This window comes from Acinetobacter gyllenbergii CIP 110306 = MTCC 11365, from assembly GCF_000413855.1.
Lineage (GTDB): Bacteria > Pseudomonadota > Gammaproteobacteria > Pseudomonadales > Moraxellaceae > Acinetobacter > Acinetobacter gyllenbergii.
This window is the reverse complement of sequence record NZ_ATGG01000011.1, coordinates 346,028-386,906: the sequence shown is the minus strand read 5'-3', so window position 1 is coordinate 386,906 and position 40,879 is coordinate 346,028. Positions and strand designations below refer to the sequence as shown.

41 protein-coding genes, 1 tRNA gene and 1 pseudogene (1 of these 43 only partly in view) are annotated in these 40,879 nt (G+C 37.4%); 30 read left to right on the top strand and 13 right to left on the bottom strand.

All coding sequences use genetic code 11. The features are described from left to right. Nucleotides 1-156, top strand: a 156-nt coding sequence (locus F957_RS13075; protein ID WP_016660273.1) for a lysozyme, incomplete at its 5' end; no start/stop codon positions are given. Nucleotides 157-290: 134 nt separating this feature from the next. Here F957_RS13075 and F957_RS22075 read toward each other — a convergent pair. Next, a complete protein-coding gene (locus F957_RS22075) occupies nt 291-470 on the bottom strand; it encodes a hypothetical protein (RefSeq protein ID WP_016540023.1) in 180 nt (59 codons plus the stop codon). 167 nt (nt 471-637) lie between these two features. On the opposite strand from F957_RS22075, the gene F957_RS13085 reads away from it, so the two are divergent. The 3 genes from F957_RS13085 (at nt 638) to F957_RS13095 (ending at nt 1,451) form a co-directional block, all read left to right on the top strand. Further along, nucleotides 638-714, top strand: a tRNA-Met gene (locus F957_RS13085). Nucleotides 715-911: 197 nt separating this feature from the next. After that, a complete protein-coding gene (locus F957_RS13090; RefSeq protein ID WP_016540024.1) occupies nt 912-1,133 on the top strand; it encodes a hypothetical protein in 222 nt (73 codons plus the stop codon). A 108-nt stretch (nt 1,134-1,241) separates the two neighbouring features. Further along, on the top strand, nt 1,242-1,451 hold the full coding sequence (locus F957_RS13095) for a cold-shock protein (protein ID WP_004807805.1): 210 nt from the start codon (nt 1,242-1,244) through the stop codon (nt 1,449-1,451). A 92-nt stretch (nt 1,452-1,543) separates the two neighbouring features. Here F957_RS13095 and F957_RS13100 read toward each other — a convergent pair whose 3' ends face one another. Then, the gene (locus tag F957_RS13100; protein WP_016540025.1) at nt 1,544-2,473 is read right to left on the bottom strand and encodes an LpxL/LpxP family acyltransferase; all 930 of its coding nucleotides are present in this window, start codon (nt 2,471-2,473) and stop codon (nt 1,544-1,546) included. A gap of 334 nt (nt 2,474-2,807) precedes the next feature. Here F957_RS13100 and F957_RS13105 point away from each other — a divergent pair, with 334 nt between their 5' ends. Together F957_RS13105 and F957_RS13110 are read left to right on the top strand one after the other, a co-directional pair. Further along, entirely contained in the window at nt 2,808-3,296 is a 489-nt protein-coding gene (locus F957_RS13105) for a hypothetical protein (RefSeq protein ID WP_016660272.1), read from the top strand. 50 nt (nt 3,297-3,346) lie between these two features. Further along, a complete protein-coding gene (locus F957_RS13110; RefSeq protein WP_016660271.1) occupies nt 3,347-3,778 on the top strand; it encodes a hypothetical protein in 432 nt (143 codons plus the stop codon). 101 nt (nt 3,779-3,879) lie between these two features. On the opposite strand, the gene F957_RS13115 is transcribed toward F957_RS13110, so the two are convergent. The 7 genes and pseudogenes from F957_RS13115 to F957_RS13140 form a co-directional block, all read right to left on the bottom strand. Further along, nucleotides 3,880-4,362: a GNAT family N-acetyltransferase gene (locus F957_RS13115; protein WP_016540026.1), complete on the bottom strand. Its 483-nt coding sequence runs from the start codon at nt 4,360-4,362 to the stop codon at nt 3,880-3,882. A 110-nt stretch (nt 4,363-4,472) separates the two neighbouring features. Then, on the bottom strand, nt 4,473-5,126 hold the full coding sequence (locus F957_RS13120) for a glutathione S-transferase family protein (protein ID WP_016540027.1): 654 nt from the start codon (nt 5,124-5,126) through the stop codon (nt 4,473-4,475). Between the two features lie 519 nt (nt 5,127-5,645). Next, the gene (locus tag F957_RS13125) at nt 5,646-6,290 is read right to left on the bottom strand and encodes an SOS response-associated peptidase family protein (protein WP_016660270.1); all 645 of its coding nucleotides are present in this window, start codon (nt 6,288-6,290) and stop codon (nt 5,646-5,648) included. Nucleotides 6,291-6,581: 291 nt separating this feature from the next. Next, the gene (locus F957_RS13130) at nt 6,582-7,988 is read right to left on the bottom strand and encodes a molybdopterin-binding domain-containing protein (protein ID WP_016660269.1); all 1,407 of its coding nucleotides are present in this window, start codon (nt 7,986-7,988) and stop codon (nt 6,582-6,584) included. A 53-nt stretch (nt 7,989-8,041) separates the two neighbouring features. Then, nucleotides 8,042-9,103 (bottom strand): NucA/NucB deoxyribonuclease domain-containing protein, encoded by a 1,062-nt coding sequence (locus F957_RS13135; protein WP_016540029.1) that lies wholly within the window; start codon nt 9,101-9,103, stop codon nt 8,042-8,044. Between the two features lie 398 nt (nt 9,104-9,501). Beyond that, a pseudogene (locus F957_RS0120525) lies at nt 9,502-9,741 on the bottom strand (CPCC family cysteine-rich protein); the annotation flags it as partial. 63 nt (nt 9,742-9,804) lie between these two features. Beyond that, the gene (locus F957_RS13140) at nt 9,805-10,218 is read right to left on the bottom strand and encodes a hypothetical protein (RefSeq protein WP_016660268.1); all 414 of its coding nucleotides are present in this window, start codon (nt 10,216-10,218) and stop codon (nt 9,805-9,807) included. Between the two features lie 375 nt (nt 10,219-10,593). Here F957_RS13140 and F957_RS13145 point away from each other — a divergent pair, with 375 nt between their 5' ends. From F957_RS13145 to F957_RS13155, 3 genes are all read left to right on the top strand, one after another. Beyond that, the gene (locus F957_RS13145; RefSeq protein ID WP_016540032.1) at nt 10,594-11,412 is read left to right on the top strand and encodes a hypothetical protein; all 819 of its coding nucleotides are present in this window, start codon (nt 10,594-10,596) and stop codon (nt 11,410-11,412) included. Beyond that, nucleotides 11,409-11,906 carry a type II toxin-antitoxin system VapC family toxin gene (locus tag F957_RS13150; protein ID WP_016540033.1) on the top strand — a complete coding sequence of 166 codons (498 nt, stop codon included), beginning with the start codon at nt 11,409-11,411 and terminating at the stop codon, nt 11,904-11,906. Before F957_RS13145 ends, F957_RS13150 begins: the two co-directional genes overlap by 4 nt. A gap of 184 nt (nt 11,907-12,090) precedes the next feature. After that, nucleotides 12,091-13,614, top strand: coding sequence for a YecA family protein (locus tag F957_RS13155; protein WP_016540034.1), 1,524 nt, complete (start codon nt 12,091-12,093; stop codon nt 13,612-13,614). A gap of 21 nt (nt 13,615-13,635) precedes the next feature. Here F957_RS13155 and F957_RS13160 read toward each other — a convergent pair whose 3' ends face one another. Next, nucleotides 13,636-14,028: a hypothetical protein gene (locus tag F957_RS13160; protein WP_016540035.1), complete on the bottom strand. Its 393-nt coding sequence runs from the start codon at nt 14,026-14,028 to the stop codon at nt 13,636-13,638. Between the two features lie 162 nt (nt 14,029-14,190). Here F957_RS13160 and F957_RS13165 point away from each other — a divergent pair, with 162 nt between their 5' ends. The 3 genes from F957_RS13165 to F957_RS13175 all read left to right on the top strand — a co-directional run bounded on the left by F957_RS13165 (nt 14,191) and on the right by F957_RS13175 (nt 16,496). Continuing rightward, nucleotides 14,191-14,994: a BRO-N domain-containing protein gene (locus F957_RS13165; RefSeq protein WP_016540036.1), complete on the top strand. Its 804-nt coding sequence runs from the start codon at nt 14,191-14,193 to the stop codon at nt 14,992-14,994. A gap of 267 nt (nt 14,995-15,261) precedes the next feature. After that, nucleotides 15,262-15,852, top strand: a complete 591-nt coding sequence (locus tag F957_RS13170) for a uracil-DNA glycosylase family protein (protein ID WP_016540037.1) — start codon at nt 15,262-15,264, stop codon at nt 15,850-15,852. A 20-nt stretch (nt 15,853-15,872) separates the two neighbouring features. Then, the gene (locus F957_RS13175; protein WP_016540038.1) at nt 15,873-16,496 is read left to right on the top strand and encodes a class I SAM-dependent methyltransferase; all 624 of its coding nucleotides are present in this window, start codon (nt 15,873-15,875) and stop codon (nt 16,494-16,496) included. On the opposite strand, the gene F957_RS13180 is transcribed toward F957_RS13175, so the two are convergent. Then, nucleotides 16,493-16,981 (bottom strand): pyridoxamine 5'-phosphate oxidase family protein, encoded by a 489-nt coding sequence (locus F957_RS13180; protein ID WP_016540039.1) that lies wholly within the window; start codon nt 16,979-16,981, stop codon nt 16,493-16,495. The two genes, F957_RS13175 and F957_RS13180, sit on opposite strands and share 4 nt — an antisense overlap. Nucleotides 16,982-17,100: 119 nt before the next feature. Further along, nucleotides 17,101-18,609, bottom strand: coding sequence for a phospholipase D family protein (locus F957_RS13185; protein ID WP_016660267.1), 1,509 nt, complete (start codon nt 18,607-18,609; stop codon nt 17,101-17,103). Between the two features lie 296 nt (nt 18,610-18,905). Between F957_RS13185 and F957_RS13190 the strand changes: the two genes are divergently transcribed. The 13 genes from F957_RS13190 (at nt 18,906) to F957_RS13250 (ending at nt 33,542) form a co-directional block, all read left to right on the top strand. After that, entirely contained in the window at nt 18,906-19,181 is a 276-nt protein-coding gene (locus F957_RS13190; RefSeq protein WP_004653592.1) for a metal/formaldehyde-sensitive transcriptional repressor, read from the top strand. 20 nt (nt 19,182-19,201) lie between these two features. Then, entirely contained in the window at nt 19,202-20,311 is a 1,110-nt protein-coding gene (locus F957_RS13195) for an S-(hydroxymethyl)glutathione dehydrogenase/class III alcohol dehydrogenase (RefSeq protein ID WP_032860431.1), read from the top strand. A gap of 59 nt (nt 20,312-20,370) precedes the next feature. Beyond that, on the top strand, nt 20,371-20,727 hold the full coding sequence (locus tag F957_RS13200; protein WP_016540042.1) for a winged helix-turn-helix domain-containing protein: 357 nt from the start codon (nt 20,371-20,373) through the stop codon (nt 20,725-20,727). A 250-nt stretch (nt 20,728-20,977) separates the two neighbouring features. Then, nucleotides 20,978-22,801 (top strand): allophanate hydrolase, encoded by a 1,824-nt coding sequence (atzF, locus tag F957_RS13205; RefSeq protein ID WP_016540043.1) that lies wholly within the window; start codon nt 20,978-20,980, stop codon nt 22,799-22,801. A gap of 19 nt (nt 22,802-22,820) precedes the next feature. Further along, nucleotides 22,821-26,426 (top strand): urea carboxylase, encoded by a 3,606-nt coding sequence (gene uca / locus F957_RS13210; RefSeq protein ID WP_016660266.1) that lies wholly within the window; start codon nt 22,821-22,823, stop codon nt 26,424-26,426. Nucleotides 26,427-26,432: 6 nt separating this feature from the next. Next, nucleotides 26,433-27,137, top strand: coding sequence for a GntR family transcriptional regulator (locus F957_RS13215; protein ID WP_016540044.1), 705 nt, complete (start codon nt 26,433-26,435; stop codon nt 27,135-27,137). A gap of 273 nt (nt 27,138-27,410) precedes the next feature. Further along, nucleotides 27,411-27,680, top strand: coding sequence for a hypothetical protein (locus F957_RS13220; RefSeq protein WP_016660265.1), 270 nt, complete (start codon nt 27,411-27,413; stop codon nt 27,678-27,680). 255 nt (nt 27,681-27,935) lie between these two features. Next, nucleotides 27,936-28,322, top strand: coding sequence for a DUF7668 domain-containing protein (locus tag F957_RS13225; protein ID WP_016660264.1), 387 nt, complete (start codon nt 27,936-27,938; stop codon nt 28,320-28,322). A 261-nt stretch (nt 28,323-28,583) separates the two neighbouring features. Next, complete coding sequence (locus tag F957_RS13230; RefSeq protein WP_016660263.1) at nt 28,584-29,462, top strand: AraC family transcriptional regulator; 879 nt, start codon at nt 28,584-28,586, stop codon at nt 29,460-29,462. Nucleotides 29,463-29,466: 4 nt separating this feature from the next. Continuing rightward, nucleotides 29,467-30,480, top strand: a complete 1,014-nt coding sequence (locus F957_RS13235) for an NAD(P)H-quinone oxidoreductase (protein WP_016540048.1) — start codon at nt 29,467-29,469, stop codon at nt 30,478-30,480. Between the two features lie 100 nt (nt 30,481-30,580). Next, nucleotides 30,581-31,456, top strand: coding sequence for a glyoxalase III HchA (gene hchA / locus F957_RS13240; protein WP_016540049.1), 876 nt, complete (start codon nt 30,581-30,583; stop codon nt 31,454-31,456). 241 nt (nt 31,457-31,697) lie between these two features. Beyond that, on the top strand, nt 31,698-32,402 hold the full coding sequence (locus F957_RS13245; protein WP_016540050.1) for a winged helix-turn-helix domain-containing protein: 705 nt from the start codon (nt 31,698-31,700) through the stop codon (nt 32,400-32,402). 120 nt (nt 32,403-32,522) lie between these two features. Next, nucleotides 32,523-33,542 carry a 2-dehydropantoate 2-reductase gene (locus tag F957_RS13250; RefSeq protein WP_016540051.1) on the top strand — a complete coding sequence of 340 codons (1,020 nt, stop codon included), beginning with the start codon at nt 32,523-32,525 and terminating at the stop codon, nt 33,540-33,542. A 53-nt stretch (nt 33,543-33,595) separates the two neighbouring features. Here the strand turns inward: F957_RS13250 and F957_RS13255 are convergent, their stop codons facing one another. Further along, complete coding sequence (locus F957_RS13255) at nt 33,596-34,468, bottom strand: bile acid:sodium symporter family protein (protein WP_016540052.1); 873 nt, start codon at nt 34,466-34,468, stop codon at nt 33,596-33,598. 741 nt (nt 34,469-35,209) lie between these two features. On the opposite strand from F957_RS13255, the gene F957_RS13260 reads away from it, so the two are divergent. The 5 genes from F957_RS13260 to F957_RS13280 form a co-directional block, all read left to right on the top strand. Then, on the top strand, nt 35,210-36,271 hold the full coding sequence (locus F957_RS13260) for an HlyD family secretion protein (RefSeq protein WP_016660262.1): 1,062 nt from the start codon (nt 35,210-35,212) through the stop codon (nt 36,269-36,271). A gap of 25 nt (nt 36,272-36,296) precedes the next feature. Next, the gene (locus F957_RS13265) at nt 36,297-37,844 is read left to right on the top strand and encodes a DHA2 family efflux MFS transporter permease subunit (RefSeq protein ID WP_016540054.1); all 1,548 of its coding nucleotides are present in this window, start codon (nt 36,297-36,299) and stop codon (nt 37,842-37,844) included. Between the two features lie 155 nt (nt 37,845-37,999). Further along, complete coding sequence (locus F957_RS13270; RefSeq protein ID WP_016540055.1) at nt 38,000-38,821, top strand: hypothetical protein; 822 nt, start codon at nt 38,000-38,002, stop codon at nt 38,819-38,821. After that, the gene (locus F957_RS13275) at nt 38,818-40,404 is read left to right on the top strand and encodes a GH3 family acyl-acid amido synthetase (RefSeq protein ID WP_016540056.1); all 1,587 of its coding nucleotides are present in this window, start codon (nt 38,818-38,820) and stop codon (nt 40,402-40,404) included. The genes F957_RS13270 and F957_RS13275 overlap by 4 nt, the downstream gene beginning before the upstream one ends. Further along, nucleotides 40,401-40,879: the 5' end (the start) of a TolC family protein gene (locus F957_RS13280; protein WP_016540057.1), read on the top strand. 856 nt of this gene lie beyond the right edge of the window; the window shows 479 of its 1,335 coding nt (coding positions 1-479); its start codon is at nt 40,401-40,403; its stop codon lies beyond the right edge, outside the window. The genes F957_RS13275 and F957_RS13280 overlap by 4 nt, the downstream gene beginning before the upstream one ends.

Below are 40,879 nucleotides of genomic sequence, written 5' to 3'. Positions count from 1 at the left end.
GCATTTAAGGATTCAACTTTGTTGAAAAAATTAAATGCCGGTGATTTTATGGGTGCAGCAGATCAGTTTCCCCAATGGAATAAAGGTGGTGGTAAAGTTATGAAAGGCTTGGTACGCCGTCGTGCAGCTGAACGGGAGCTGTTCTTAAAAAAGTAATTCATCACTGCAGGCGCTCAGTGGTTTCATTGATTGTGAGCGCCAGTATTCTTTTTCTTTTACCAGATTGTTCAGCTCATACCATCAACAACAATATTCAAGTTGGGGTATGTGTGAAAGTCCTCTGATGAGGGCTATTTTTTACGATAAATAGCTTTGATACCATCAATAATATGTTCATATCGTAATAAAGTATATTGAGTATTAATTTCGAAGAATTCCCAAAACTCTGTAATTGGGTTGGAAAATTCTTGATGAGTAAAATTCTTTTGAAATTCATGTTGTTTTTTTATTATCTTTAGCCCCGTGAACATGTTGTACCCTTTATTTAATTAGAAACACATACTATCTTGCAACCAAGTAAAAGTATATTTTTATCAATAAATATAGATAAATAGAGTGTAAATTGAGCTTATATCACTATTAATCAATATTAAACTTGCTTAATTAGTTTAAAGAGCATATAAAGCTAACTCGTCGGTGCGGGATGGAGCAGTCTGGTAGCTCGTCGGGCTCATAACCCGAAGGTCGTTGGTTCAAATCCAGCTCCCGCTACCAACCGATTAATTTAATTTTGCTCTTTGATGTATTTAGAGTTGCTATTCTGGAAAGAATAAATAGCAACTAAAATTAGCTTATATAATCCTAAATAAAGCTATATATTATTAAATTCTAGAAATTCAGTTATTTTCACTTATCTGTCTAGCGTATAGTAAATAAAGTCTATCAATTGAGCTCTTGAGTAGAGTGATTTTGTGTTAAAAATTATTAATGAATGGCGTGTAGCCAAAGCCAGTAATGGTAATGAAATTTGTGTGCAAATTATCCCACTTAAACGTCAACAAAATACGTTGGAAGGATTTAAATGGGTTGAAGTTGGAAAAAAAGTGCTTTTAGATTCTGGTCTGGAAATTGACTTTAATTTAGATGGTAAAAGTTTCTATACTGGTGTTAATCAGCTGTATCGATTGACATAGAAAATTCACACAATTGTAGTATCTTTTTTATAAAGATCGATGGGATTAAGTCAAGATATAAGTATTGATTTGATTCAAAAATAAAACAAAGTTTAAAGGTTTAAAAATATGTCTGATAAAGCTACTGGTACTGTTAAGTGGTTTAACGAAACTAAAGGTTTTGGTTTCATTCAAGCTGATTCTGGCGAAGATTTATTTGCTCATTTCAGCGAAATTCAAAGCAATGGCTTCAAAGTTTTGAATGAAGGCCAACGTGTTTCTTATGTACCTGGTCAAGGTAAAAAAGGACCACAAGCAACTCTTATCACTGTTATCTAATTCATTTAGATCAGTGAAAAAGCCCACTTTATGTGGGCTTTTTATTCTCTTATAAAATCAATCGATTCTGCTTTTATAGCCATCTTAAAAAGCTAATAGAGACTTTTTTCACCATTAGGACGAGTTTTAAATCTACGATGAAACCACATGTATTGTGTGGGATGCATTTTTATCTGACTCTCAATCACCAAATTGACTCGTGTAGCATCTTCTACTTCATTCGCACTTGGAAAGTTTCCCAAAGCTGGTTCTAGTAAAACGTGGTATTGAGGGTTGCGGATGTCGCCATCACGATAAAAATATAAGGGAATTGCTGCTGCTTTGGTTATTTTGATTAACCGTCTATGCGCCGTTAATGTCGCTGCCTGCACACTAAAGAAAGGAGCCATTACTCCTTGCTTGAGTCCAAAGTCCTGGTCTGGGCTATACCAGATAGCATGCTCATGCTTTAGATTCGATATCAATCCTTTCATGTCATCTTTAGAAATCTGATTTTGATAAATTGTAGCTCTGCATCGACTAATCAGCATATCTAAGAGAGGATTATTTTGAGGACGATAGACAACATCTAGATCGAAAAAATATCCACATACAAAACCGCCGGCATCTAATAAAGTGGTATGCGTGCCTATGAGTAAAACACCTTTTCCTTTAGCATTCTTAAGATGCTCTAGCCCTTGGATATGCATCCGGTTTTTGAACCATCGGGGACTGTACCAGGCATTTAATGCTTCAAAAAGTCCTAACATCATATTCAAAAAGACTTGTTTCGCATCTGCTTGTATTTGCAGTTCACTTTTTTCGGGAAAGCACAGTTCTAGATTTCTAATGGTCGTTTTACGTCTAGATTTGAGAGTTTTCCAAGCTAGTTTGGAAAGCTTCTCTGCGAGCCGCCATTGAATGGCCCAAGGAAGAATTGCAAACAACATTAAAAGAATTATAGCTAACCAGATTCCCCAATATTTGGGTAATAAAAAAGACCAATGAAACTTTCCTGCCTTGAATTTCCGTTTAAACGACATAGCGGCTGTTTCTTAAGAAAAACTGATCAGCCTAACATAACTGAATTAGTTTTATTGATTTATTTAAATGTAGATATGGAGGTTAAATAAATTTTCCACTTAGAAGGGCTTGTTCGTCACTGTGCGGTAAAGCGAGAACTCTTCTTAGCAAAGTAATTTATAGCTACAGGTGTCCAATAATTTCCTTGATCTTAAGTATCTGTATCCTGGTTCTTTTATCAACAATGTCTAAGCAAACTTGGTAGCAAAATCACTATTAAATGTGTGATGTATATCACTCTTTTGTTTTTAAATGTAAGATGGTAGACTTTATTTTATTTTTAAAGCGTTGAAAATGATTAAGTTCATAAAAATTTCATTAATATTAGCCTTCTTAACAACTAATGCGCATGCAGCTATTACTTTAATAGGTACTGCTTCAGAGAGGGATAAAGACCTATTAGTCGGTGATCCAGTGTATATGCGGGATGGTGTAATAAACTTAACTTATTTTCTGAAGGTAAAGGATAATCAGTATGCGGAATTAAAAGATAGGACTGTAAATCAAAATGGAAAAGTCATTAAGGTAAATACCCTAAAGTTTAATGTTTTTCAAAAAGATATGATTGTGAATTGTAATTCAATGTCAGGTGTCTGGATATCTGATATATGGTGGAATAACAGCCAAATAGTATCTAAGAACGCTAGGAATGTTCTAGGACAACAGTTATTAGCACAAAAAGGCATTACAACACCTCTTATAACCTTAGAGCCTAATTCAGATGCTCAGCGAGCTGCTGCTTATCAATGTGATAATGCTATAAAACTAAAAAAGTATAACTAATTATTCTTATGGTAGAAAAACTTCTGGTAAAGACTAAGGTTTATTTTTAAATGAAACTGAAAACAGTACTTCTTATTTTTTGTTTAATTGGGTTTCTGTTGATTTTATCTGGTGTAGATACCAATATTTATGCCTATAATGTTAGCGTTTTATTTTTTTCAATAGGTACACTTTTAAGCATATATTTTTTAGCAAAAAAAGACTATCAGACTAGTTTTATTTGCCTAGTAACTTTTGGTCCAATCTTATGGATTTTAGTAGATGTTAAAAACACTGAAGCTGCTAAAATACATCGAGAAATTTTTACTATCTTATGGAAGAATGATTGTGAATATACAGGTGAAAATGTCCATATAGATGAGGAATCTGTAGCTTTGCTTTATAGATGTAAAAATGGAAAAGAAGTCTCAACTGACGAAATCAGAAAAATAATTATAGAAGGGAAGGTAGATAACATAATTGATAGTCAATATTTAGAATGATATTGTTTTTTGCGAATTTAGTATCGAATATAAAAAAAAAATATTCATGTCAGCATATATTTAAAGCCCTCTGTTGAGGGCTTTTTTTAATATTTTTTAGGCTAAATCTGAGTTGGTTTATACAATCTATATCTTATGAAATGTTCACCGCTTATCGTAATTTCTCCATCTAAATTGAACCCTAGTAGATATATACCTTTCAATTTTTTTCTTGAAGGAGGTAATAAAATAGTTATTGATTCAAAATTCATCTCAGTAAAAGCTATTTTGATAATTTCATCAAAAATTTGTTTACCAATTCCCCAGTATTGAGGGTGCAATACAAGAGCTAAGTCTGCATCACCATCTTCATATTGTAATCCACCCCAACCAGCAAATTTACCATCAACTAAAAATGCCCAAGGACCATAGCCATGCTTAGTCCATTGTTCTTCTTTTTCGTTGACCCAAGCAATACATTCTTGTTCATCAAAAATAGTGCCACTAGCTAGAGGCATTTGTTTGAGCACACGTTCATTTGTATTTAATTCGATAATATCTTGAATGCTAATGTTTTTTAAATGATCAAATTGGATGTTTAACATATCTTCCTAAAAATTTAAATTAGATTCTAATTAACTACCAAACTTATATGGCATTAATTATGAAAGAAATTTTTAATTCGACTATAGATGAATATAGGTGTGGAAGCCTCTCAAAAAGAGGCTTTTTCTTTTTTGACCAACACCCCATCTCGTTCAATTTTTTCTGCTGCTTTCCAACTTGGCAGTAAGCTCAAACGTTCAACATAGCTTTGAATGTGCGGGTAATTTTTACCTTGTTTCATTTGATGGATTAAGCTGTGAAGTCCAAATCCCATCATAAAATCTGCGCCAGTTAAACGATCGTCAACCAAAAATAATTTATCCTTCAGATAATTATTTAAAAAACCAAAGACTTTATCAAACTCAACTTGAGTATAGTTTTCTAGAAATACCAATTTTGTACCATGCTTAGTTTCTATTTCATTAAAAGTTTTTAATAAAAATGGCACCATTGCAGAGCTTTCAGCGAAGTGAATCCATTGAAGGTAATCTGCATAAATTGCGTTATTGATATCTGGTGCTAGATGTGGTGCAAGCCTTTGAATTAATAATTCTACTATAGCGCCTGATTCAGCGATGACTTTACCTTGCCATTCGATCACTGGAGATTTTCCTAAAGGATGGATGTTTTTTAATGACTCAGGAGCCAAGTGAGTAGTTAAATCACGGAAGTAGCGTTGTAACTGGTACGGTTGCTTGATTTCTTCAAGTAACCATAAAATACGGAAAGAACGTGATTGGTCTAAGTGATGTAAAGTAATCATGACGATTCCTGTTTTAAAAACTATATGGGTAATTTCCCCATGTTCCACAACTCAATATACACTTAAGTTTATAGCTGTTACTGATCAATTCACTCTACATTGCAAGATTGATTGAAAAGTATTCAAAAATTTACTTCCCCATCGTGCTGCAGAGTGTAAACAGTTCTAAAAAAGTAAGATTTTCAATGTAGGTGTAACTTACATCTAGTGCCATTTACCATGGGGCCGATAACAAGATCAACAAGAATATTCATGTTGAAATATATGTAAAAGCCTTTGATAGAGGCTTTATTATTGAATGTAATTAAGCCATTGAATAATGATTAAAAAATTTGATTTACTTAATAATTAAATTTCTATAGGTATGCTTGATCATGTTTAATTTTTTAAAATTTTAATATATATTGAACAATCACTTGAATTTGTAACATATTCAAGTTGTATTTTAGATTTGGCCTAAAATGTTTTTAAATTTTAAATTTTCAGTTGAAACAAAGAGAAGTCATAACTTGTCGCTGTTTATGATTCGTTTGGTCGGAAATTCTTCAATGCATTTTTAGGTGCTGCAGTGAATTCATCAACCGGCATTTCAATGAAAAAATCGGTTGCTTGTTCATGAGAACAATTCAACCAGTCATTTCTACGCTCTCTTGGAATGACAATGATTGATAGTTTTTCATCATCTGGAGCATGGAATTGGTTCATAAAAGGATGATCATCAGAATTCATCGTAAGCATAGACATTGATCTAATTTCTTCACCGTTTACGACAGCATATTCATAAATGCCAGCTACTGTGTATGGCATTTGGTCTTCTCGGTAGATTCCATACCAATGGGGTTCATTGTCTATATATTTGGGTTCAAAGATAGCTTCAACAGGGATAAGGCAAAACTGATTTTTCTTCCAGGCGTTCCTGAAACTTGGTTTGCTTGAAACAGTTTCAGTTCTTGCATTGTATGTGTTTTGGACTTTTTTTATATCCTCTACCCATGGAGCAACTAAACCAAATCTGGCCAATCGCCATTCAATTGTACCATTTTTTGAAAATAGGATAGGTCCTGCATAGTTGGTGTAGATATCAGCTTTGTATTCGAAAGTAGGCTCAAATAGATCTAATAAATGAACACGATCTTTTGAAATAGGCTCATAGTTTGCACACATAATTAGCTCCATTGTGAAGAGTACATACTTTTATAATGAATTTAATAAAGATTTTTTATCTTTTGATTTGTGTATATTAATTGCTTCTAGTTGTATTCGATCAATTTCCTAAATTATTTTAATATCATAATTTTTATAAATTTATTACTTAAATTAAAATGGGATTCAATACGTTTAAGATCAATGGGTCAGGTGATAAAAGAACAAAGGGCAGGAGCAAACAATAAAAAAACCATAACTTAATGGTTATGGTTTTTATGCATTTCATAGAGTTGATTTCTAAAATTATAGTTAATCAATCTTTATAAAATGGATCACTTCATTTGATTGAATCGGCTGCTCTGCAAAGGGGACGATCACAATACAATTTGCAGTAAGAAAAGGTTCGATCTGATATGCTTGCTGTTGTTCAATGATTTCTAATGAATATTGACCATCATCTTGCAACTGATATTTACCCCATAACAATTTTCTTTTATTTTGATCAGTTTCAATCTCTTGATTGACACGACCTTTAATAAATATTCTGTTTAGAAAATCGGGATCATGTTTATTTAAAACATACTTCACCATGATATGCATGAGTAAGGCAATATCTTGCATATCACCAGGTAAATTGATGATCGTCGTCTTATCCTCTGTGGTGATGACTTTTGAGCCTTTATGGTTTCCTCGATCATCGTACAGTTGAACCGTTTCACGTACAGGAGGTGTTCTAGGCATACTTCTAATGATGCCCATTTCATTCGCAGGGATAGAACGTGTTTGGAAATTTGAGGTCATACTGCTAGGATCAAAGGCAGTAAGTCCACCGATTGAAAATACTGAACCACCAATGTCCTTATGAGAACACAGAATCATCACATCAAAATTAGGCATATGATCTTCAAAAAATTGATTATAATCCTCCCAATTGGTTGTTAACCTATCATCTAAAGTTGGATCTTCGTTTTTCTTAAGGCTATTAAATGCTGAATCATAACGCTGTGGTTTAAGCAGTTTTATCTCGACGTGGTTATAGCCCCACGTTTTTAATAAGTCTTTAACATACAAGCTTTCTTCACAAAGTGTATGCTCATCGTCAAAATTATGCATGCTAACAACGAGAATTCGTGGATCTTTATAAATTGTTAGTTCTTTAATTCCAGCCCGTCTTAGAGCAATCAATTTTTCTGGTGAGAGCTTCTCATTTTTAGCTAAGATCAGATCACCTTGTTTAATGGTGCTTCCTTGCTGGATCACGCCTTGCATCGCAGATATTGGCGCTATAATTTTTTTATTATCGTAATCAGAAGTATCTAAACGCTCATCGTCTTCTGGAATAATAGCATCAATAGATTCAGGTAATTTTGTATATTGTGGAATTCTGAGTAGATTTTTACCGCCTAGATCCAGTTTATATGGATTCACTGATCGATAGAGTTGTCCTCCCCAGCAGTATAAGCTATTGATTAATACAGGGTGCTGTTTACTTGCAGTTTGAGTCGACTCAGAGTTAATGACCCAGCCTGCGTAGGCTGAAAGACAATTAGCTGGATAATCTTGTAAGGCATAAACATCACTTGCATTCACTTGATTAAGTGCTGCTTCTAAATCCACAATATGTTTTAATTCACCCTGAGGGAGCTGCATAAAAAGACGATAGTAGGTAGAAGTCAAATCATATGGAAGATCTTCTGGTACTGGAAGTTTGCGCATAAATATAAGTCCGAGAGGTAACTCTAATTTGAGCTACCTCTTTAAATTAATAGTTAATCAACATTTAGAAAAAATTCATCGCCATCAAGAACCCTTTCGGCATTAAAGAAAGTACCTAAACGACTACCAGCTCTACGATTGTCAGATGCATCAATCTTTTTAACAGAAGCATCAGTTCCACCTTGGTTTGTTGCTGCAAAAGGAAATTCATCACAATCACAATCAGTTGCTACTTCATCAGAATCACCCGTAAAGAAGCACTTTGAACCAACACTTGGACCATATTTAATTTTACACATTTTTACAGATTCAGCTCGGTTAGCTTTGCGCTGTGCAGCATCTCTCAAACGGGTTAATGGTCTTGCACTTGAACTTCTAAAAATAGAATTAGGTGAAGCTGCAATGAATTGACCTGGTTTACCTGCAAGAAATGCTTCTTTAATATGCTTTGCAGATTCATCCACGTCTGGATCAGTAAGCTTAATTGTTGTCATAACAGCAGGTGCGGTAGGGTATACACATCCTTTTGTATTTGCTTTAGCCTTTCCAATATCACAACGCACACTAGGATTATAAATACCTGGTTCAAAATTTGCAGCATTATCAAATGATTCGTTCGATTTTACGACTTGAAACCGAACACTTGGAGATAAAAATAATGGGTTTTGATCTGCTAAAGCTGAGTTAGATGGGGTAAATGTTGTGGTTGATTCAGCGGATAGGCCATTTACTAAATTAATTGGATTACCGTAAACGGTCTTTGCCGTACAGTCATAGCAATATAATTCTGGGCGTACCTTTAAAGAGTCACCAGGTTTACCAATGATTTGGGTTCGTAACTTGTACTTATAAGTCCAAGTTAATGCATTTTTTGGATTGTCAGAATAAACATAAGCAGTAATTTTAGCCGTTCCAACGTTTAATCCTTTTGCATCAGTTAAAGGAATTTCACCTTGGTCTGATATCAGACAATGTGACCCTCTATTTATATAGCTATCTAGATCCTTCCCAACTGTTTTACAAATTGGTGAAACATCTAAAGCACTAGCAGCGTAACTATCAGTTACTGTAAATACCGTGGCTAAAGCTATTATATATTTTGTTATATTTAACATGAAATTTCCAATATTTTAATAAAAAATAATTTCAAGATAAATGGTTTTAATTATCTTGAAATCGGGAACTATGATAAAGAAAAATTATGATTTGTAAAAATAAATTACTAAAATTAGTAACTTAAATTTATTGTTTGTTTTATTTTTAATCTAATTCTTATGTTTTTAATTAAAAAACTATATTATATATCATGTATTTATATGGGGTTTTATTGAGTATTTTTGAGTTAATTTAATCTGCACAATAGTTTGTTATTATTTTAAAAATCTTAATAAAACCACTCTAATCTAACTGTAGATAATAAATTTGTTTATTATTGAGATAGCAAAAACTGTCGGCTAAGAGGAATACAGTTAGGGACACAAGTGTCAATCCTAAATCTCTGATAAGAACTTTTTTAAATCTTCGGAATCTCTTCATCCCTCGGCTTTCTCACATCCTTAACAAATCGTTCCTCCATTGCCCCATACTTTTTAAAGTTTTCACGAGCTTGGTTTAGCGAAGGTGCGTTTGCACTACCACACCAATCAGGATTTTCTGTTTGCACAGGATTATCCTCCCATAAGCATACAGAGCAGATAACATAGTCGCCGTTAGATGGTTCATCTCTGGTTAAGTAGCCACAGCATAAACACGGGAGAGCATTCTATTTCTCCAACTTTCTGTATGCTTAAATGTTTATATGTGAGGATTTCAATAATTAATAATACTCAGCATAAAACCTTTTTTGAATATGCGAAGATATCTTTTCTAAGCCAGGCCAGTTAGGATGAATTTCTTTTTCTTGAATATCTTTATTAAAGACTTTATATAGTGGATATTCAGATTTAGAAATTAATAAAAAAGGTTTATCAAAACCTTCAAATTGATGAGCGGTAAGATCAATAACAAAATCTTCAGACTCAAGCCAAAAATGAAATTCCCCTTTTTTATTTGTTCCACGCATTAACTTAAAATCAAGGATATCCTCTTTTATCAATATTCTTAAAAGAATACTTGAAACTTCTTCACAATAGTTTTTTGGAAATGTTTGCCATGCGACAAGAGAAGGTAAATGGTCTTGAAAACATTCTAATGAAGAGCTAGTGATTTTATTAAGTGTTTTATAATCCATATAATTTTCAATCCTTTAAATAATTTATTATAAAGTTTAGGAATTGTGTTCCCATTGATCTTCTCAAGTAGCTAAGAAAATTTCAACATAATTCGAAGTAACTAATTTCTTAGATTTTTCAAATTATTTAAAATTTCTTATCACAACAAAAACAGCGTCTTATAAAGTACTGCAAACCACAAAGATTAAAAGAAGTTTTTAATTTAGTGTCATTTTTTGCTATTAGTTGACAAATTAGGAGAATAGTCCGAAATTTTGGTTGACAAATCATCGTATTAGTCCTAAAAGGTGAAAAGAACAAATATGATTATGCTTTATTTCATTTAAGCAAGGATTTGCTGGATAATATAAACAGGAAAACTGTGAAAACTCAAAATGTCTAAAGTGGAAAAGAAGGGTAGAAAATCTACTCAACAAAGCCTAGATCTATATGATCCATCAGTTCAGCAAGAACATGATGGCGATCTTGATTTTGTCTTGAAAATCCATGAAGGTCATTTACATGAATTAGAAATTTCTAGCGTAGCAAACTTACTTTCTGCGCTGGGGCAAATTGTTGGCGTTAAACAAGCAAGCTTCAAAACGATCAAAGAAGGTTCAACCACAATTGCAGTGACAGTTCCACAAGATTGTAAAGCATTAGCTATGTCTAACGTGTTGAAGGAAACGTCTGCAAAGCATAAGCAAGTCATTAGAATCCAAAAAGAATTAAGTAAATATGGCTTTCATGGAGCTGAAATTTCTTATGGTACTTATAAAGAAAATGAGGTTTATAAGCCTACAGAGATTCTATATACCGTACCAGAACCTGAATTTCAGGAAGAGTTTTCACAAGAGGAATCATTAGATGGGTGTTTAACTCGTCTGCAAAAAGGGAAGGACAAGTCTGATCACATTACGATTATTCTAAATAATGGTGATGAGGTCGCTGCCGAATGTTCTCATAAATTATTAAAAGAATTACATCCATACTTTGATATTGATAAATGCCTACGTTTTGAAGGCATTGCTACCTATTTATCCACATCTAATTCTTATCAACTAAAACTAAAAAAATACTCAATCACTAAATTTACTGTGATTGATGATGTTGGTATTGAAGAGTGGGTAGATAATTTTAGAGCACAAGGGGCATCGAATTGGTCGAAATTTGATGATCCTATTGCCGAGTGGCTGAAGGAGCGGCAGGATTGATTATCTTGGATACCAATGCATTAATTACTTTATTAACAGCAGACAAGGATTGTGCTGAATACTTAAATCTAGTTGCCTATATTAAGCAATGTGAGCGTTTAACATTGGCCTTGCCTATGCCAGCGATAGCTGAGTTTATTGCAGGTGATGGGAATGATGCACGTTCTTTGAGTCTACTAAAGCCAAATTCTAAGTTTAAAAATCTAGATTTTGATGCTAAAGCTGCGTTAGTAGCTGCAAAGATATATAAAGATTACAAAGCACTTCCACAGAATAAAAAAACTCAAGATCCTCGTCAGAAAGTTAAAGTTGATATTCAGATTCTTGGTATAGCGCTTTCTAACAATGCGAAAATGATAGTGACGGCGGATAAGGGAGTTAAAACTATTATTGATACACTAGGCTTATCAATTTCAGTTTTTGATTATGTAGATAATAATTATTTAGAGCAGATGAATATTGTAGACTTAACTACAAGTACACAATTACAGTGAAGAAATTTTTAATTTACTAATTTTTTTCTTGAAAATTTAGTCGGAATCAAGATTCCTAAAAAACTAAGAATCCCTAAACTAGCAGAAGAAAGCGCCTAAGATCGCTTTTCCTTTTTAAAAAAATATTGACCAATAAAAAGTAGTTTTATATATTTGTTTTAACTAAAATTATTGTAGACAAAAAATGCTTAAGCCTATTTATAAAAGTGACGGGGTTACTGACAGTGAAAGACAAATGTCTAAATTATTAAATGATACTTTTTTATCTTTATGGTCATATGTTGGACCATGTAATGATAGAAATTTATTAACTAAAAATGAAGGAGTTGAAATATGTGATGCTATCGTTGCTTTTGGAAATAAAATTATAATTTTTTCAGACAAAGATAATAAATTTAATGAAAATAAAGACGTAAATACATCATGGAAAAGATGGTATAAAGATTCTGTTAAAAAATCGATAAATCAATTGTATGGAGCAGAAAGCTGGATAAGAAACAATCCTCATAGAGTTTTTTTAGATAAAAAATGCCAAAATAAATTTCCATTTGATCTGAGCAACAAAAAATTAGAGATTCATTTAGTAGCCTTAACAAAAAATACATTAGAACCTGCAAAAAAATATTTTAGCCAGTTTGCTGATGGCAGCTCAGGAACATTTGTGCATATGTACGAATTGGAAGAAAAAGATGTTATGGAAAAGCCATTTACATTAAACGATTTTAATACTGAAAAAACATTTGTACACGTATTTGATGAATATTCCATAGATCTTGTTATCAAAAATACAGGAACTATTTCCGATTTCTTACATTATTTAACTTTTAAAGAAATTCTCATAAGAAAATATAATTTAAGTGGCTCAATGGGTGAGGAAAATTTTCTAGCATTTTATTTATCTCAGGAACCATCTTTGTTAGCACGAAATGAATTTAATTTCGATAAAATTAAGCAATATACACTATCAAATGAAAACGCTGTTTTTATAGGAGAAGATGAATGGGACACCTATCAAAATTCCTATAGTTGTAGACTTAGAAGAATATTAATTGAGAAAAGTAAATATTGGGAGGAGCTAACTACTAGATTCTCAGATGGAATAGTAACAGCTCAAGTTGGGGAAGGTGCAGAACTTGATTTAGCATCTCATGAAGTGGCAGTGAGAACGTTAGCATCTGAAAACATAAGTTTTAGAGCATTGCTGACTGACGCCTTCAAAGAAAAGTTTATAAATGTACCAACAAATAAACGAAGTGGTAGAATTATTGAGCCAATTCCATATAAGGATTTATTGTATGTTTTCTTATTATTGCCGAAAGATGAAAATGAAAGCGTTGAGGAATATGTAGTTAAAAGAAATGCTTATTCGCAGGGATATGGCTTAGTTGCAAAATATTTAAACCCAAAATATACAAAGGTGATAGTACTTGCCACTCAACCATTAGGTTCAGAAGGTAGAAGTGAGGGGGTTTACTTGTTTGAATATCCCAAGGTTTTACCTTATAAGGTGAAAAAGACAGCAGAAAAGTTAAGAAAAGAGCAGCATATTTTTAATGGATTTACAGACTATAATGATTTAAGTCGAAATCATGACTCTCCATTTAAAGTAAAAAAAGGTAGAAATGATAAATGCCATTGTGGTTCCGCTTTAAAATATAAAAAATGTTGTTTACATACAGATGAACTACTAGGTAGTAACTATACTTAAAAGCACCATAAGGTGCTTTTTTTAATCCCTAAAACTCTCACTTCTTGGAATAGAATACCAATAGCGAATTTTCTTTCCATCATTCAGTGTTTCAATATTGATGAGTTGGTATTGAGGATTTCGATAAAATAAATCAGAAATCATTTGTTCAGCACGTGCAGTTCGTTCATGAAGTGGTTCTTTAGGATAGTCTTCAATGCAATTTAGATCATTAAAATAAATAGAACGACCTGATTTTCCTTCAAATTTTGATTTTAAACCAAGCTCCATTAATTCAATCATTGCTGTATTTAGCGATAAATTATTTTGCTCAGCATAATGCATTAATGATTCATATTGATCTTGTGGCATACGAATTTGGGTGCGTTTCCAATCATCTTGGGTGACAGCTCGTCCTGTCTTATTATCAACCATTTTATGTGCTCATTAATCGCGTTTGACAAGATAATAACACTATGGAATACTAAACTCAATGACAAGATAATGGTGTCATAACTGATCAATATTTATAAAAAAGCCTCGATGACTTTGGACGGCTATCGAGGCTTCTATCTAATCCCTGCGAGGAGAAAAGACATGACTAGTTTAACATTTAATGCCATACAATTTCATCCAATACAACAGAATGACGACCAAATTTGGATCACATCAACCGAATTAGCTCGTGCTTTAGGTTATGCACGTGAAGATTCCGTGTCTCGTATATGTGACCGTAAGTCAGATGAATTTACTTCCGATATGTCAACGACCGTCAAATTGACGGTCGTTAGAGCTACGGGTTCAGTTGAACTGGACAATCGTATTTTTTCATTACGTGGTTGCCACCTCATAACGTTCTTTGCCCGTACACCAGTAGCCAAAGAATTCCGTAAATGGGTGTTAGACATATTGGATAGGGAAGTACAACCTAAGACCAAGAATGATAAAACAGAACGTGTGGTTTTAAATGATGCTGTAAATATGCTTGTAGCAAAGACTAAGCACCTTAACTTTTCCGATGCCTACAAGCTTATTCACCAACGCTTCAATGTGAACGGCATAGATGAGCTCTCATTTGAACAGATTCCTGTAGCCGTTGAATACGTCCATCACTTGATTGCACTTTTCAGTACAGATAACCAACCCAATGCGATGAACGTCAGAGCAATGGCAATGCATCTGGTATGGTTAAGCGGATGGTGGAGGCAGTTTGGCACCGCTGTAAGGGGAATCAATCCACACATGAGCTCTGCAATACATGATCATTTCAATGATGGTGGATTTGTCGCATGGATGTTCATCGACAAAGAAAAACATGCGGAACTCAGAAATAGGATTGATACACATCCTTGGCACTTAGCACCGATGGACCGTTATCATTTATTAAATAATCATTCTTAGTCTTTGATGATGGCGGGAGTCGAATCCGCGTCCGTAAAACCGCTTATTTAAGCGGTTTTTTTATATTTTGAGAGCAGGTTTTCACTCAATCTATTGCTGTCAGATCTGCAAACTCAAAGCTCAAAGAAAAAAATGATATTGCGAATATTTTGTTAAAATTTTGTTAAGGTGAAATTTTAACCAATAAAACACCCAAGCAAAAAACGGGAATATTCTATAAAATAAACGAAACTTTTCGCTCAATTTAAAATTTGGCTCTTTATATAAATGACTGATATAGAAATAGAAACACACCCATTACAACCGTTTTTACCTGCGACTGCAAAATTGCTGATGTTGGGCAGTTTTCCACCGCCACAAAGTAGATGGAAGATGGATTTTTACTATCCGAATTATCAAAACGACATGTGGCGGATCTTTGGTCTGATCTTTTTTAAAGATAAAGATCACTTTTTAGATTTACCCAATAAAAACTTTAAAGAGCAACTGATCCGTGAATTCTTAACTCAAATTGGTGTGGGAATCTTTGACACAGCCTATCAAGTGAAACGTTTGCAAGGTAATGCTTCTGATAAATTTTTAGAAATTGTCACGCCTACAGATTTATCAAAATTGCTAGAACAAATTCCATTGTGCCGTACCATCATGACCACAGGTGATAAAGCGACAGATACGCTGATGCTGCACTTTTCAGAGCAAACCAGTAAGCCTATGATTGGACAATCAGTACAGGTAAATTATGCTGATCGAGAGCTGAATTTATACAGACTACCATCATCATCGAGAGCCTATCCTTTAGCGCTAGAAAAGAAAGCTGAAGTATACCAACAATTTTTTGAACAAATTGGCTTAGTCTAATCAAAACAAGAGGGAAATAAATGCAGGATGTCGTAAGCCCCATTGATTTAAGAAATTTCACTGATGCTTTGGAGTGGCAAGAAACGGCGAATGTGAAAAGACCATGGCGAAAGGATTTCTTTGAATATTATGCCAATCTCATTAGACAGCAGGTTTCTGAACAATATCAGGTATTAGAGCTTGGTTCTGGGCCAGGTTTTTTAGCCCAACATTTGCTCTCACAACTTACGAACATTGAGTATACCGCTTTTGATTTTTCAGAAGTGATGCATCAGCTGGCACAAGAAAAACTCAATGCCGCTGAAAGAGCACATGCAACCTATATTGTTGGAAACTTTAAAGCTGCTGATTGGCAGAATATATTCTCTCAGAAGTATGATTTGATTATTATCCATCAAGCATTACATGAGCTTCGACATAAATGCTATGCAACCGATTTCCATAGAATCGTAAAAACCTTATTAAAACCTCAAGGCCATTATTTAGTCTGTGATCATTTGTGTGCAGCACATGCAATGCAAAATGATCAGCTTTATATGACCAAACAAGAGCATTTGGATGCACTTGAACAGGCATCTTTTACGCAGATTAAGATGCCGTTAGAGATAGAAGGCCTATGTTTGTTTGAAATGACTTTGGATTAAGCTAAATGCGACATCATCCGAGGATATTTAACCCATCTAAACGTATTGATTTTGAATTCTCTGACATGAGTAAATTCAGACCAAATCAATTGACTGCCTTTTGTCCATTGTAGCGGTTTAGTCCGCTGATCAACTGCACGCTTTTCTTGTTCCGTGGCTGGACGTAAATCACCAATTTCGACATATAAGCGTACGCCAAAATGATGGTCAAAATGACCTTTGATAAGGGATTTTAACCAGAACCATTTATTGGTATTGATTGCTTGAATACAGGCTTTGGTGTTTTGAATAAGGTTCTCACTGAGCTTTTCTGTGTATGTATCAAAGAAATAAGCAGTCTGGTTATCGTTTAAAAAGATTGTGCCTATAGGGGTTATGGTAGGCTGCCCTGAAGAGTCTACTGTTGCAATAGACGCATGCAAAGATGACTTTTGTGCAGCAGCAAATATCTGCTGAATATTCTTCCAATTTTTTTCTGAAATCATATGGTTATCTTTTATGTTAATTATAATCGTAACTTAGCATAGAAGAATTAAAAAAATACCGCTCTTCATCATAAAAAAAGATGTCAATTCAGCAAATTACATCTAATTGAATGGATGATTTACATCATCCATTCAACGGGAAAATAAGACACAAAGTGCATGGTAAAACGCTGGAATCTGGTACTTTCAGGATCATAATGATGCTCAACCACTTCACCATTTTCCTTATGTTCATACCATACAATATTACCGTCTTGATCTAATTTAAGCTGATAAGCCACTTGTAATAAATGCTGATCAAGCATGGCAGTAATTTGGTCTTGTAAATGATCTGATTCAACAACCAAACCGACTTCAGTATTTAAATGAGCGGAGCGGGGGTCAAAATTAAATGAACCAATAAAAACTTTTCCATCGACATCAAAAAATTTGGCATGCAGACTTGAACGATTTTTACCTTTAACAGGAATTACACTACCAGTCGCAATTTCATACCAAGTCCGTTTTTTACGTTCGATATTCGGTTTAAACTCATACAGTTGCACACCACTTTGTAAAAGTGGTTTACGGTATTGGCTATAAAAAGAATGCACTACGGCGACATCATTAGCCACCAGACTATTGGTCAGAACACGCACTTTAATGCCATCTTGAGAAAGCTGGTTTAAATATGCTGTGCCTCGCTTGGTGGGGACAAAATAGGCGGATACCAACTCCATATGTTGTTCAGGTTTACCCATAATTTCCAGAACTTGAGCATATAAAAGTTCCTGATCTTTGGCTTGTCCTAAGGCTTTATTGGGATGATCAGCGACAAAATGCGCTTTTGCCCATTGGATGGGGTAGTTTTGTAGGCGTAATTTTAAATAATCTTGTGCAGCTTCAAGTTTATCTTCGGTGGGTGTATCAACTTGCTCTAAGGCTTTATAGCTATTTCTTAAATCCTCAAGTTGCTGGGGTGTACCAGAACCCATTAACTGCTCAGTTGAATAGCTGAGTTTATCGGTCCAAAACTCATCGAAAACCTGCTCCGCTCGATCGACGGCTTTTCCGTAGAATAAAATGTCCATGTCGCTAAACTGAAACTGGTCACTGGCTTCAAAATATTCACTGCTGATATTGCGTCCACCTGTTACTGCAATCGAATGATCGGCAATAGTAAGTTTGTTATGCATACGATGATTAATTTGTTTGAGTCTAAATACATAATCAATAACGCGTAAATGTCTAAACTTATATGGATTGAAAATACGGATTTCAAAATTTGGATGCTGGGCGAGGGCTTTTAGGGTTTTATCCAGTTTTATGCCATTCTGATCATCAATTAATAAACGGACTTTTACTCCACGGTCAGCTGCTTTGAGCAACTCGTGCAACATCATGTTGCCAATGGCATCGTCATTCCAAATATAATATTGTAAATCAAGTTGATACATGGCATTTCGAATTAAATGAATACGAGAGGCAATACTTAAGAAAGCATCATCCAAAGCTAAAAAAGCAGTTAAACCTTTTTCAATATTAAGATCGGCTTGTGGATCATTCATCCATTTTGTTTTCGTATGCAAGGAGTTACTCCGATCATGGTTTTGATTGGGCGGCAAAGAACAACCACCAATTCCTAACATGATAACAAGTGTCGTTATCTTAAAATGGTATGAATTTTTTATCATTTTATTGATCAAGCGTGTGGATCCAGCAGTAATGAGTAGGTGATTGATTTTCTTATATATCTAAATTCGATTTCGTTCCAAGGTTGAAATGTAATTATAAATATAATCAATAAGTTATCATTTTAATAATTTAATTTTCTATGTAAACAAGTTCCAATGAGTACAGCTTAATAGAATCTAGATCAATAAATATTGAGTAAAATTACTATACTGGTGTATAGTATATTTTTAGATTTAATGTGGTCGACATTATGCCTAAACAATTAGAGGATAAAAAAAAGATTCTCACACGTGTAAGGCGAATTCAAGGTCAAGTTCAAAGTGTTGAACGTGCTTTGGAAAATGACACAGAATGCGCTGATATTTTGCAGCAAATCTGTGCAGTTCGTGGTGCATTAAACGGTTTGATGACTGAACTACTCGAAATTCATTTAAAAGATACGCTCGTTGTCGGTGAATCTTCGGAGTTGCAACGCAGTCAAGAGCTTATTCAAGTCAGTAAAATTCTTAAATCTTATTTAAAGTAAAATTCAGGAGTGTCATTGTGATTAAATCTCGTGCAGCCGTTGCTTTTGCCGCAGGCGAACCCTTACAAATCGTAGAGCTTGATGTTGAACCACCTAAAGCGGGTGAAGTCCTGATTAAAATTACCCATACAGGTGTGTGCCATACCGATGCCTTCACTTTGTCAGGTGATGATCCTGAAGGTGTTTTTCCGGCAGTGTTGGGTCATGAAGGTGCAGGGGTTGTGGTGCAAGTCGGTGAGGGGGTGACCAGTGTTACTGTTGGTGACCATGTTATTCCGTTGTATACCGCTGAATGTAAGGAATGTTTATTCTGTAAATCAGGCAAAACCAATTTATGTGTGGCAGTTCGTGCCACTCAAGGCAAAGGCGTGATGCCAGATGGTACAACACGTTTCTCTTATAATGGTCAACCGATTTATCACTATATGGGGTGTTCAACTTTTAGTGAATATACCGTGGTTGCAGAAGTCTCTTTAGCGAAAATCAATCCTGAAGCCAATCATGAACAAGTCTGTTTATTGGGTTGTGGTGTGACCACTGGGATTGGCGCAGTACACAATACGGCGAAGGTGCAAGCAGGCGATAGCGTTGCTGTCTTTGGTCTTGGTGGTATTGGTCTAGCTGTGGTGCAAGGTGCTCGTCAAGCCAAAGCAGGGCGTATTATCGTTGTTGATACCAATCCTGATAAATTTGAGTTGGCAAAACAGTTCGGTGCGACTGACTTCCTTAACCCAAAAGATTATGAGCAGCCGATTCAACAAGTGATTGTTGAAATGACAGGTTGGGGTGTTGACCATTCTTTTGAATGTATCGGCAATACCAATGTCATGCGTTCAGCATTGGAGTGTGCTCATCGTGGTTGGGGACAATCCGTGATTATTGGGGTTGCAGGTGCAGGTCAAGAAATCTCAACACGTCCGTTCCAGTTGGTGACAGGACGCAAATGGATGGGAACTGCCTTTGGTGGGGTAAAAGGACGTACACAACTGCCTAAAATGGTAGAAGATGCCATGAAAGGTGAAATCCAACTTGAACCATTCGTAACACATACTATGCCATTGGATGATATTAATCATGCCTTTGACCTAATGCATGAAGGTAAGTCGATACGTACCGTGATTCATTTCTAATTTAAAAATGATAGGATTTGATGATGTGAAAAGCATCATCAAATCTTAGGTGGATATTGATGTCAAAACCACGTTTAAAACTACATGTTCGCATCCTATCTGATGAACAGATCGCCTTTGGTCCAGGTAAAGCTGAGCTACTTGAAGCGATCCATCGCACAGGATCAATTTCCCAAGCAGCAAAGTCTATGGAGATGAGTTACCGCCGTGCATGGCAACTGGTGGATACCATGAACCAATGCTTTCATTCCAATTTGGTCGATACCCAAACAGGCGGAACGCATGGTGGTGGTGCAGTGGTAACCGAATTGGGGCAAGTGGTGCTCAAAAAATTTAGAGCCATGGAGCAGCAAGCAATTCAGGCAGTAACAACTGAGTTTGAAGATCTAGCCAACTATCTAAAAGTAAATAAATAATTTTATAAATATAAATAACTTAAACAGTATTTCATTACATTTGCTTTGATCCTTTCTCTCTCAATAAAAATTTGCTGAGTTATAGCGCATACGTATTTTTGTCGAATCTTTTTAGCACTATAAATAACCCATTCAAACGCCCTTGTATTTTATTATTTTTATTAAAGTATTGATTTATAAATTAAATATATTATTGGCACGCTTTCTGCTTCTATCTATTCAAACTTGTATACAAGATAGGATTCATAAAGTGAGCGAAATAAAAACTTTAGGCTGGACAATTTCTGAGTGGCAAACAGCGTATTCAAAACAAGAGATTCAGCTGGATATTTTAAAAGAATTGGTTGCAGCGATTGATCCAAACGATGTTGCATGGATTTCGCTGGCCAGTACAGATTTGCTTGAACAACAGATCCAATCTTTAAAGCAACTGACTCAAAATAGCGACAACCTACAAAAACAATTTCCGTTATATGGTGTGCCGTTTGCAGTCAAAGACAATATTGATGTGGCTGGTTTTGTCACTACAGCGGCATGTAAGGCATTGAATAGTGTTGCAGCACAAGATGCTGAAACGGTTCGTTTACTTAAACAGGCTGGTGCGATTGTACTTGGCAAAACCAATCTTGATCAATTTGCGACGGGTTTAGTTGGCACACGTTCACCATTTGGGGCAGTACCGAATAGTTTTAAACCCGAATATGTCAGTGGTGGTTCAAGTTCAGGTTCAGCCAGTGTGGTGGCACGTGGCTTAGTCCCATTTTCTCTCGGAACTGATACCGCAGGATCGGGGCGTGTTCCAGCCGCTTTCAATAACATTGTGGGATTAAAACCAACCAAAGGGCGTTTTTCCAATCGTGGGCTATTACCCGCAGTAAAAAGTATCGATTGTATTTCTATCTTCGCGCTCACCGTGACTGATGCTGAATTGGTGGCTGCTCAAGTCGAAGCTTATGATGCTTTAGATAGCTATTCACGTCAGCATCCTAAAAACGTACCTGCACGCTTTTCCAGCAAATTGAAATTTGCGATTCCGAATAAATTGAACTTCTTTGGTGATGAATTGGCTGAAAAAGCGTTTCAACACACCATTCAATTACTGGAAAGCTTAAATGCTGAAATTACACCGATTGATTTTTCTGCATTCGAGCAACTTGCAGCACAACTTTATCAAGGCTCTTGGGTTGCGGAGCGTACCGCTGCGGCGGCTGATCTACTCAAAAGCAATGCCGCTGATTTTGATCCGACCGTTTTAGCGATTATTCAACAAGGTGAACAATATTCTGCTGTCGATGCCTACAAGGCTGAATATTTAAAACAGGATTTAACCCGAAAAATTCAAGACAGCTTAGCTGCATTTGATGCCTTGATCGTGCCAACTTCACCGACGATTTATACCATTGAGCAAATGCAACAGCACCCGATTGAGTATAACGCACACTTCGGAACGTATACCAATTTCACTAATCTCGCAGATTTAAGTGCCTTGGCATTACCCGCAGGTTTTAGGGCAGATAACTTACCATTTGGTATCACGTTGATTGCACCTGCTTGGCACGATGCAGCTTTGGTGCATTTCGGCAAAGCATGGCAGAACTATCTAGCACTAAAACTCGGAGCTTTAGATAAAACATCATCAATAAGTGCACCAACTTTGGTATCTCCTCATCATATTCGTGTCGCGGTTGTCGGGGCGCACTTAACAGGCATGCCATTGAATTTCCAGCTCACCACGCGTGGCGCAGTGCATGTCGAAACCACCAAAACCTCTCAGGATTATGCGCTTTATGCCTTGAATGGAACAGTTCCCCCAAAACCGGGCTTGGCACGTCAGCAAGAAGGGCAAAGCATCATTGTCGAGCTTTGGGATGTGCCTACAGCACGCTTTGGTGAGTTTGTGGCAGAAATCCCAACGCCGTTGGGTATGGGCAATGTCGAATTGGAAGATGGTCGCTGGGTTAAAGGCTTTATTTGCGAACCTTATGGTCTAGGCGATGCGGAGAATATTAGCCATTTTGGCGGCTGGAGAGCGTATATCCAGCATCGTAATCAAACAGCCAAAGCAGCCAATTAATTTTTAGGGGGAAATCATCATGTTTAAGACCGTACTTATTGCAAACCGTGGTGAAATTGCTGTCCGGGCAATTCGAACACTGAAAAAATTAGGCATTACCAGTGTCGCGGTTTATTCAGACAGTGACCGTTATGCTCAACATGTGCAGGATGCAGATATTGCAATAGCACTGGAAGGTTTAAAGCCAGCTGATACGTATTTGAGTATCGAAAAATTGATCCAAGCAGCCAAACAAACAGGAGCTGAAGCGATTTTTCCGGGCTATGGCTTTCTGTCTGAGAGTGCCGATTTCTCCCGTGCGTGTGAAGAAAATAATATTGCCTTTATGGGTCCAACAGCAGAGCAGATTCTGGAATTTGGTCTAAAGCACCGTGCACGTGAACTCGCCGCAGCAGCTCATGTTCCAATGACACCCGGCACAGGCTTGCTGGACAGTCTAGAAGAAGCATTGACTGCAGCTGAGCGTATTGGTTATCCAATCATGCTAAAAAGCACCGCAGGTGGTGGTGGTATTGGCCTTACCCGTTGTGACACCGCACAAGCACTGGCAGATGCCTATGAAAGTGTGAAACGCCTCGGTGAGCAGTTCTTTAAAGATGCAGGGGTCTTTATTGAATGCTTTATTGATAAAGCACGTCATGTCGAAGTACAGATTTTTGGTGATGGTCAAGGTCAAGTGGTCGCGTTTGGTGAGCGTGATTGTTCATTGCAACGCCGAAACCAAAAAGTGGTTGAAGAAACGCCAGCGGCGAACTTACCTGAAGCAACCCGTAAAAAGCTACATCAAGCGGCAGTTGAACTAGGGCGCTCTGTCAATTATCGCAGTGCAGGAACGGTTGAGTTTATTTATGATGCGCAAAGAGATGAGTTTTATTTCCTTGAGGTGAATACGCGTTTACAGGTAGAGCATCCTGTGACGGAAATGGTGACAGGTCTCGACTTAATCGAGTGTATGCTCAAAGTCGCGGCAGGTGATGCCTTGGATTGGGACTATCTCAGTAATATCCAACCGCAAGGTGCTGCGATTGAGGTCCGAGTTTATGCAGAAGACCCAGTTAAAAATTTTCAACCAAGCCCAGGTGTGCTCACCGAAGTTTCATTTCCCGAAGGTATTCGCGTCGATACTTGGGTGAAAACAGGTACCGAAATTTCTCAGTATTTTGATCCAATGATTGCCAAGATTATTGTGCATGCTGAAGATCGAGCGACTGCGATTGAAAAATTAAAAGTGGTTTTAGCGGAAACGCGTTTAAATGGTATCAGCACCAACTTGGATTATGCCCGTGCCATTGTCTCAGACCAACGTTTTGAGTCTATGCAAATTTGGACTCGGATGCTTGACGATTTCAGCTATTCACCAAAAGTGATTGAGGTAGTACAAGCAGGTACCTTGAGTTCAATTCAAGACTATCCAGGACGTACTGGCTATTGGGATATCGGTGTACCGCCTTCGGGTCCAATGGATGATTATGCCTTCCAATTGGCCAATCGAATTGTTGGAAATGATGCTAAAGCAGCGGGTTTTGAGTTTACTTTAGTGGGGCCAAGCTTAAAGTTCCATGCTGATACCACCATTGCACTCACAGGTGCAAGTTGTACAGCTTTGTTAGATGATCAACGCATTGCTTTTTGGCAACCGATTAAGGTCAAAGCAGGCCAAACCTTGAAAATTGGTCAAGTAGCTTCAGGCTGCCGTACTTACTTAGCCGTACGTGATGGACTGGATGTTCCATTATATTTGGGTAGCCGTTCAACCTTTGCATTGGGCAATTTTGGTGGTCATGCAGGACGTACTTTACGTGTTGGCGACATGATCAAAATGGTTGATGCAGAACTTGCCAGTCCAGAATTGCCGCTGGCAACCGATACACCACAAGCGCTATCGAAAGATTTAATTCCTGAATATAGCAATGAGTGGGAAATCGCCGTGTTGTATGGACCACACGGTGCGCCTGATTTCTTTAAACCTGAATATGTCGAAGAATTCTTTGCCTCTGAGTGGACGGTTCACTTTAACTCAAACCGTTTAGGCGTCAGACTTTCAGGTCCGACACCAAGCTGGGCCAGAGAGAATGGTGGTGAAGCAGGTCTGCATCCATCCAATGTGCATGACTGTGAATATGCAATTGGTGCGATCAACTTTACCGGTGATTTCCCAGTGATTTTGGCAAAAGATGGCCCAAGTTTAGGCGGCTTCGTTTGTCCAGTAACCATAGCCAAAGCAGAACTGTGGAAAGTTGGGCAATTGAAAGCCGATGACAAAATCCGTTTTTATCCAATTACGGCAGAGCAAGCCAATGCATTAGAACGGAAACAAATCGACAATATTCAGAACTTTGCGGATGCATCTAAAGTCATTGAAACCATTGAACCTGCTCAAGACGTATTTAGCACTATTTTGGCTCAACGTGAACCAACTGATTTATCGCCAAAAACCGTGTATCGCCAAGCGGGTGATAGCTATATCTTGCTCGAATATGGTGAAAACGTTTTAGATTTGGCGCTACGTTTGCGTGTGCATCAACTGATTCAAATGATTCGCGATGCCAATCTTGCAGGTGTTTTGGAGTTGTCGCCGGGTGTACGCTCATTACAAATTAAATATGATGGTCTGGTAATTCCTCAAACTGAGCTCATTTATCAATTACTGAAACTTGAAGAGCAAATGGGGGATTTAAGCCAACTGAAAATTCCATCACGTATTGTGCATTTACCAATGGCTTTTGAGGATAGTGCCACTTTAGGTGCCGTAGAGCGTTATCAGGAAAGTGTCTGTGCCAAAGCACCGTGGTTACCGAATAATGTTGATTTTATCCAACGGATTAATGGTCTGGCACATCGTGATGAAGTCAAAGATATTATTTTTGATGCCAACTATTTGGTGCTAGGTTTGGGCGATGTCTATTTGACAGCACCATGTGCAGTACCGATTGACCCACGTCACCGCTTACTCAGTTCTAAGTACAATCCTGCACGTACTTTTACCGCAGAAGGGACTGTCGGTATTGGTGGGATGTACATGTGTATTTATGGCATGGATTCACCCGGTGGTTATCAGTTGATTGGGCGAACGCTGCCGATCTGGAACAAGTTTAAAAAGAACAAGCAATTTGGTGATAAGCAATGGTTCTTGCAATTCTTTGACCAGATTAAATATTTCCCTGTAACTGAAGCTGAATTGAATGAATGGCGTGCAGATTTTGAAAATGGTCGTGCGCAGATCCAGATTGAAGAAACTGAGTTTGACTATGCCGACTATGTGCAGTTTTTGGAGAATGAAGCGGAAAGTATCGCGGCATTTAAAGACAAGCAACAACAGGCCTTTAGTACTGAAGTGAGCCGCTGGAAAGAGGAATTTGCTACACAACCTGAACAACATGTTGAGCAAGCCAATCATGTTGATTACAGCCATCTTTCTTCTTTAAATGCTTCAATGACTGGAAATATCTGGAAGATCTTTGTAGAACATGGCCAAGAGATTAAAAAAGGTGAAACTGTTGCTATTATTGAAGCGATGAAAATGGAGTTGCCTGTCTATGCGGAAGAGGATGGTATTGTCAAAGCCATTATTTGCCGAGCAGGGCAAACCGTACACAGTGGTGAACCATTGGTCTATATGGAATAAGCTTGAATGAAAGAAGCGAACATCAACATAAACAACACAAGCAAAGGCTCAGACAATTTGTCCGAGCTGGTTTACCAACGCATCAAGAATGACATCTTTGATTTCAAATTGATGCCAGGTGAACGTTTTACTGAGTCTGAAGTTGCTAAAGCCTATGATGTGAGTCGTACCCCCATCCGACAAGCCTTGTATCGCTTGCAACAAGAAGGTTATGTTGATGTGAGCTTTCGGAGCGGTTGGCAGATTCGGCCGCTCAATTTTCGTTACTATGAAGAGCTTTATGATGTGCGTATTGTTTTGGAGAAAGATTCGATTCGAAAGCTTTGCCAAATGGATCATCATAACTCGGTTGAGTTGTCGGTGTTAAAAGACCTGTGGTTAGTGCAACCTTCTGAGTATTTAAAAGACATTAAACAACTTTCTCAGCAGGATGAAGATTTTCATTGTGCTTTGGTCCGAGCTTCGGGCAATAATGAAATGGCGAGGATTCATCGGGATTTGAGTGAGCGAATCCGAATCATCCGCCGTTTGGATTTTTCCAAAGATTATCGAGTTGAAGCGACTTATCAGGAACATCAAAAAATCTTAGGTTTTATTTTTGATCGACACACTGAACAAGCGATCAATGCAATTGAAGCGCATATTATGCAAAGTCGTGATGAAGTGAAAAAGATTACCTTACAGATGTTGGATTCAAGTCAGTTTTATTAGATTTATATTTTTTTATATGTGCTGGGGTATCCGTATTTATATGATGAAGATAAACTAAATTATCGAATAACATAGATAAGAAGTTCGTAATTCCTGAATCGATTTGGTCTGAGCAGGGCGATTAAGACGTATTAGCTATAGAGTTTATTGTATCAGAAACATACTTTAATATATTGAGTTAGATGAAGTATTTAGCTATTAAGTTAAACATATCAACTTTTTTCAATATAATGGCAATAAAGATAAGAAGGCATATGCACTTAGAGAGCTGACATGGAAGAATTATCAAAAGAAAATTTAGAACACATATTAGAACTTTGTTCAAAAACTTCTCAAGGACCATGGGTCTCCTATGTGGAAGGTAGAAATCATCAGAGTGGGTCTAATTTTATTATGACAGGCAATGAGGATATTGAGTTAATCGGTGCAACTATTACTGATCAGGATTTTATAGCAAACGCCAAACAAGATATCCCAAAATTAATTTCAGAAATTTTTAGACTTAGAGCACTTTTAGAAATGGATAGAAATAATAATTTGTGATGGTGATAATTGGTAGTTTTTTTAAGCGAATAACGCATAAAATTAAGTAATTAATCAATTGTTTAAAAAGGTTTTTTTGTCAATTAGGATGATAGGAAGAAAATGTGCTGGTTGTAGCACACCGATTACACCCCCAAAAATTCATCATTACATTCGCTATGCTGATGGGAGAGCCACAGTTCGAGAAAATTTAGTGCAATTATGCAGTAGAAGAAATTGTTTTTAGAAATCAATCCATAAGTAAAGGTAAATTGAATGAATGATAATCTGAAATCTTTATATGATGAAGGCCCACAAGCCATTCCTAGTATTTGGCGGAATACAATTTTTGAAATAGTTGAGGCATGTAAAAATTATGATATAGGATCATATAATCAAATAAAGGGGATTGTAAGTATTGACACTGATAATTTTGAAGAAATTATTTCAGATATAAACACTTATGGTGAATTTTTGATTAGTTTGCCAGATCAAACATGGGAGTCTTCACAATGCATATGGAAAGGGGATTCTTGTTGGCATGTTTTTATTGATTTATTTACAATTAGTGAGGGGAAAAGTGATCTGATACTATTCCTGACTGTTGAAATTGATAAAAATAATAGTTTCTCATTTAATGTTAATAATTTTTATGTACCTTGAATTTCAAATGGTTAACTTATCTCCTTCTATTTAGCTTTCTAGGTAGCAGAAACTTAAGCAAATTATTCATATATGAGTAATTGGTTTTTTTATACATTTAAAAGAATAGATCTATGGTTGCTAAGAATATACATTCAACATCTTATCAAAGCGGAACTTCACAAAACTCTCTTTTCCATGCCTAATTCTGCATAAAACTAACAGTTTTTATCTGTTTGCTATTTAATAATAAAAATCACATTTCCAATCATCAGATGACACATGATGAATGACCAGACTCTGATCAATTTATTTCTAAAACTCATACCGAAAGAAGGTTTTTTTGCTACGGCCATTGATGGCATCACCTTAATGCGTGTTGATCACAACACTCCACCGATTGCAGTACTACAAGAACCAACCTTGGTGTTTGTTTTACAAGGTCAGAAACGTGGTTATATTGGGACAGAAACATATTCGTTTAAGCAAAATGAATGCCTGATCGTCTCAGTTTCTATGCCATTTGACTGTGACACCCTTGCCAGTCCAGAAGCACCAATGATTGCGATCAGCATGAAATTGGAAGCAGATACGGTCAATGAACTACTGGCTAAAACCTATTTTGAAAACTACCAGTTTAAGCCACTAACCACTGGAATGAGTGTGATCCAATATGATCAAACGCTATCGAATGTCCTCATCCGTTTGTTAAATACCCTGACTTCCGAGCAAGATGTATTGATCTTGGGAGATCAGGTTAAACGAGAATTGCTGTATCGGGTGATTCAACATTCAGGTGCTGCTGCCTTAAAAGGTCTGGTCGCTCAGGGCAATCTCAGACCGATTTATAAAATTTGTGAATATATTCAACATCATTTTACTGAAAAACTCACTGTGGAAATGCTGGCAGAACAGGCCAATATGAGTACTTCTGCCTTCCATAAAGCCTTTAAACAGGTGACGCAGCATTCGCCTTTACAATATTTGAAAGTGGTTCGGTTGCATAAGGCAAAACAATTGTTGCAAAACGCAGACCAAAGTGTGGCTCAAGCGGCTTATGCTGTTGGATATCAGAGCTCTTCTCAATTTAGCCGAGAATTTAAAAAGCAGTTTGGTTTTCCACCCAAACATGCTGAATTTAATACTGAAACGGAGTCATGATTAAATGAATCAAAATAGCGTAGAACAAATGAAATATATCGAAATTACACAAGCGGGTGGTCCAGAAGTATTACAAGTGACACAAGGGCCTCGACCAGAGATTAAAGCAGATGAAGTGCTCATTGAAGTCTACGCAACAGGAATCAATCGACCTGATATTTTACAACGCCAAGGTCTCTATCCGATGCCTAAAGGGGTCACACCTATCCCTGGGTTGGAAGTTTCAGGCGTGGTTTGTCAAGTGGGTGAACACGTCACACAGTTTAAAATCGGTGATAAAGTCTGTGCACTGACTAATGGTGGTGGGTATGCAGAATACTGTGCCGTACCTGCCAATCAAACCTTAACAATTCCAAAGAATCTGAGTTTTGTTGAAGCGGCTGCTATTCCTGAAACCTATTTTACCGTTTGGGCCAATCTGTTTCAGATTGGACAGTTGAAAAAGAATGAAACCGTACTGATTCATGGTGGCGCAAGTGGTATTGGGTCCACAGCAATTAGCTTGTGCCATGCAATGGGCATTAAAAACTTTTCTACGGTTGGTAGTGATGACAAAGTAGAGAAATTAGCTTCGGTGTCACAAGTGATTAACTACAAAACACAGGATTTTGAAAAAGAGGTTTTGGCCCAAACCGATGGTCAAGGTGTAGATGTAATTTTGGATATTATCGGCGCTGCTTACTTTAATCAAAATCTAAGATTGTTAAAGCGAGATGGACGTTTGGTGATTATCGGTTTTATGGGAGGGCGAAAAGTCGATGGCTTTGATATACAAGAATTGATGTTAAAACGTGCGGTAGTGACTGGTTCGACCATGCGTGCCAGAACCAATGCTGAAAAAGCTCAAATTACCCAAGAACTTGAGCAGTTTGTCTGGCCGTTAATTGAAGCGGATCAATGTAAGCCTATAATCTATAAAACCTTCGCATTTGATGAAGTGGCTCAGGCGCATCAATGCCTAGAGAGCAGTCAACATACGGGCAAAGTGGTACTCGAAATTAAATCTGAATTTGCCTAATAGTGTTCAATCCATGCCTGTTCATACTCAAAACTTGAGTGAAACAGGCCACTCAAGCAGTATGTATTTAAACATAACGACATGATGAGGAACCTTGAAAATGACTACAAATCCTGATGATCGCAACCCAAGTCCAGACCGTGCAGAAGATAATGCTTTTTTCCCGTCACCCTATTCACTGAGTCAATATACATCGGCAAAAACTGACTACGATGGCACGACTTATCCAAACCCATACCAAGGCGATAAAAAGATTTTAATGATTGCAACAGATGAACGTTATATCTTGATGCAAAACGAAAAATTCTTTTCAACAGGAAATCATCCTGTTGAAATGTTATTACCTATGTTTCATTTGGATAATGCTGGCTTTGCCTTTGATGTGGCGACACTTTCTGGTAATCCAGTTAAGTTAGAAATGTGGGCGATGCCGAATGAAGAGCAGGTGGTTTTAGAAACTTATAAAAAATATGAAAAACAACTCAAAGCACCGCTGAAGTTGGCAGATATTTTGGAACAAGCTTTAAGTGCAGATTCACCTTATGCGGGTATCTTTATTCCAGGTGGGCATGGTGTGCTTGCCAAAATTCCAGAGAGCCAAGAAGTCAAAGCGTTGTTAAAGTGGGCAGTTGCAAATGATAAATACGTGATTACATTATGCCATGGTCCCGCATCTCTGCTTGCAGCTTCAGTTGATGAGAATCCACAGGATTATATTTTTAAAGATTATCAGATTTGTGTATTTCCTGACGCGTTAGATAAAGGCCCGAATATTGAGATTGGTTATATGCCGGGACAATTACCTTGGTTAGTCGGTGAAAATCTTGAAAAGCTCGGTGTGGAAATCTTGAATAAAGGTATCACAGGGCAGGTTCATCAAGATCGAAAATTATTAACAGGTGATAGCCCACTGGCTTCAAATAATCTTGGAAAACTCGCTGCGACAACTTTATTGGCAGATCCTGATCTTCAATAAACCTTGCTGTTGCAATACTCAAAAGCCTAGCTAAATTGCTAGGCTTTTATTATTGGAAATTTGGTGAAACATCCTGAAGCATATTTTTGTGGATTTTTTTGCTTCAAAAGTCAGATTTTCATACTTATTTTTTATAGAAATGAACATTGAACTGACACCAAAATTACATTTATGTCATTCAAAACTATTTAAAGTTCTAGAACGTTATTATCATCTTAAGTAGGGCGTTAACAGGTTTAAGATGAAAATATTACTAGTCGAAGATGAGCAAAAAATTGGGAGTTATCTTAACCAAGCCTTATCAGAAGCAGGTTATATAATCGACTGGGTCACAGATGAAATAACGGGTAAGCATCTTGCGCTCTTGTTTAGTGAATATGATTTAGTGGTATTGGATGTCATGTTTGCTGGTTTAAATGGCTGGAACATTCTGCATGATGTTGGAAAGAATGGAAAAAGTATGCCTATTTTGTTTTTGATTGCGCGCGATCAAATTGAAGAGCGTGTGAAAGCACTTGGCCTTTCTTTTACTTTAGTCGAGCTTCTCACACGAATCAAAGGTCTATTAAACAGAGAGCAGTGGAATCATGAAATCAACCGAATCTGTGTTGCCGATCTTGAGCTTGATCTCTGGAAACGTTGTGTTAGCCGGGCAGGTCAACGCATTAATCTGACCAGTCAAGAATATGCACTGATGGAGCTATTCATGAGTAGGCGTGGAGAGGTTTTACCTAAATCGCTCATTGCATCACAGATTTGGGATATGGATCGCGAAACTGATACTAAGATGGTTGAAGTGGCTATTAGTCGTTTAAGAAATAAAATTGACCGTAATTTTCGACCTAAGCTAATTCATAATATCTATGGCATGGGTTATGTACTTGCAGAGTGGCGCGGCTCAAGGGAAGCTCATAAAGCAAGATCGAGCTTTGAAATCAATCAATAATGGTTTAAATGTCGATTTTAATAGAGGATGTGCATCCATTTGTCAGTTAAGTGACAACTCAGACCATTCATTGTGGTTAAAGTAAAACAGAGAAGGAATCGAATAAATTTAGGCAAATAAATGAAAATTTGTATTTATGGTGCAGGCAGTATTGGATGTTATCTTGGTGGTCGTTTAGTGGCAGCAGGAGTCAATGTTGATTTTATTGTGCGCCCGAAAATACAACATCAGTTACAGCAATATGGGCTCACGGTATCCGATTATCTCGGACAAACATACGCTATTCCAGCATCACAGCTTCAACTCAGCAGTGAGTCAAGTCTAGCAACTCAAGCCGATATCATTTTTGTCTGTGTTAAGTCTGCGTCGACAGAGCAAGTGGCTCACGAGCTAAAAGAAATTCTAAAGAAAAATACCATCATTATTAGTTTTCAGAATGGCTTAAGTAACGTCGGAATTCTAAAGCAGGTTTTATCCGAACATACAATTCTTGAAGGTATGGTGCCTTTTAATGTCGCTGCTTTAGGAAATGGGGTTTTTCATCAAGGTACAGATGGGGTTTTGTATGTGAAAAAACATGCTGGCTTGAATGAGCTTGTCATTGCATTTAATAGCGCTCAGCTTGAACTGAAACTTGAAGATGATATGCAGGCGATTCAATGGGCAAAGCTATTACTAAACCTGAATAATTCAGTGAATGCGTTATCTCAGTTACCACTCAAACAGCAACTTTCAATTCGAGCTTATCGTCAATGCTTGGCAATGGCGCAGATTGAAGCTTTGGCGTTGCTTAAAATTGCTAAAATTAAACCTGCTCAATTGACCGCTTTACCTGCACAGTTCGTTCCATTTGTATTAAAACTACCCAATTCTATTTTCAATCTGCTGAGCAAGAAAATGCTGGCGATTGATCCACTGGCCCGATCTTCAATGGCAGATGATCTTATGGCAGGGCGAGCCACTGAAATTGACTGGATTAATGGTGAAGTTGTCCGTTTAGCAACGCAACTAAATTTAAAAGCGCCAATCAATCAAAAGCTGATTGAGTTAATTAAACAATCTGAAATCACACCCAAAGCATGGTCAGCCAACGCACTTAGCGATCAGTTGGAAGGAGTGAATAAAGCTGAATTTAAATAAAAGCCATAGCATATTTCTTTATACGCTATGGCGGTGATGGTTTAAAAAAAAGGTTAAGCTTTTATCGTTTCCTGAGCGCCAAATCGTGTTATCAACGTTCCAAAAATAGTCGCGAAAATATACATAAAAATTGAGTACACTGCAGCAGGCATGGCAATGGTGGTACTTGCCATAATGGTGAGTGCAATGGTCATGGCAAGCGTACTATTATGAATACCAATTTCAAACGCACATGCACGAGCTTGATAAGAGCTGATCCCAAACAGTCGTGGTACAAAATAACCGACACATAGACTAATTGCACAAAATAAGGCAGTTGCAAAGCCAATTTGCCCGATATATTCGATTAGGTTATTTCGTTCTTTGATAATTGCACCCAAAATAATAAGCAGAAGAAACACCACAGCGAAAATGCGTACAGGGCGGTTCAGTTTTTCTGCGGTATGCGGCGCATAATGGCGGATCAACATCCCAATACAAACAGGAACCAGAATGATGGCAAACACTTGCAATACTTTTGCAAATTGTAGTCCGACTTGTTGACCTTCATTCATAAAATGCAAAATCGAAAAGTTGACAATAAAGGGTAAAAAAATGGCTGCAATAATGGCATTAATTGCGGTTAAAGTGATGTTCAGTGCGATATCACCTTTATATAAATAGCTAAATAGATTTGCGGTTGATCCACCTGGTGAAGCTGCCAGTAACATCAAGCCGACCGCCAGAAGCGGCGGTAAGGCCAGTATTTTGCAAATTAAAAATGCAATGCCGACCAATAAAATAAGCTGACAAAACAAAGCAATGATCACTGCTTTGGGGTGTTTACTCACTCGGGCAAAGTCTTTGAGTGTAAGCTCTAAACCGAGCCCAGCCATGACAATCGCCAAAGCGATGGGTAGAAAAAGTGTGATGAGTCCAGAATCCATAAGCAGTCCTTCTTTTTTAAATCAATATTATTTTTCCAATTTTCTGGTGGTTTTGTCCGATCAAATGACAACTTAGCGGTATCTAAATTGATATAGTTCACATTTGAGCAGAACCGATCAACAACAGTGTTTAGCAATACTTTAAATTTTACTGTCTAAAGAATGAATTAGCATATTTAGGTTATTAATTCTAATGATTTCTTTAGCTTAAATACTTTATTCACTATTACAGAAACAGTTTGTGCAATAACATACAATTTGATTGAATTAAAATATGAACATTAATAGGAGAAAAATCACTTTTTTACAGAAATTACATTTCTATAACGCTTCGGGTTTTTAGCATGACCACATTTTTATGTTTAGGAAGTGATGAAAATGACCAAAGAATTAAACTCAATGGTAAAAATAATAGTGAAGCCTAATTTAATAATTTATTTAATTTAAACAATGATATAAGTTTATTTTTTTACAAATGAAAACACGAATCATTTATGCTTGTGCTAGAATTTCACAAATCTTTCATAAAAGCTTTATACCATTCGAGCAATTGGCAGAAATAGAAAAATGATATGCACAAATGGTCAATGACATATTATTCCATTAAGAATGATAATTTGCGCCAATTATTACATTGTAACTATTTATTTATGCACAATTAAGTGAAAAGTTACGTGAAAAGATGGCCATTTAACCGTGGCTCAAAATAAAAACTGTATATTACAAAATAGCGGAATAAATATGGATAACGTAGCTCAGCTCGAAACTGATACTAATTTCCAAAGTCGAAAAAAAATAACTTGGGTAGTATTTAGTGTACTCATCTTATTTCTGATCTTAGGCATCGCGTATTATTTTTTGGTTTATCGATTCTATCAATCGACCGATAATGCCTATATTCAGGCGGATGTCACTTGGGTGATGCCAAAAATTTCAGGTGAAGTTGTCGAATTGATTATTAACGACAATCAGTTTGTGAAAAAAGGTGAGGCTTTGGCTATTTTAGATCATCGTGATTATCAGGCACGTTATGATCAGGCGAAATCAGTTGTCACCTTAAAACAAGCTGCGCTTGCTGTGCAGCAACAGAATGAAAAGTCCGCAAAATCATCGATTAGTGAAGCCAATAGTGGTGTAGTTGCTGCCCAAGCCGATTTATCTCGCTTGAAAAAAGATTTCAATCGTTATCAAGATTTACTCAAAGACGGGGTGATAACCCGACAAAATTTTGAAGGCATACAATCCCAATATTTAACCGCTCAGGCACAGCTGAGTAAAGCCCAAGCTACAGTCAATGCCGCAGAGGCACAGTTAGGGAGTTTACAAGCTGGTCGTGCCCAATTGCTTGCTGATATCCAAAATGCCAACGCGACACTAGACCTATATCAAATTGATCTTTCCTCCTCAAAAGTAATGAGTCCTGTTACGGGGAAAGTTGGCAGCCTGTCGATTCAGAAGGGTTCTCGTGTTTCACCACAAACACGTTTAATGGCGATTATTCCTGAGAAAAGCTTATATGTGCAAGCCAACTTTAAAGAAACTCAAATCGAGAAAATGCATATTGGGCAGGCAGTTAAATTAAAAATTGATGCCTATCCAAGTCTGACCTACACAGGCAAAATCGAAAGTTTTTCACCAGCATCTGGCGCGACCTTTTCACTCATGCCACCAGACAACGCCACAGGAAATTTCAATAAAGTGGTGCAACGTATCCCTGTGCGGATTGCAATTGATTCGAGCCCACATATTGATCTTATAAAACCTGGAATGTCCGTCAGCGCGACTGTTGATTTAAGAACTTAATCAGAAAAGTTTTGGGTATAAGAAAATGAATAAACCGAACCAAGATGAGTGGAAGTTTGCGCCAAAAACAGCTTGGCTGATTTTTGCTGCCATGATTTTTGGTAATTTCATGGCAATTCTGGATATTCAAATTGTTGCAAGTTCTTTGAATGAAGTACAGGCAGGTATGAGTGCCAGTCGTTATGAAGTGACATGGGTGCAAACGGTTTATTTGATTGCTGAAATTATTGCAATTCCAATGTCTAGCATCGTTTCTCGGGTGCTCTCGACTCGAATTTATTACACCATTTGTGCGATTGGATTCACGATTAGTTCATTGCTGTGTGCTTTGGCATGGAATCTGGAAAGTCTGTTGGTTTTTCGCGCAATTCAGGGTTTTATGGGCGGCGGTATGATCCCCACCTCAATGACGGCGTTATATCTGTTGTTTCCTGAAGCGAAACGTGCCTTGCCGTTGGTGATGTTTGGCATGATCAGTACTTTAGGTCCAGCTATTGGCCCCACCATTGGTGGTTGGTTGACCAATAACTTTTCATGGCACTGGATGTTCCTGATTAACATCATCCCCGGTATTTTGATTGCGACGATTATTTACTCTGGTCCAAATATAGACCGCGCCAATTATTCACTCATCAAAAGCATGGACTGGTTCAGCCTGATTGGTATGGCCATGTTCTTAGGTGGTTTGGAGTATTTCTTGGATGAAGGGGCGAGACATGATTGGCTTGCGGATACAGGCGTTCGTGTTGCTTTTATCATTTGCCTGATTGGTGGCATGATCTTCTTCTCACGCAGTTTTACCCAACCCAAACCACTCTTAGATCTGAGTGTATTTAAAAACAAAAACTTCACTTTAAGCTGCATCATTACGTTTGTGATTGGTATGGCCTTATATGGCTTGGGCTATATGATTCCTGTGTTTCTTGGGCAAGTCCGAGAAATGAACAGCAGTCAAATCGGACATATCATGATGGTGACAGGGATTGTGATGTTCTGCTTTGCACCTTTCCTTGCATGGTTAATTCCAAACTTTGATACCCGAAAAACCGTATTTGTTGGCATGATTTTGGCGGGTTTTGGGGTCTGGCTCAATTCGCATCTCAGTATTCACAGCGATTATGACTTCATGTTCTGGCCACAAATTTATCGCGGTATTGGTCTGATGATTTGTTTGATCGTGGTCTCACATTTGGCAATGAGTACTCTGCCATTAACCAAAGTTGCTGATGCCAGTGGTATTTATAACCTGATGCGCAATATTGGTGGTGCTGTTGGATTGGCATTGATCAACTCGTCGCTCGATTGGCTGACAGCAATACACGTGACGCAATTGAATCAATATATGAATCCACAGAACTGGATCTTCATTGAGAGATTAGATCAATTGACAGCGCAATACCAAGAGGTTGGGAGTAATGCTCAACAAATCGCGCTCAGTGTGATTTACCGAGATATTCATTATCAAGCACTGACATCAAGTTTCAACGATTTATTACGTATGCTAGCCATCATCATGTTTATGGCGGCTTTCTTAACCATCTTTATGGATAGGGGGAAGAAAATGGACATGTAGATATTCAATGCTAGAGGGTTGTTTCATATAACGAAAAATAATCGGGGCATCGTACACAACAACATACCCCGTCATAAAAAGAACAGCGATATGAGTTTTTATATTTCTTTATGAGATAGGGGAACGTGCATATCCAAATTTAGAGGTTGAAGCAGATGATTAATACAACATATAAACTGATTTCAAGATTCAATAATAAAGAATCTACCTATGGTCAATATGTCGAGAAAGAACAAATCGATATTGATCGGCTAAAAGTCATGTATTCGATTTACGAGCAATATTATGAGAATACCAAGTTTTCGATCTTTGCAGATGATTTCAAAAAGAAGAGTGGTGCCATCTTAATTTTTAACTCGGAAACTGATGAAATCGTTGGTTTTTCTACTGTTGTTGTTCAGCATTTTTATCTGAATGGAAAGGATTATACGGTACTGTTTAGTGGTGACACTGTTATCCTTCGAGCATTTTGGGGCACCCGCACGCTGCAAAGCACCATGCTTAAACTGATGATCAAATTACGTGTCAAATATCCATTTAATGAACTGTATTGGTTATTGATTTCTAAGGGCTACAAAACCTATCTACTGCTCGCCAATAACTATTATGTGTATTACCCAAATATTAACGATGAGAACCAGCATCTTTCCAGTGTGATTGAACATTATTGCGAAAACTTCTTTGGCGAATATTATGACAAAGAAGCCGGATTATTGAATTTCGGTGATGATTATCAGCCACTTAAAGGTGAGGTGGCGCCGATTACAGAAGAAATGAGAACAAAGAATCCCAATATTCATTTCTTTGAGCAAAAGAACCCAACATGGACTGTCGGTACCGAATTACCTTGTATTGGCCGTTTAGGTTGGAAAGATATTGCACGCTTCCCTGTTAAGTTGATGACTAAACCTGCCAGTAAGGGGCGTTGTGAAGCGGTATTAAAAAAATCAGTGAATCGTCGTGAGGTCTTCCAATGAAACATACTGAATGGTTGACCTTGGGATCACACCTGATTTTAAAACAATGGTGTGATGTTTCAGATCGAGATTTTAAAAAGCAATCTAATCGTTTAGAACTAACACAGCGTCAAATCCTGAATTCAATTTTGCAAAGCTCACATTTTGCAAAAGAGCAAAATGTGCAGGATTATGAGCAGTTTGTGCAAGCTTTTCCCGCTTCGCGTTATGCGATGTGGCGGGAGAACATCCAGCGTTATAGAGATCAGAAACTTCAACTATCAAGCAGTAAGTTGGTGCGTTTCCAGCCCACCAGTGGTTCGAGTGAACAAATTAAATTTATTCCGTATACCAAGCTGTTTTTAGATGAATTAGATCACGCGATTGCGCCATGGATGGCCAGTCTTTATCGTAAGTGCCCACAGCTCCGTTCAGGCACTCATTATTGGTCGGTGTCATGGTTGCCTGAAAGTCAGCGTGAAGTGCTTAAAGATAAAAATCTCAATGATGATAGTGCCTTATTGGGCATTGGCAAACGGATTTTATCTAAATTTACCCAAGCTGTGCCGAGCAATGTGGCTTTTGCTGCCAATGCAGATGATGCTTTGTTTGCCACAATCTGTTATCTGGTTGCTAACCGTAATCTGGCGATGATCTCGGTGTGGAGTCCGACTTTTGCATTGCAACTTTTAGATCGTTTAGAGTCTATGCAGCAAGAAGTCATTGAAGTTTTAGAAACGGGGCGATGGGGAGCGCGTCAAGCTTCATTAAAAGAAGTCAAAGCACCTTTAAGTCCAGAAAGTGCCAAATGCCTGATCGACAGTTCAAATGGTGAATACATTGATTTTAGCACCTTATGGCCTAAATTAAGTTTAGTGTCGAGTTGGGATACGGCGGGCTCTAAAGCTTGGGCGGAAAAATTAAAACAACGTCTGCCATCTGTTCAGTTTGAAGGCAAAGGTTTATGGGCAACGGAAGGTGTGGTCACCATTCCTTATAATGACCATTATCCATTGGCCTATCAAAGTCACTTCTATGAATTTGAATATTTAGAAGGTGAAAAACAGGGACAAATTATTCCATCGTGGGAACTCAACGTTGGTGATGTAGTCAGCCCAATAATTACATCGGGTAATGGCTTACTCCGTTATTGTTTAGATGATTGCCTGATTGTGACCAGTTTCCTTGATCAAATTCCTTGTTTCGAATTTCAGGGTCGCCGTTTTGGTGTAGATTTGGTGGGGGAAAAGCTTGCACCAGAGACGGCGCAGCAACTTCTTTCACAGTTGAATGAAACCGATTCAAAAGCCATTTCTTTATTGGCCATAGATACTGAGCAGCAGGTTAAACCGTTCTATTGTGTTTTGTTTGAAGGAGAGATTCATCACAGCATTAATGATGAATATATTGATCAGATACTACGTCAAAACTTCCATTATGAATTGGCACGTAATCTTGGTCAGTTAGATCAACCACAGATTCGTCAAGCCAATAACGGTTGGAATGCCTATAAAAAGCTGGTCATGTTTGATGGCATTATTGAAGGCAATATCAAGCCTGAGCCCCTCAAGAAAGTTACCCTCAATAGTTTGGAACAACTATGAAGAAAGGGATGATGCAATTTAACCACCGAGTTTCTAAGCTCTCGCATATTGCACTATGTACGGGATTGTTATTGGTTTCAAATACAATTGCTGCCATGACTTTAGACGATGCTTTGTCAGCAAGTTTAAGACATGAAAGCCAATTGGAGGTGAGCCGTTTAAGTGTGAATCAATCAACAGCGATGCTTCAACAGGCAAAACAACGTGACGGACTCAAAGTGAACTTGGTTGGACAACTTGATTATGAAAGAGTTGAAACACCGAATAATGTCATGTTTCCGACTGAAGGAAACCGAAAAGGTCGTAGTTTGCAATTACAAATGGATTACCCTATCTACACATCAGGGCGACATCGCCTAGGAATCGATGTCGCCAAGAACCAGCTTTCTGCACAGTCGCAAGGCTTGTCGGATCAACGCTCGGAAACAATTTTAAATACGGTGATGGTCTATACCGATGTGTTAAAGAAGAAAGC

What these genes read in the sequence shown, in the direction of transcription:
- F957_RS22075 (WP_016540023.1), bottom strand. Translation starts at nt 470, where the DNA reads ATGTTCACGGGGCTAAAGATAATAAAAAAACAACATGAATTTCAAAAG.
- F957_RS13095 (WP_004807805.1), top strand. Translation starts at nt 1,242, where the DNA reads ATGTCTGATAAAGCTACTGGTACTGTTAAGTGGTTTAACGAAACTAAA.
- F957_RS13100 (WP_016540025.1), bottom strand. Translation starts at nt 2,473, where the DNA reads ATGTCGTTTAAACGGAAATTCAAGGCAGGAAAGTTTCATTGGTCTTTT.
- F957_RS13105 (WP_016660272.1), top strand. Translation starts at nt 2,808, where the DNA reads ATGATTAAGTTCATAAAAATTTCATTAATATTAGCCTTCTTAACAACT.
- F957_RS13110 (WP_016660271.1), top strand. Translation starts at nt 3,347, where the DNA reads ATGAAACTGAAAACAGTACTTCTTATTTTTTGTTTAATTGGGTTTCTG.
- F957_RS13115 (WP_016540026.1), bottom strand. Translation starts at nt 4,362, where the DNA reads ATGTTAAACATCCAATTTGATCATTTAAAAAACATTAGCATTCAAGAT.
- F957_RS13120 (WP_016540027.1), bottom strand. Translation starts at nt 5,126, where the DNA reads ATGATTACTTTACATCACTTAGACCAATCACGTTCTTTCCGTATTTTA.
- F957_RS13125 (WP_016660270.1), bottom strand. Translation starts at nt 6,290, where the DNA reads ATGTGTGCAAACTATGAGCCTATTTCAAAAGATCGTGTTCATTTATTA.
- F957_RS13130 (WP_016660269.1), bottom strand. Translation starts at nt 7,988, where the DNA reads ATGCGCAAACTTCCAGTACCAGAAGATCTTCCATATGATTTGACTTCT.
- F957_RS13135 (WP_016540029.1), bottom strand. Translation starts at nt 9,103, where the DNA reads ATGTTAAATATAACAAAATATATAATAGCTTTAGCCACGGTATTTACA.
- F957_RS13140 (WP_016660268.1), bottom strand. Translation starts at nt 10,218, where the DNA reads ATGGATTATAAAACACTTAATAAAATCACTAGCTCTTCATTAGAATGT.
- F957_RS13145 (WP_016540032.1), top strand. Translation starts at nt 10,594, where the DNA reads ATGTCTAAAGTGGAAAAGAAGGGTAGAAAATCTACTCAACAAAGCCTA.
- F957_RS13155 (WP_016540034.1), top strand. Translation starts at nt 12,091, where the DNA reads ATGCTTAAGCCTATTTATAAAAGTGACGGGGTTACTGACAGTGAAAGA.
- F957_RS13160 (WP_016540035.1), bottom strand. Translation starts at nt 14,028, where the DNA reads ATGGTTGATAATAAGACAGGACGAGCTGTCACCCAAGATGATTGGAAA.
- F957_RS13165 (WP_016540036.1), top strand. Translation starts at nt 14,191, where the DNA reads ATGACTAGTTTAACATTTAATGCCATACAATTTCATCCAATACAACAG.
- F957_RS13170 (WP_016540037.1), top strand. Translation starts at nt 15,262, where the DNA reads ATGACTGATATAGAAATAGAAACACACCCATTACAACCGTTTTTACCT.
- F957_RS13175 (WP_016540038.1), top strand. Translation starts at nt 15,873, where the DNA reads ATGCAGGATGTCGTAAGCCCCATTGATTTAAGAAATTTCACTGATGCT.
- F957_RS13180 (WP_016540039.1), bottom strand. Translation starts at nt 16,981, where the DNA reads ATGATTTCAGAAAAAAATTGGAAGAATATTCAGCAGATATTTGCTGCT.
- F957_RS13185 (WP_016660267.1), bottom strand. Translation starts at nt 18,609, where the DNA reads ATGTTAGGAATTGGTGGTTGTTCTTTGCCGCCCAATCAAAACCATGAT.
- F957_RS13190 (WP_004653592.1), top strand. Translation starts at nt 18,906, where the DNA reads ATGCCTAAACAATTAGAGGATAAAAAAAAGATTCTCACACGTGTAAGG.
- F957_RS13200 (WP_016540042.1), top strand. Translation starts at nt 20,371, where the DNA reads ATGTCAAAACCACGTTTAAAACTACATGTTCGCATCCTATCTGATGAA.
- uca (WP_016660266.1), top strand. Translation starts at nt 22,821, where the DNA reads ATGTTTAAGACCGTACTTATTGCAAACCGTGGTGAAATTGCTGTCCGG.
- F957_RS13215 (WP_016540044.1), top strand. Translation starts at nt 26,433, where the DNA reads ATGAAAGAAGCGAACATCAACATAAACAACACAAGCAAAGGCTCAGAC.
- F957_RS13220 (WP_016660265.1), top strand. Translation starts at nt 27,411, where the DNA reads ATGGAAGAATTATCAAAAGAAAATTTAGAACACATATTAGAACTTTGT.
- F957_RS13225 (WP_016660264.1), top strand. Translation starts at nt 27,936, where the DNA reads ATGAATGATAATCTGAAATCTTTATATGATGAAGGCCCACAAGCCATT.
- F957_RS13230 (WP_016660263.1), top strand. Translation starts at nt 28,584, where the DNA reads ATGATGAATGACCAGACTCTGATCAATTTATTTCTAAAACTCATACCG.
- F957_RS13235 (WP_016540048.1), top strand. Translation starts at nt 29,467, where the DNA reads ATGAATCAAAATAGCGTAGAACAAATGAAATATATCGAAATTACACAA.
- hchA (WP_016540049.1), top strand. Translation starts at nt 30,581, where the DNA reads ATGACTACAAATCCTGATGATCGCAACCCAAGTCCAGACCGTGCAGAA.
- F957_RS13245 (WP_016540050.1), top strand. Translation starts at nt 31,698, where the DNA reads ATGAAAATATTACTAGTCGAAGATGAGCAAAAAATTGGGAGTTATCTT.
- F957_RS13250 (WP_016540051.1), top strand. Translation starts at nt 32,523, where the DNA reads ATGAAAATTTGTATTTATGGTGCAGGCAGTATTGGATGTTATCTTGGT.
- F957_RS13255 (WP_016540052.1), bottom strand. Translation starts at nt 34,468, where the DNA reads ATGGATTCTGGACTCATCACACTTTTTCTACCCATCGCTTTGGCGATT.
- F957_RS13260 (WP_016660262.1), top strand. Translation starts at nt 35,210, where the DNA reads ATGGATAACGTAGCTCAGCTCGAAACTGATACTAATTTCCAAAGTCGA.
- F957_RS13265 (WP_016540054.1), top strand. Translation starts at nt 36,297, where the DNA reads ATGAATAAACCGAACCAAGATGAGTGGAAGTTTGCGCCAAAAACAGCT.
- F957_RS13270 (WP_016540055.1), top strand. Translation starts at nt 38,000, where the DNA reads ATGATTAATACAACATATAAACTGATTTCAAGATTCAATAATAAAGAA.
- F957_RS13275 (WP_016540056.1), top strand. Translation starts at nt 38,818, where the DNA reads ATGAAACATACTGAATGGTTGACCTTGGGATCACACCTGATTTTAAAA.